This is a genomic window from Alphaproteobacteria bacterium, from assembly GCA_033344895.1.
GTDB lineage: Bacteria > Pseudomonadota > Alphaproteobacteria > UBA8366 > Aestuariispiraceae > Pacificispira.
This window is the reverse complement of sequence record JAWPMN010000001.1, coordinates 230687-286708: the sequence shown is the minus strand read 5'-3', so window position 1 is coordinate 286708 and position 56022 is coordinate 230687. Positions and strand designations below refer to the sequence as shown.

General features: G+C 62.2%; 56 protein-coding genes, 1 tRNA gene and 1 pseudogene (1 of these 58 running past the window's edge). 33 read left to right on the top strand and 25 right to left on the bottom strand.

The genetic code is table 11. The annotated features are described in order from the left end of the window. Positions 1 to 989: the 3' portion of a site-specific DNA-methyltransferase gene (locus tag R8L07_01350; GenBank protein MDW3204158.1), read on the top strand. Its footprint begins 94 nt before the window's first position; 989 of the gene's 1083 nt are visible here — the last part of the coding sequence; its start codon lies off the left edge, out of view; it ends in the stop codon at positions 987 to 989. A 79-nt stretch (positions 990 to 1068) separates the two neighbouring features. Here the strand turns inward: R8L07_01350 and R8L07_01345 are convergent, their stop codons facing one another. After that, a complete protein-coding gene (locus tag R8L07_01345) occupies positions 1069 to 1281 on the bottom strand; it encodes a DUF1127 domain-containing protein (GenBank protein MDW3204157.1) in 213 nt (70 codons plus the stop codon). A 126-nt stretch (positions 1282 to 1407) separates the two neighbouring features. Between R8L07_01345 and gcvA the strand changes: the two genes are divergently transcribed. Then, a complete protein-coding gene (gene gcvA / locus R8L07_01340; GenBank protein MDW3204156.1) occupies positions 1408 to 2328 on the top strand; it encodes a transcriptional regulator GcvA in 921 nt (306 codons plus the stop codon). A gap of 25 nt (positions 2329 to 2353) precedes the next feature. On the opposite strand, the gene R8L07_01335 is transcribed toward gcvA, so the two are convergent. Both R8L07_01335 and R8L07_01330 read right to left on the bottom strand, forming a co-directional pair. Continuing rightward, positions 2354 to 2427: transfer RNA gene (locus R8L07_01335), tRNA-Gly, on the bottom strand. A gap of 38 nt (positions 2428 to 2465) precedes the next feature. Continuing rightward, positions 2466 to 2963, bottom strand: a complete 498-nt coding sequence (locus R8L07_01330) for an N-acetyltransferase (GenBank protein ID MDW3204155.1) — start codon at positions 2961 to 2963, stop codon at positions 2466 to 2468. 388 nt (positions 2964 to 3351) lie between these two features. On the opposite strand from R8L07_01330, the gene R8L07_01325 reads away from it, so the two are divergent. From R8L07_01325 to folE (R8L07_01300), 6 genes are all read left to right on the top strand, one after another. Further along, positions 3352 to 4554, top strand: a complete 1203-nt coding sequence (locus R8L07_01325) for an ABC transporter substrate-binding protein (GenBank protein MDW3204154.1) — start codon at positions 3352 to 3354, stop codon at positions 4552 to 4554. Continuing rightward, positions 4544 to 6268, top strand: coding sequence for an ABC transporter permease subunit (locus R8L07_01320; GenBank protein MDW3204153.1), 1725 nt, complete (start codon positions 4544 to 4546; stop codon positions 6266 to 6268). The genes R8L07_01325 and R8L07_01320 overlap by 11 nt, the downstream gene beginning before the upstream one ends. Beyond that, a complete protein-coding gene (locus R8L07_01315; protein MDW3204152.1) occupies positions 6265 to 6942 on the top strand; it encodes an ATP-binding cassette domain-containing protein in 678 nt (225 codons plus the stop codon). The genes R8L07_01320 and R8L07_01315 overlap by 4 nt, the downstream gene beginning before the upstream one ends. Positions 6943 to 7213: 271 nt before the next feature. Beyond that, a complete protein-coding gene (locus tag R8L07_01310; protein MDW3204151.1) occupies positions 7214 to 8077 on the top strand; it encodes an OmpA family protein in 864 nt (287 codons plus the stop codon). Positions 8078 to 8262: 185 nt separating this feature from the next. After that, positions 8263 to 8658, top strand: a complete 396-nt coding sequence (gene apaG / locus R8L07_01305; protein MDW3204150.1) for a Co2+/Mg2+ efflux protein ApaG — start codon at positions 8263 to 8265, stop codon at positions 8656 to 8658. A 103-nt stretch (positions 8659 to 8761) separates the two neighbouring features. Next, positions 8762 to 9406: a GTP cyclohydrolase I FolE gene (gene folE / locus R8L07_01300; GenBank protein MDW3204149.1), complete on the top strand. Its 645-nt coding sequence runs from the start codon at positions 8762 to 8764 to the stop codon at positions 9404 to 9406. A 46-nt stretch (positions 9407 to 9452) separates the two neighbouring features. Here the strand turns inward: folE (R8L07_01300) and R8L07_01295 are convergent, their stop codons facing one another. After that, on the bottom strand, positions 9453 to 11264 hold the full coding sequence (locus R8L07_01295; GenBank protein ID MDW3204148.1) for an EAL domain-containing protein: 1812 nt from the start codon (positions 11262 to 11264) through the stop codon (positions 9453 to 9455). Positions 11265 to 11458: 194 nt separating this feature from the next. On the opposite strand from R8L07_01295, the gene R8L07_01290 reads away from it, so the two are divergent. The 4 genes and pseudogenes from R8L07_01290 (at position 11459) to R8L07_01275 (ending at position 15563) form a co-directional block, all read left to right on the top strand. Continuing rightward, positions 11459 to 12907 carry a TrkH family potassium uptake protein gene (locus tag R8L07_01290; GenBank protein MDW3204147.1) on the top strand — a complete coding sequence of 483 codons (1449 nt, stop codon included), beginning with the start codon at positions 11459 to 11461 and terminating at the stop codon, positions 12905 to 12907. Positions 12908 to 12941: 34 nt separating this feature from the next. Continuing rightward, positions 12942 to 14093: an acetylornithine deacetylase gene (gene argE, locus R8L07_01285; GenBank protein MDW3204146.1), complete on the top strand. Its 1152-nt coding sequence runs from the start codon at positions 12942 to 12944 to the stop codon at positions 14091 to 14093. A gap of 223 nt (positions 14094 to 14316) precedes the next feature. Next, positions 14317 to 14820, top strand: a pseudogene (locus tag R8L07_01280) (peroxiredoxin). A gap of 179 nt (positions 14821 to 14999) precedes the next feature. Continuing rightward, a complete protein-coding gene (locus tag R8L07_01275; protein ID MDW3204145.1) occupies positions 15000 to 15563 on the top strand; it encodes a PAS domain-containing protein in 564 nt (187 codons plus the stop codon). Positions 15564 to 15799: 236 nt separating this feature from the next. Here R8L07_01275 and R8L07_01270 read toward each other — a convergent pair whose 3' ends face one another. Genes R8L07_01270 through R8L07_01255 form a run of 4 tightly spaced genes read right to left on the bottom strand, consistent with a single transcriptional unit; the run spans position 15800 to position 19322 of the window. After that, entirely contained in the window at positions 15800 to 16189 is a 390-nt protein-coding gene (locus R8L07_01270; protein ID MDW3204144.1) for a hypothetical protein, read from the bottom strand. A 52-nt stretch (positions 16190 to 16241) separates the two neighbouring features. Continuing rightward, positions 16242 to 17243: an Ldh family oxidoreductase gene (locus R8L07_01265; GenBank protein MDW3204143.1), complete on the bottom strand. Its 1002-nt coding sequence runs from the start codon at positions 17241 to 17243 to the stop codon at positions 16242 to 16244. A 10-nt stretch (positions 17244 to 17253) separates the two neighbouring features. Beyond that, positions 17254 to 17961, bottom strand: a complete 708-nt coding sequence (locus R8L07_01260; protein MDW3204142.1) for a UTRA domain-containing protein — start codon at positions 17959 to 17961, stop codon at positions 17254 to 17256. Continuing rightward, positions 17958 to 19322: a formimidoylglutamate deiminase gene (locus R8L07_01255; protein ID MDW3204141.1), complete on the bottom strand. Its 1365-nt coding sequence runs from the start codon at positions 19320 to 19322 to the stop codon at positions 17958 to 17960. The genes R8L07_01260 and R8L07_01255 overlap by 4 nt, the downstream gene beginning before the upstream one ends. 138 nt (positions 19323 to 19460) lie before the next feature. On the opposite strand from R8L07_01255, the gene hutI reads away from it, so the two are divergent. From hutI to R8L07_01225, 6 genes are all read left to right on the top strand, one after another. Next, complete coding sequence (gene hutI / locus R8L07_01250; protein ID MDW3204140.1) at positions 19461 to 20678, top strand: imidazolonepropionase; 1218 nt, start codon at positions 19461 to 19463, stop codon at positions 20676 to 20678. Further along, positions 20675 to 22237: a histidine ammonia-lyase gene (gene hutH, locus R8L07_01245; GenBank protein ID MDW3204139.1), complete on the top strand. Its 1563-nt coding sequence runs from the start codon at positions 20675 to 20677 to the stop codon at positions 22235 to 22237. Before hutI ends, hutH begins: the two co-directional genes overlap by 4 nt. Before the next feature lie 65 nt (positions 22238 to 22302). Further along, on the top strand, positions 22303 to 23976 hold the full coding sequence (hutU, locus tag R8L07_01240) for a urocanate hydratase (protein ID MDW3204138.1): 1674 nt from the start codon (positions 22303 to 22305) through the stop codon (positions 23974 to 23976). Between the two features lie 88 nt (positions 23977 to 24064). Next, positions 24065 to 25159, top strand: a complete 1095-nt coding sequence (locus tag R8L07_01235; GenBank protein MDW3204137.1) for a TRAP transporter substrate-binding protein — start codon at positions 24065 to 24067, stop codon at positions 25157 to 25159. A gap of 84 nt (positions 25160 to 25243) precedes the next feature. Further along, positions 25244 to 25750, top strand: a complete 507-nt coding sequence (locus R8L07_01230) for a TRAP transporter small permease subunit (GenBank protein ID MDW3204136.1) — start codon at positions 25244 to 25246, stop codon at positions 25748 to 25750. Positions 25751 to 25760: 10 nt separating this feature from the next. After that, a complete protein-coding gene (locus R8L07_01225; GenBank protein ID MDW3204135.1) occupies positions 25761 to 27320 on the top strand; it encodes a TRAP transporter large permease subunit in 1560 nt (519 codons plus the stop codon). Positions 27321 to 27707: 387 nt separating this feature from the next. Here the strand turns inward: R8L07_01225 and R8L07_01220 are convergent, their stop codons facing one another. From R8L07_01220 to folE (R8L07_01190), 7 genes are all read right to left on the bottom strand, one after another. Further along, complete coding sequence (locus tag R8L07_01220) at positions 27708 to 28196, bottom strand: F0F1 ATP synthase subunit B (protein MDW3204134.1); 489 nt, start codon at positions 28194 to 28196, stop codon at positions 27708 to 27710. 3 nt (positions 28197 to 28199) lie between these two features. Continuing rightward, the gene (locus tag R8L07_01215) at positions 28200 to 28787 is read right to left on the bottom strand and encodes a F0F1 ATP synthase subunit B' (GenBank protein MDW3204133.1); all 588 of its coding nucleotides are present in this window, start codon (positions 28785 to 28787) and stop codon (positions 28200 to 28202) included. Between the two features lie 76 nt (positions 28788 to 28863). Then, positions 28864 to 29088 carry an ATP synthase subunit C family protein gene (locus tag R8L07_01210; protein ID MDW3204132.1) on the bottom strand — a complete coding sequence of 75 codons (225 nt, stop codon included), beginning with the start codon at positions 29086 to 29088 and terminating at the stop codon, positions 28864 to 28866. A 114-nt stretch (positions 29089 to 29202) separates the two neighbouring features. Then, positions 29203 to 29934 (bottom strand): F0F1 ATP synthase subunit A, encoded by a 732-nt coding sequence (locus R8L07_01205; GenBank protein ID MDW3204131.1) that lies wholly within the window; start codon positions 29932 to 29934, stop codon positions 29203 to 29205. Between the two features lie 72 nt (positions 29935 to 30006). Further along, positions 30007 to 30393, bottom strand: coding sequence for an AtpZ/AtpI family protein (locus tag R8L07_01200; GenBank protein MDW3204130.1), 387 nt, complete (start codon positions 30391 to 30393; stop codon positions 30007 to 30009). 172 nt (positions 30394 to 30565) lie between these two features. Beyond that, positions 30566 to 31723, bottom strand: a complete 1158-nt coding sequence (locus R8L07_01195) for a hypothetical protein (GenBank protein ID MDW3204129.1) — start codon at positions 31721 to 31723, stop codon at positions 30566 to 30568. A gap of 52 nt (positions 31724 to 31775) precedes the next feature. Then, the gene (folE, locus tag R8L07_01190) at positions 31776 to 32372 is read right to left on the bottom strand and encodes a GTP cyclohydrolase I FolE (protein MDW3204128.1); all 597 of its coding nucleotides are present in this window, start codon (positions 32370 to 32372) and stop codon (positions 31776 to 31778) included. Positions 32373 to 32519: 147 nt separating this feature from the next. On the opposite strand from folE (R8L07_01190), the gene R8L07_01185 reads away from it, so the two are divergent. Genes R8L07_01185 through R8L07_01165 form a run of 5 tightly spaced genes read left to right on the top strand, consistent with a single transcriptional unit; the run spans position 32520 to position 35553 of the window. Next, positions 32520 to 32978, top strand: coding sequence for an iron-sulfur cluster assembly scaffold protein (locus R8L07_01185; GenBank protein MDW3204127.1), 459 nt, complete (start codon positions 32520 to 32522; stop codon positions 32976 to 32978). Continuing rightward, positions 32971 to 33204 (top strand): membrane protein insertion efficiency factor YidD, encoded by a 234-nt coding sequence (yidD, locus tag R8L07_01180; GenBank protein MDW3204126.1) that lies wholly within the window; start codon positions 32971 to 32973, stop codon positions 33202 to 33204. Before R8L07_01185 ends, yidD begins: the two co-directional genes overlap by 8 nt. Positions 33205 to 33224: 20 nt before the next feature. After that, complete coding sequence (locus tag R8L07_01175) at positions 33225 to 33902, top strand: TIGR04283 family arsenosugar biosynthesis glycosyltransferase (GenBank protein MDW3204125.1); 678 nt, start codon at positions 33225 to 33227, stop codon at positions 33900 to 33902. Continuing rightward, positions 33899 to 34501: a glycosyltransferase gene (locus tag R8L07_01170; protein ID MDW3204124.1), complete on the top strand. Its 603-nt coding sequence runs from the start codon at positions 33899 to 33901 to the stop codon at positions 34499 to 34501. The genes R8L07_01175 and R8L07_01170 overlap by 4 nt, the downstream gene beginning before the upstream one ends. Next, the gene (locus R8L07_01165; protein ID MDW3204123.1) at positions 34498 to 35553 is read left to right on the top strand and encodes an aminoglycoside phosphotransferase family protein; all 1056 of its coding nucleotides are present in this window, start codon (positions 34498 to 34500) and stop codon (positions 35551 to 35553) included. The genes R8L07_01170 and R8L07_01165 overlap by 4 nt, the downstream gene beginning before the upstream one ends. Here R8L07_01165 and R8L07_01160 read toward each other — a convergent pair. After that, on the bottom strand, positions 35550 to 35999 hold the full coding sequence (locus tag R8L07_01160) for a MarR family transcriptional regulator (GenBank protein ID MDW3204122.1): 450 nt from the start codon (positions 35997 to 35999) through the stop codon (positions 35550 to 35552). The two genes, R8L07_01165 and R8L07_01160, sit on opposite strands and share 4 nt — an antisense overlap. A gap of 144 nt (positions 36000 to 36143) precedes the next feature. Between R8L07_01160 and R8L07_01155 the strand changes: the two genes are divergently transcribed. Continuing rightward, positions 36144 to 36569 (top strand): organic hydroperoxide resistance protein, encoded by a 426-nt coding sequence (locus R8L07_01155; protein ID MDW3204121.1) that lies wholly within the window; start codon positions 36144 to 36146, stop codon positions 36567 to 36569. Between the two features lie 49 nt (positions 36570 to 36618). Here the strand turns inward: R8L07_01155 and R8L07_01150 are convergent, their stop codons facing one another. From R8L07_01150 to R8L07_01115, 8 genes are all read right to left on the bottom strand, one after another. Then, a complete protein-coding gene (locus tag R8L07_01150) occupies positions 36619 to 37125 on the bottom strand; it encodes a hypothetical protein (protein ID MDW3204120.1) in 507 nt (168 codons plus the stop codon). After that, positions 37122 to 38114, bottom strand: coding sequence for a 2-oxoglutarate and iron-dependent oxygenase domain-containing protein (locus tag R8L07_01145; GenBank protein MDW3204119.1), 993 nt, complete (start codon positions 38112 to 38114; stop codon positions 37122 to 37124). Before R8L07_01145 ends, R8L07_01150 begins: the two co-directional genes overlap by 4 nt. A gap of 79 nt (positions 38115 to 38193) precedes the next feature. Beyond that, positions 38194 to 38946, bottom strand: coding sequence for a methyltransferase domain-containing protein (locus R8L07_01140; protein ID MDW3204118.1), 753 nt, complete (start codon positions 38944 to 38946; stop codon positions 38194 to 38196). Between the two features lie 94 nt (positions 38947 to 39040). Beyond that, entirely contained in the window at positions 39041 to 40618 is a 1578-nt protein-coding gene (locus R8L07_01135; protein MDW3204117.1) for a bifunctional class I SAM-dependent methyltransferase/glycosyltransferase family 2 protein, read from the bottom strand. A 2-nt stretch (positions 40619 to 40620) separates the two neighbouring features. Further along, positions 40621 to 41616, bottom strand: a complete 996-nt coding sequence (locus R8L07_01130) for a lysylphosphatidylglycerol synthase transmembrane domain-containing protein (GenBank protein ID MDW3204116.1) — start codon at positions 41614 to 41616, stop codon at positions 40621 to 40623. Positions 41617 to 41724: 108 nt separating this feature from the next. After that, on the bottom strand, positions 41725 to 42747 hold the full coding sequence (locus tag R8L07_01125; GenBank protein ID MDW3204115.1) for a polyprenyl synthetase family protein: 1023 nt from the start codon (positions 42745 to 42747) through the stop codon (positions 41725 to 41727). Between the two features lie 116 nt (positions 42748 to 42863). Continuing rightward, positions 42864 to 43262, bottom strand: a complete 399-nt coding sequence (locus R8L07_01120) for a VOC family protein (GenBank protein MDW3204114.1) — start codon at positions 43260 to 43262, stop codon at positions 42864 to 42866. A 20-nt stretch (positions 43263 to 43282) separates the two neighbouring features. Next, entirely contained in the window at positions 43283 to 44167 is an 885-nt protein-coding gene (locus R8L07_01115) for a LysR family transcriptional regulator (protein MDW3204113.1), read from the bottom strand. 139 nt (positions 44168 to 44306) lie between these two features. Here R8L07_01115 and R8L07_01110 point away from each other — a divergent pair, with 139 nt between their 5' ends. The 7 genes from R8L07_01110 to R8L07_01080 all read left to right on the top strand — a co-directional run bounded on the left by R8L07_01110 (position 44307) and on the right by R8L07_01080 (position 53625). After that, positions 44307 to 45065, top strand: coding sequence for a class II aldolase and adducin N-terminal domain-containing protein (locus R8L07_01110; GenBank protein MDW3204112.1), 759 nt, complete (start codon positions 44307 to 44309; stop codon positions 45063 to 45065). Positions 45066 to 45103: 38 nt separating this feature from the next. Then, a complete protein-coding gene (locus tag R8L07_01105) occupies positions 45104 to 46345 on the top strand; it encodes an FAD-dependent oxidoreductase (protein MDW3204111.1) in 1242 nt (413 codons plus the stop codon). Positions 46346 to 46452: 107 nt separating this feature from the next. Continuing rightward, positions 46453 to 48066 carry an ABC transporter substrate-binding protein gene (locus tag R8L07_01100; GenBank protein MDW3204110.1) on the top strand — a complete coding sequence of 538 codons (1614 nt, stop codon included), beginning with the start codon at positions 46453 to 46455 and terminating at the stop codon, positions 48064 to 48066. Positions 48067 to 48185: 119 nt separating this feature from the next. After that, a complete protein-coding gene (locus R8L07_01095) occupies positions 48186 to 49346 on the top strand; it encodes an ATP phosphoribosyltransferase regulatory subunit (GenBank protein MDW3204109.1) in 1161 nt (386 codons plus the stop codon). A gap of 12 nt (positions 49347 to 49358) precedes the next feature. Continuing rightward, on the top strand, positions 49359 to 50651 hold the full coding sequence (locus tag R8L07_01090) for an adenylosuccinate synthase (GenBank protein MDW3204108.1): 1293 nt from the start codon (positions 49359 to 49361) through the stop codon (positions 50649 to 50651). 115 nt (positions 50652 to 50766) lie between these two features. Then, positions 50767 to 52794: a hypothetical protein gene (locus R8L07_01085; protein MDW3204107.1), complete on the top strand. Its 2028-nt coding sequence runs from the start codon at positions 50767 to 50769 to the stop codon at positions 52792 to 52794. Positions 52795 to 52932: 138 nt separating this feature from the next. After that, positions 52933 to 53625: a hypothetical protein gene (locus R8L07_01080; protein ID MDW3204106.1), complete on the top strand. Its 693-nt coding sequence runs from the start codon at positions 52933 to 52935 to the stop codon at positions 53623 to 53625. Positions 53626 to 53670: 45 nt separating this feature from the next. On the opposite strand, the gene rpoH is transcribed toward R8L07_01080, so the two are convergent. Then, positions 53671 to 54558: an RNA polymerase sigma factor RpoH gene (gene rpoH / locus R8L07_01075; GenBank protein MDW3204105.1), complete on the bottom strand. Its 888-nt coding sequence runs from the start codon at positions 54556 to 54558 to the stop codon at positions 53671 to 53673. A 278-nt stretch (positions 54559 to 54836) separates the two neighbouring features. On the opposite strand from rpoH, the gene R8L07_01070 reads away from it, so the two are divergent. Then, on the top strand, positions 54837 to 55337 hold the full coding sequence (locus tag R8L07_01070; protein ID MDW3204104.1) for a hypothetical protein: 501 nt from the start codon (positions 54837 to 54839) through the stop codon (positions 55335 to 55337). A gap of 115 nt (positions 55338 to 55452) precedes the next feature. Beyond that, entirely contained in the window at positions 55453 to 55941 is a 489-nt protein-coding gene (gene bfr / locus R8L07_01065) for a bacterioferritin (protein MDW3204103.1), read from the top strand. Positions 55942 to 56022 lie beyond the last annotated feature (81 nt).

Sequence of the window (56022 nt, the reverse complement as noted above, 5' to 3'; positions counted from 1 at the left end):
ATCCACCGTACAACTTGCAATTGGCCGGTTCTCTTTACAGACCGAACAATTCCAAAGTCGATGCGGTCGACGATGACTGGGACAAGTTCGACGATTTCGATGCTTACGACCGGTTCACCCGCGACTGGCTGTCGGCGGCGCGGCGCGTCCTGAAGCCGTCCGGAACGATCTGGGTGATCGGCAGCTACCACAATATCTTCCGGGTCGGAACGGCGCTGCAGAACATGGGGTTCTGGATGCTGAACGACGTGGTCTGGGTGAAGACCAATCCGATGCCCAACTTCAAGGGGCGGCGGTTCACCAATGCGCATGAAACGATGCTTTGGTGCTCCAAGGATCAGGAAGCGCGCTACACCTTCAATTACGAGGCCATGAAGGCGCTGAACGACGATTTGCAGATGCGCAGTGACTGGACCCTGCCGATCTGCACCGGTCATGAGCGTCTGAAGGATGATGACGGGGCCAAGGCCCACCCGACACAGAAGCCGGAGGCACTGTTGCACCGGGTCATCCTGTCGTCGACGGAGCCGGGGCAGGTGGTGCTGGATCCGTTCCTGGGCAGCGGCACGACGGCCGCCGTGGCGAAGCGCCTCGGCCGTCGCTGGATCGGGATCGAGCGTGAAGAGAAATACCTCAAGATCGCCAGACGCCGGATCGCGGCGGAGCCGGAGGCAGCCGATGCCGACGCCATTTCCTACACCACGCCGAAGCGCAAGGAACCGCGCGTTCCCTTCGGCATGCTGGTGGAGCGCGGAATGCTGAGCCCCGGGACGGTACTGATCAGTCCCTGCCGGCGGCATACGGCCAAGGTGCGATCCGACGGCACGATCATCTCCGCCGCCCATCGCGGGTCCATCCATCAGGTTGGCGCGGCCGTGCAGGGGGCGCCGTCCTGCAACGGTTGGACATACTGGCAGGTCAAGTCGGATGGGTCCAAATCCGTCCCGATCGATGCCTTCCGCCAGCGCATTCGCGCCGAACTGCACTGACCTGAATGACAGTCAAACAGGAAAGGGCCGGCATCTGCCGGCCCTTTCACTTTTGCGCCTGCCTTCCGGCGGAAGGGGGCTATGCCCGCCAGAACGGCTTGGCGACTTCCAGGTCGACCGTGCGGCGATCAAGGCCGATATCGTCCAGTTCGCGATCCGTCATGCCGGCCAGGCGCTGGCGGCTTTGCCAGCGGAAATGCCAGCTCTTGAGGATGGCGCCGATGGTCAGCCCGTCACGTTCGACGGCGTGGGCAAAATGGGTGTAACTTTGGTTGCAGGTCGTATCAGTCATGGCGTTGTTCCTTCTCGGTTCAGGTTTCATCGCCCCGTCTGTGACTAAGATGAGCCTTGCCTGTTCCAGAAACAAACGCGAATATCCGGGCCATTGGCTTAGAAAAAGTTATTCAAGGAGATTTCGATGCGCCGCCGTCTTCCGCCGCTGAAGGCCGTCCGGGCGTTTGAGGCCGCCGCGCGCCATAGAAGCTTTGTTGAGGCGGCCGAGGAACTTGCCGTTACCCCATCGGCAATCAGCCAGCAGGTGAAGCAGTTGGAGGAATGGTTGGGCCGGGCGCTGTTCCGGCGGCTGCCGCGCGGATTGGCCGTGACGGAGGTCGGGAAGTCCTACCTGCCGCCGCTGACCGAAGCGCTCGATCAGATCGAGGGGGCGACGCGCCGGGCGATGGAAGGGCAGGATTCACGGACCCTGAAGGTCACCTGTCTGTCTTCCTTCGGGGCGCAATGGCTGACGCCACGGCTGCACCGTTTCGACACCCTTCATCCCGAGATCGACGTGATGCTGGCGACCTTCGACCGGGTGGTCGATCTCGAAGCCGAGGATATCGACGTCGCCATCCGCTACGGCACCCGCGACTTCCCGGGGCTGCATGTCGAGACGCTGATGGACGAATATCTGGGCGTCGTCTGCAGTCCCGATCTGGTCAATCATCCGGACCACCCGATCCGGCACTATGCCGATCTGGCGCATCACACCCTGTTGCACGATGCCGATGCGAAGGTCATGGGGCCGATCGAATGGGGCCGGTTCCTGGAAATCGTCGGCGGGGCGGACGGCGTCGACTGGAGCCGGGGGCCGAAATTCAGCGACAGTCACATGATGATCCAGGCCTGCCTCGCCGGCCGGGGCGTGATGGTCGGCCGATCCGCCCTAGTGACCGACGCCCTGAAGAACGGAAACCTCGTCGCGCCCTTCGGCATGCCGGTAAAGGCCGAGTCCAGCTACCGTATGGTCATGCTGCCCGGCGCCCTGGCAGACCCCAAGATCGCCGCCTTCCGCAACTGGATCTACGAAGAACTGGACATGCCGGTTCCGGCGGTGTGAGGGCGAACGCTGGTTTGGGAGAGGCTGGAGCGGGTGAAGGGAATCGAACCCTCGTATGCAGCTTGGGAAGCTGCCGTTCTACCATTGAACTACACCCGCATCCTGAAGCCGGTTTATAGTGAGCGGCGGCCTGCCGATCAAGCGGGAACCGGTGTCACCGTCCCGCTCGCCTTCGACAATGTGCCGGCTTCGTACTCAATGCCCATCAGGGTCAGTGGAACGACCGGCCCGCCGAGGTCCAGGGACTGGACCGGTTCGACGCTGAATCCGAACGGCGCGTAATAGCCCGGATCGCCGACGATCAGAATGGCGGGGCGGCCTTCCTGTCGCACCGTATCCATGCCCTTGCGGACAAGGGCCCGGCCGATGCCGAGACCGCGGATTTCCGGACGCACGGCCAGCGGGCCCAGCATCGGCACCGCCATGCCGCCCGGCAGGACGACCGGCCAGAACCGGATCGAAGCCACCATCTCACCATTCAGGCGCGCCACATAGCCGTATTCCTTCATCGGCGGGATGCCGGCGCGGAACCGGTGGACGGTCCGGGTCAGGCGCCCGGGACCGAAGGCGCTGTCGATCAATGCGTCGATATCGTCGGAATCCGACTGGGCTTCTTGCGTCAGGGAATACTGCATCGGGTTTCTTCCTATCTCTTGTGCCCGTCAAAACCGGCGCGTGACGGCGAGTGGAAGAAGGACGGTCCCAAATTTAAGGACGGGCCGCCCCCTGCACGCCGTCAATGCGCGCGAAAACACCGCCGGTCCTGCCCGGTCGTCGGGCGGACGCGGCGCGGCTTCGTCGCGTGTCGCGCATGGCGGTGTGGCGGGTCATGTCGGTCCAAGGAGGCTCCCGTAAGCATGGCCGATCCCGCATGGATCAGCTCATGGGCAACCGCTGTAGCATGAGTTCGCGCCGGGCACAATTGCGTGAACGGCCCGGGATGTCAGTCCCCGCGGCTGGTCCCGCCGCGTCTGTTGAACTACGGTTAGGCTCAACGAGAGCAATCGAACGGGGGGATATTCCATGGCGATATCAAAGTTCTGGCGGCTGGCCATCGCGGCCGGTCTGGTTCTCGGCGGCATGCAGCCTGCCGCGGCCGAAACCTGGGACGAAACCGTCGCCGAGGCCCGTGGACAGATCCTCTACTGGAATGCCTGGGGCGGCGATGAAGGGATCAACGACTATGTCGCCTGGGTCGGGGAACGGCTGGCCGAGGAATACGAAATCGATCTGGTTCATGTGAAGTTGAGCGATACTGCGGAGGCCGTCCGAAAGGTCGTCGCGGAAAAGGCCGCCGGACGTGACGAGGACGGGTCGGTGGACCTTATCTGGATCAACGGCGAGAATTTCAAGGCGATGAAGGATCAGGCATTGCTGCACGGTCCGATCACGCCGAAACTGCCGAATTACGGGCTCATCGACGTGGCGGCAAATCCGGCGATCGAACTGGACTTCACCATTCCGACCGAAGGGTACGAGTCGCCCTATGGTCAGGCGAAGCTGGTCTTCATCCATGATTCCGAAACGGTTGCCGAACCGCCGGGCAGTACGGTCGATCTGCTGACCCATGCCAGCGAGAATCCGGGGCGCGTGACCTATCCCGCGCCGCCGCAGTTTCTCGGCACGACCTTCCTGAAGCAGGCGCTCTATGAACTGGTCACCGAACCGGAGGTCCTGCTCATAGAGGCCGGCGCCAACTTCGACGAGGTGACGGCGCCGCTTTGGGCCTATCTGGACCAGTTGCACCCTGTGATGTGGCGCAGCGGCAAGGATTTCCCGGCCAATGAGGATGCCCTGATCCGACTGCTGGACGAGGGTGCGGTGGACTTTGCCATGTCCTTCCATCCCGGAAAGGCGTCGGCGGCCATCGCACAAGGGCTGCTGCCGCAATCCGCGCGAACCTTCGTTCTGGATGGCGGTACGATCGGCAACACGCATTACGTCGCGATCCCCTACAACGCCGCCCACAAGGCAGCGGCAATGGTTGCGGCAAATTTCCTGCTGTCACCCGAGGCGCAGGCGCGGAAGCAAAATCCGGAAATCTGGGGCGACATGACCGTGTTGACCCTGTCACGCCTCTCACCGGAGGGCAGGGCCCTGTTCGAAGCGCTGCCGCGGGGCGTCGCGTCCCTGAGCCCGGAGGAGCTGGGACCGACATTGCCGGAACCGCACCCGAGCTGGATGACCCGGATCGAAGCCGCCTGGCTGGAGCGGTATGGCAGTTGACCCGGCCGGGTCGGCGGCGCTGCGCCGGGCCGGGTTTCTGCGCTTTGTCCCGGGCCTGACGCTGGCGGTCTTTCTGGGGCCCGTCGCGGCAGGACTGTTCGGAACATTGCTACCGGCTTTCGGATATCTGCCGGCGCTGGGGGGCGATACTGTCTCGCTGGCGGCCTGGCGGGACCTTGCGGCGTATCCCGGCGTTCTGGATGCCACCTTGCGCAGCTTTGGTACCGGTCTGGCATCGGCGGCGATCTCGTTCGTGCTCGTCACCCTGTTCTGCGCCGCGTCCTTCGGAACGCGCTGGTTCGGTCGCGTTCGGGCGGTTCTGGCCCCGCTGCTGGCGGTGCCGCATGCCGCGCTGGCCATGGGGCTGGCCTTCCTGCTGGCCCCCAGCGGCTGGATCTTGCGGGCGTTGTCGCCCTGGCTGACCGGTTATGACAGACCGCCGGACCTGATGCTGGCGCCGGATCCCTACGGGTGGAGCCTCGTTCTCGCCCTTGTCGTCAAGGAAGTGCCGTTTCTCTTTCTGATGACCGTCGGCGCGCTGAATCAGGTTCCCGCGGACCGTTCCATCCGCGTCGCGCAGTCACTCGGCTACGACCGGATGTCCGCCTGGCTGAAGACCGTCCTGCCCCGGATATACGGGCAGATCCGGCTGCCGGTCTTTGCGATCGTCGCGTTTTCCGTCTCGGTCGTCGACGTCGCCATGATCCTGACAGTAACGCCTTCCCCCACACTGGGGGTTTTGATCCTGCGCTGGGCGAACGACCCGGATCTGACCCTGCAGTTCCAGGCGGCGGCCGGTGCCTGCCTGCAGGGTGGGGTGGTTCTGGCGGCGCTGGCAGCCTGGATCCTGGCAGAGCGCGCAGTGGCCCGGATCGGTCTCGCCTGGATACGCATTGCAGGCCGCCGCATGCCGATGGGCATGAATGCCGGCGCGCTGGCCGGGCTGTGCGGCGCCGCGTTGCTGGGAATGCTCGGCCTGATGGGGCTCGCCGTCTGGTCCTTTGCCCGGCGTTGGCGGTTCCCGGACATGCTGCCCGCGGAATGGACCCTGTCCAACTGGACGCGACGCATTGACCAGATTGTCGATCCGCTTCTGACCACGGTCTGGCTGGGCGCGGCGTCGGCGGCGATCGCGCTTTTCCTGGTCCTGTTGTGCCTGGAAGCGGAACAGCGGACCGGCCGGCGCCCCACCAATCGCGCGTTATGGCTGCTCTACACACCGCTGATCGTGCCCCAGGTCGCGTTTCTGTTCGGGGCGCAGGTTCTGTTGGTGAGCGGCGGCATGGACGGACATTGGGTCGGGTTGGTCTGGGCCCATCTGCTGTTTGTGCTGCCCTATATCTTCCTGTCGCTGTCAGATCCCTATCGGGCCCTGGACCCGCGTTATGAGCGCGCGGCGGCTTGTCTGGGGGCGGGGCCATGGCGCATTTTCGGGCGGGTGAAGCTGCCGATGCTGTTGCGCCCGATCCTGATCGCCTTCGCGGTCGGGTTTGCCGTCAGCGTCGGTGAATACCTGCCGACGGTCTTTGCCGGGGCGGGCCGCCTGACGACCTTGACGACCGAGGCGGTCTCCCTGGCGGGGGGCGGCGATCGACGCACGATCGGTACCCTTGTGGTTCTGCAGGGCGTGCTGCCATTGACCCTGTTCGCGTTGGCGGCCATCACACCAATGCTGGTGCGCCGGGCCGCATTTCGACGGGGAAGGGGCGAATGACGATGGATGCCGATCACGATACGGCGGGACAGGCCGCGAACGGCCTGTGCCTGCAGGACCTTGGCATCAGCCATGATGGAACGGCCCTGTTTGCGCCCGTGTCCCTGTCTGTCGCGCCGGGCTGTACGGCGACGATCATGGGTCCCAGCGGGTCCGGCAAGTCTACTCTTCTATCCGCGATCTGCGGTACGCTGGATCCGGTTTTTGCGATGTCGGGCAGCGTGACCTTGAACGGGCGGCGGTTGGACGGGCTTCCGGCGCAGCAGCGCCGTACGGGTATCCTGTTTCAGGACGATCTGTTGTTTCCGCATCTCAGCGTCGCCGACAATCTGGCTTTCGGGTTGCCAGCCGGCCTGCCCCGTGCCGAACAGCGCCGACGGATCGCCGAGGCGCTGTCCGAGGCCGGCCTGACCGGGTTTGAGCACCGCGACCCGGCGACCCTGTCCGGCGGCCAGCGTGCGCGGGTAGCCTGTCTCAGGGCCCTGATGGCGGAACCGGAGGCGCTGCTTCTTGATGAGCCGTTCTCCAAACTGGACGCCGATCTGCGCGTGCGGTTCCGCAGCTTCGTGTTTGAACACAGCATATCGCGCGGAATTCCAGTCCTGCTGGTAACGCACGACCCGGACGATGCAGGCGCTGCGGATGGTGAGGTAATTATGTTGCGCGGTATTTAGTTGGAATTTTAGACAAAATTGCAACACCTGTGGAAATGCAGCGCAAACTCCATAAAAACCACAAAAAAAGCTTCTTTCTGGCTCTATGAATCGAACCCGAAGCCCCCTATAATCGTTATTACCTCGGGAGTTTCCCATGCCGCCTGGATTTGCCGGTGCGGTATTTAACATGTCCCACTTCGGGGAATTGCTCTCTCATCTGCGCCACCTTGGCGGTGAGCGGCGGGAAGCAAGACCCTACGGAAGAAGCCGCAAAGGGGGAATTGATAATATGTTGAAGCGTCTGATCGGCCTGGTTGGTGGCGCCGTTCTGCTCGCAGGTTGCTCGGTCTATGGAAATCTCGAAGAGCTCCAGAGAACCGAACCGCAGGGCACGGAATTCACCAAGGCACTGGCCAAGGAATACCAGAAGTTCTCTGAGTTCGAAATGTACGAGATGCACGACCACATCGACGGCGATTATTTCGCCCGCAAGGGCTTGCGCGCTGCCGCCGGTGAGGTTGTCCTTCCGGAGGAACTCGGAAACTGGAATCTGCCCGCTGATCGCGTTGACCTGCTTGCAGCCGCTCGTGCGCGTCTGATCAAAGCGCTGGACGCCGGTGGCCGCGAAGACCACCCGGTCGAAGCGGCGATCGCCCAGGCGAAGTTCGATTGCTGGGTCGAGCAGCAGGAAGAAAACCATCAGCCCGAGCACATCGCCGAGTGCATGAAGGAATTCGCGGCCGCGATCGAGGTGCTGGAACAGAAGATGGAGCCGCCTGCACCGCCGCCCCCGCCGCCGCCCGCGCCGGAGCCGGTGATGGAGCCTGCGAACTTCATTGTCTTCTTCGACTGGGATGATGCGAGCGTGAACGAAGGCGCCGGCCAGGTCCTGAACCTCGTGAACTCGAAGTTCGGCGACTACAAGGACGGACAGATCAGCCTGGTCGGTCACACCGATACGTCGGGTCCGAACGACTACAACGATCGTCTGTCGCTGCAGCGTGCCAACAACGTGCGCTTCGCGTTGATCGAAATGGGTGTGCCGGCTTCGGCCTTCACCGTCGATGCCAAGGGTGAGAGCGAGCCGCTCGAAGCCACCGGCGACGGCGTGAAGAACCCGCAGAACCGCCGCGTGGAAATCACCATCAAGTGATGATCGCGGTTCCGGAACGGCCATCCGTTCCGGCGTAAATCAGGGACCGGGCCGGAAGGGCAACCTTCCGGCCCGTTTCCTTTGAAGGGCGGATAATTTGAAGGGCGGATAACTGGACAATGCGCGTCAATGATCCATTATTGGTGTCACATTTCTGGTAATGGATGGAAAAACCAGGCCCTGCCATGAAATACGAAGCGATTACGAACGAAATCCGGGTCGCCGTGGAGCCAAGGTTCCTCGAGGATCAGTCCTCGCCCCAACATTCGCATTACGTCTGGGCCTACAGCGTCCGGATCGAGAATATGGGCGACCGACCGGTCCAACTCATCAATCGATATTGGTGCATCACCGACGCCAACGGCCGGAGGGAGGAAGTGCGCGGACCCGGGGTGGTCGGCGAGCAGCCGCTGATCGAGCCTGGCGCATGTTTCGAGTATACCAGCGGGGCGCCGCTGAAGACCCCGTCCGGCATCATGTCCGGGCGCTACGAGATGGACGATCACAGCGGCGGCCGGTTTGAAGTCGAAATTCCGGCTTTCTCTCTTGATAGTCCGCATCAGACAATCCAATTGAACTGACGCAACGTAATTGGTAGCACAACTGGCGCGTCCCTGGCGCGCCGTAGTTCGAAAGCATGCGGGTGCGGGTCTTCCGCGGACGCGTCAGAGCAAGGAAGAACCGATGAACGCCATTCAGCAGCCCGCATCTGTCGACCAGAAGCAGGACTCCCTCGACGTCGTGCCGCGCCCCAGCCGGGAAGAAGCGGAAGCGGCGGTCCGGACTCTGCTGCGCTGGACGGGCGATGACCCGGACCGTGAAGGTCTGTTGGACACGCCGAAACGCGTTGTGCGTGCCTATGAGGAGTTCTTCGCGGGCTACGAAATCGACCCGACGGAAATGCTTGCGCGTACCTTCGAGGAAACGGGCGGCTACGATGAGATGGTGCTGTTGCGCGGTATCACCTTCGAAAGCCATTGCGAGCATCACATGGTGCCGATTATCGGTACGGCGCATGTCGCCTACCTTCCGAATGAGCGCGTTGTCGGCATTTCCAAACTGGCGCGGGTGGTTGAGGCCTACGCCAAGCGGCTGCAGATCCAGGAAAAGATGACGGCCCAGATCGCCGGGGCCATTCAGGACGCGCTTCAGCCGCGCGGTGTCGCCGTCGTCGTCAGCGGTCAGCACCAGTGCATGACGACACGGGGCGTCAAGAAGCACGGCGTCGACATGATTACGAGCCGCATGCTGGGCGCATTCAAGGACGACCGTGCCCTTCGTTCGGAGTTCATGGCGATGACGGGCTTGAACGCGGCGTCGATCGGCTGATCGACGAAACTGAAAAAACGGCGATCGTTGGATCGACCGGTCCGGCCTAATTCATAACGGATTGGCGGCGCATGATGGCGCCGGGCGATGCAGCCGCGTTTGTATCGCGAACGAAGTCCTCGAAATCGACCTTGTCCATCGGCTTCGCGAAATAGAAGCCCTGGCCTTCCGAGCAACGCAGGGTTCGGACGTATTCCGCGACCTCCCGCGTTTCAATGCCTTCGACAGTGACGGCCAGATTCATGTCGCGCATCAGGTTGACGATGTTGCGCAGCATCCGGTTCGATTTCTCGTCCTCCGGCACACCCGCAAGGAAGGCACGATCGACCTTCGCGCGCGATGCACAGACTTCACGCAGCATGCCCAATGAGGACTGCCCGGTGCCAAAATCGTCGATTGCGATACAGATCCCCATGCGGCTCAACTCCTCAACCGCCGCAAAGGTGATCTTGGGGTTGTTGGCCAGGGTGGTTTCGGTGATCTCGAACTCCAGCGACGAGGCGGGAATATCGAAAGTCTCCAGGGACCGCCGGACGAATTCCACGAAATTGTCTCGTTCCAGCTGCTTCGGAGAGATATTGACCGCCAGCTTGACCTGACTGAGGACCGGGTCCGCCTTCCATTCCTGAACGGCCGCGCAGGATTCGAGGAATATGAAACGACCGATCCCCTCGATCAGGTCCGCACTTTCCGCCACAGGAATGAACAGGGCGGGGGAGATCATGTTGCCTTCCTGCGTGCGCCAGCGGATCAGGCATTCGGCCGCCGAACATCGCCCGGTTTCCAGATCGATCTTCGGCTGGAAGACCGGGAAGAACTCCTGCATCTGCAGGGCTTCGCGGATCTGGTGCACAAGGGCGGATGTCTGCATGACGCGGGCGACGTCGTCCGGGGTCAGCAGGTAGACTTCCCCCCGGTGCAGGTTCTTGGCCTCGTAGTAGGCCATGTCCGCGTAACGGACGGCGAGACTGGGATCGGTGGCAAGCAGCGGGATTTCCAGACCGCCGGCGGTCACGCTGATCGAGACCCGCGCACCGCCGAATTCAAACGGCGCCGATAAGGCACGCTGCATCTTGCGGAACGTATCCAGTGCGACCGTGTCCGCCGTCTTGCTGGCAGGAATTTCGAACAGGGCGGTAAATCTGTCGCCATTACCCCGTCCAAAGAACTCGCAGGGCACAAGGGCCTGCTCGAGACGCTGGCCGACCAGTCGGATGACCGTATTGCCGTCCCCCATGCCGAACGTCGTGTTGATTGCCCGCATCTGATCGATGCCGATTTCCATCATCAGGAATCGCGAGGATTCCCGGACCGAAGGATCCAGTATCGATGCGAGACTGCGGTCCAGGGTTTCCCGGTTCGGCAATCCGGTCAGTTGATCGTAGAACAGCGATTTGTGGACGCGGTCTTCATGTTCCTGGACCTGGGACATGTCCCGTATGCAGCCGACAAAGAAGCGCTGCCCCTCGAACTCGTAATCCGCGATATGGATGTCGACCGGAAAGATCGTGCCGTCGCGTTTCCGTGCGCGAATGCGCCGAAGCTTGCCCAAAGTACCCCGCCGGGCGCCGGAAACCTCGTCTGCGATATAGCGATGGTGCCGGCTGGCATGCACGTCATTCATCAGGACTTCGATCGGTTGCCCGATCAGTTCGGCCTCCTGCTCGTAACCGAAAATGTCCAGCGTCACGCTGTTGATGGCGACAATGGTCGAATTGCTGTCGATGGTGATGATAGAATCGTGGGTATTCAAAAAAATCGCCTCAAGGCGCTGCAAATCCTCACTGGAATGAACCGCTTTGTTATCCTTGGCGCGGTTGGAGTCGGACATGCTGACCTGCGACTTTCTCTCGACCATGGTATATTCCGATACCATACACCGGGCCGATTAAAGAATGGTAAAGAAACCAAAGCGGGAATCTGGACAACTCTTGCGAATGTCAGGATGAGCTTCATCGCGCCGCTGGCACGGTGCGATCATTGTCGCTATTGTCCGCCTTCGGCATTGGGGCCCAAGTTCGTTAACCAGTTGGTTGGATCCCGGAGGGGGATTTGCTGGATTTCCGCCCAGTCTTTTTGGTGAACGGCATTCTGCTGGTCACGCTGGCGGCAGCCATGGTGCTGCCTGCGGCGGTGGATCTGGCTGTCGGTAATCCCGATTGGAAGGTTTTTGCCGCCGCGGCTGCGCTGACGCTCTTTATCGGCGCAATGCTGGCGCTGACCAACTGGGCGAAGTCGAATGCGCTCACCGTACGGCAGGCCTTCGTGATGACCTCGACCTCGTGGTTCCTGCTGCCCGGGTTCGCGGCGCTCCCCTTGGCATTTTCGGATCTGAATCTGTCCTACACGGATGCCTTCTTCGAGGCGATGAGCGGGATCACGACGACGGGGTCGACGGTGATTGTTGGTCTGGACTACGCGCCGCCCGGCATTTTGCTCTGGCGGTCGCTGCTGCAATGGTTGGGCGGGGTCGGGATCATTGTCATGGCCGTGTCCGTCCTTCCCATGCTGCAGGTCGGCGGGATGCAGTTGTTCCGGATGGAATTTGCCGAACGGATGGAGAAGGCGTTGCCGCGCGCGGCACAGATCGGTGCCTGGATCGCGATCATCTACCTGATCCTGACACTGGTTTGCGCGGCGCTTTACTGGTGGGCCGGGATGAGCGGCTTCGACGCCATAAATCATGCGATGACGACGGTGGCGACCGGTGGGTTTTCTACCTATGACAGTTCCGTCGGCCTGTTCGGCAGTGCCCGGATCGAATGGATCGCGACCGTGTTCATGATCCTGGGGTCCTTGCCCTTTCTGCTGTATCTGCAGGCGCTGCGGGGCGCGCCGGGGGCGTTGTTCGTGGACAGCCAGGTACGATGGTTCTTCGGCTTTCTGCTAACCGCCATCGGCATCATGATCCTCTATCTGGTGCTGGAGAAGAACTGGACCCTGGCGGACGCGATCCGCTTCACCAGCTTCAATGTGACGTCGGTCATGACAGGGACCGGTTATGCAACGCAGGATTTCGGTTCCTGGGGCGCGTTTGCGCTGCCGCTGTTCTTCCTGCTGATGTTCATCGGGGGCTGTGCCGGATCGACCACATGCGGGATCAAGATTTTCCGCTTCCAGGTTCTGTATGAGACGGCACGGGTCCAGATGCGTCGGCTGTTGCGTCCGCACGGCGTGTTCATTGCCTATTACAATGGCAAGCCGATCCCGGAATCGGTCGAAGAATCGGTGATGAGTTTCTTCTTCCTCTTCATGATGATCTTTGCCCTGATGGCTTGCGGCCTGGGCCTCATGGGGTTGGATTTCGTAACGGCGACCAGTGGTGCCGCGACGGCGATCTCGAATGTCGGGCCCGGCCTTGGCGACGTGATCGGCCCTGCGGGGACCTTTGCCTCCCTTCCAGATCAGGCGAAGTGGCTGCTGTCCTTCGGCATGTTGCTGGGGCGGCTTGAGATATTTACGGTGCTGATCCTGCTGGCGCCGAGTTTCTGGCGCGGCTGAGGTCACTGCGCGGTTTATTTCTTGAGAGGGCGTCATGCCGACATCGGTGGAAATTCTCGACACGCTCGTCGGGTTCGATACGACGAGTGCGAAATCCAACATGGCCCTAATCGATTGGGTTCGCACCTATCTGGAGGCGCACGGTGTGACCTCGACCCTGGTACCGAACGAGGACGGTACCAAGGCCAATCTCTGGGCCACGGTCGGGCCGGAGCGGGAAGGCGGGGTCTGTCTGTCCGGTCATACCGATGTCGTCCCCGTCGATGGGCAGCCCTGGGACACGGATCCCTTCGTTCTGACCCGCAAGGGCAGTCGACTTTACGGTCGTGGCACCTGCGACATGAAGGCGTTTCCCGCGACCGCTTTGGCGCTACTGCCGGAAATGCTGGCGAAGCCTCTGGCGCGCCCAATTCATTTTGCCTTTTCCTATGACGAGGAGGTCGGCTGTCTTGGCGCGCCTGCCATGATTTCCGAGATCGGACGAACGCTTCCGCGGCCCTCGGTGGTGATCATCGGCGAGCCCACCGACATGAAGGTCGTGTCGGCCCATAAGGGTATGTGGTTCTTCCGCACGGTCGTGACCGGGAAGGAGGCGCATTCCAGTCAGACGCATCGCGGTGTGTCGGCGGTCATGACCGGTGCGCGCCTGATCGCCAAACTGGATGAAATGGCAAAGGCGCGGGCTGCGGCGGCGGATCCTGACTGCAAGTTTGTTCCGCCATACACGACGATCCATGTCGGAACGGTTCAGGGTGGTACCGCTGCGAATATCATTTCTCGCCGATGCGAGTTCGTCTGCGATGTGCGGAATCTCCCGGAAGACTTTCCCGAAGACATCCAGCGGGAATACGAGGCATGGATCGAGCAGGAAATTCTTCCCGAAATGCATGCGGTGGATCCGGCAACACGGATTGACGTGACCACGGAAAATGTCGTGCCGGGATTGCGGAAAGACCTCGATAGCGAGGCCGAGACCCTGGTGCGGCAACTGACCGGCGACAATGATGTCACCTACGTGCCCTATGGCACCGAGGCCGGTCAGTTCCAGTCCGCCGGCATGGCGGCAGTTGTGTGCGGACCGGGATCGATCGATCAGGCGCACCAGCCGAACGAGTTCATCGAAGCCGGTCAGATCGATCAGTGCGAAGAGATGCTGCGCAAGCTCATCGAGCGCTGTCGCAGCTAGATTTCTCTCAAATCACCGCGTGCAGCATCCGGACGGAAGAGTGCCTCCGGGAAAATTCCGATGGCCGGATATTTTTTATTGAAATGCGTCTAAAACGCACTATCTTCCGCGTGAAAGCACATTAGACGCGTTCTAATAATGGGGCGCGCCTATTGTGCCCATTGAATTTTGCAGGGCTGATCATCCGGTCCTGCCGACGCTCAGACCAATTGGAGGAGAGAGCATGACCAACTTCCCGAATGCCAAGAAAGCCGGCGATAAAGTGCCGTCCGTAACCTTCCGTACCCGTGCCGACGGTGACTGGAAAGACGTGTCCACCGACGACATTTTCGGCGGCAAGCGAGTCGTCGTATTCGCCCTTCCGGGCGCTTTCACGCCGACCTGCTCCTCGACTCACCTGCCGGGCTTCATGATCAAGTCCCAGGAAGTGAAGTCCCATGGTGTCGACGACATCTACTGCCTGTCGGTCAACGACAGTTTCGTCATGAACGCCTGGGCCAAGGACCAGGGCGTGACTGACGAGCTGAAGGTCATCCCGGACGGCAATGGTGAGTTCACCGAAAAGATGGGACTGCTGGCCGACAAGAAGGATCTGGGTTTCGGTCCGCGTTCCTGGCGTTACGCGATGGTCGTGAACGACGGTACGATCGAAAAAATGTTCGTCGAACCGGAAAAGCCCGGCGACCCCTTTGAGGTCAGCGATGTCGACACGGTTCTGGGCTACCTCAAGGAAGCCAAAGCGGCCGCTGCATAATCTGGCCGACGCAGTTTGACGATGGGCACCGCAATCGCGGTGCCCGTTTTCTTTTGGTCAGAAAACGGTCTGATTACCGATCTGAATTCGTTCAAGAAATCCAATCCCCCGATCACGACGTAGAGAAAGGTACGCGGAAACTGGAGGATAAAATGAACAGTGTGTTGTTTGCATCGGATCATGATGCCGGGGGCGGGAACCACAGCCAGATTTTCAGGGCCACGACGTCAGATGGCGAGCGGGTCCGACACTATGAAAGATCGATCGCCGACGTCAGGGATTATCCGGATCTTGAGTCCGTATACACCGCCTGGAGGCTGCGCCGTGAGGCAGGCGACTCGACGGAGCTTGATGTTTTCGAAATTCCCCCAGCCCTATTGCCGACTGTGATGTTGATCGAACTTTCCCCGAGCGGTGACGATGCGGTCATTCGCCTGGCCGGTACCTATTGCTGCGAACTGTATGGCGGAGAACTGCGAGGGAAGACGGTGAACGATTTCTTTCAGCAACGAGACGCTCGTGATGTCCTGAAGGCCCTCAACGCCTGTGCTCAAGGCGGTGAGCCGAGCCTGGCGGATCGCCGATATGTGTGCCTGGAAGGCGATGAGTGGGGCTACACACGCTTATTGCTGCCCCAGCCGCCGAAAGATGGTCGCTTGCGCGTCTTCAAGGCAATGGATCGGTCGTCCCTGTATCATCTGGGGGCCATACGATAACGGGCCATGCTCGTGGTCCTGTCGGGCGCTCCACCCGTCGGGGCTTCTTCGCCGGGTAGACCTCGACGCTGGCGGAACGGCGATGCAAATCTCCCCATGAGAATGATTGGGGACAGGTGAGACTGATTTTGCCGTAACCCGATAAGCAACGACTTTTCAATGCGATGGATGTCTTGACGGCTCACCACCCGAGCGCCTGGTCCCGATCGGTCAATTGGTCGTTCGGGATTTCGCCCCTAACCCGGCGCCGGTCGCGATCTGCGAATTGCCCCGCTATCTATATAGACGCGCTGCTGTCGCGCCATGGCGCCCTCTTCCACCGTATCGGGCGGGGGTTCAAATACGATGTCGCCGGAGTACCAATCGGCGCGGATCTCCGCGGCTCCGTCAAACAGATCGGGGACCCTGACCAGTCTGCCGTCAATCCAGCCGTGCAGGTCGATCAGCCACAGGGCACCCGTGGCGATCTTCCAACGCCCGATATAGCCGCGCGCGCAGGCTTCGCTCCGGTGCTCGAAAGCCAGGTCGTGTGCCCGCAGCCACGGCGCAAGCGGCGCGGTGAAGAGGCGGTAGACCTCTTCCTCTATCCAGAGGGTCTCGGGAATCTGTTCGGGAGCTTGAGCCATCCATCCAGCCTAGGCGGGCCAATTGTGACGTGCAATCGCGCTGTGTCCCAGCTCAGAGCGCCTGGAGTTCCGCCATGAGATCGGCTGGAACGCGGACGCCGTCCTGCTGAGCTGCCGCGCGATTGTCCAGCCGCCGCGTACCGGGCAGTCGGGTCCCCGGCTGGTCGAGAATGGCCCTTACAAGCACGGGCAGCCGCTCGGCAAAGGAGCCGCCGGACAGGGCGACCGGATCGAAGGCGATCAGGGTCTGGCCAACTCCGGGTGGATCGCCGTCGGCGGAGAAGAAGGAACTGGCTTCGAAGCCGAAATTCGCCCCGGACAGGGCCGCGGCGAGAATCTCTACCATAAGAACAAGCGCCGCGCCCTTGGCGTCGCCCATCGGGATCATGGTGCCTTCCAGGGCCGCTTCCGCATTCGTGGTCGGATTCCCGTCGGCATCCAGGGCCCAGCCCTCTGGGATCGGCTCCCCCTTCTTCGACGCGACCATGATCTTGCCGCGCGCCACCTTTGACAGGCTCAAGTCGATCAGCAGCGGCGGTTCCGTCGTTCCCATCGGTGCCGCAAACGCAATCGGATTTGTCCCGAAGACGCCGGCGGTGCCGCCCCAGGGCGCGATGGCCTTTGGGCTGTTGCCGAGGACGAGACCGATCAGCCCGTCCTGCGCCAACAGTTCCACATGTCGTCCGGCAGCGCCGAAATGGTGGCTTCGGTATATCGTTGCGGCGGCGATCCCGGTCTCCGGCACGATCCTGCGCAACTCCCGCCGGGCGAGGTCCAGAGCGGGGAAGGCGAAGCCATGTCCGGCATCAATCCGGACTGCGGCCGATCCGGCGCGGTCTGCGACCGGTTCCGCGAAACCGTTGACCTTTCCACTGTTCGCCTGGGCCGAATAGGAGGGCAGGCGGGACAATCCGTGTCCTGCATGGCCGTCGATCTGGGCCGACACCAAGGCATCCGCCACGGATTCGGCATTGGGGTTCGATGTTCTGTTACGGGTCAGGATATCTACGGCAAGCCGCTTGAGGGATTCCGGCGAATGCAGATCGTCGCTCATTGTGGGTTCTCTAGCGGGTGGCGAAGGGGGTGCGCAGCCGGTGGGTCCGGCCGGGATGATGGAAACGGACCACCGTGACCGGGCCCTTGTCGTTCCAGGTACGCCGCTCCACGATCAGAACAGGATCGCCGACCGGGATGTCGAGAATCTCTGCCACGGTCTCGTTGGCGATGTCGGCGGAAATCGTATGTTCCGCGTCGGTCCAGGGAATGTTCCGAACCAGCCAGGGATTCGGGCCGTTCTCCGCAAAGGATTCCTCGATGCATTCCGGCACGGTCTGCGGGTCGATCCAGCGATCCTCGAATTGATAGGGGCGCCGATCGGCGAAGTGCAGGCATTGCAGGTGCAGGGCCTGTTCCCCTGTTGCGCGATCCAGCGCCATCGCCGCCATGGCAGGCAGCGCCTCGACCGCCCGGTGCAGCAGGCGGTACTGGTATTCGGCCCCGGTGGCGCGGATTTCGTCCTGAACCAGCGGGATGTCCAGGGCGAGGCTGCGGCCCTTGGGATACGCGACCCGCGTGCCGGTTTTGCGGCGGCGTTCCAGTACGCCTTCTTCCGCCAGTTCGCGTAGGGCACGATGCACCGTCGCACGGGCGCAGCCGAATTCCTCCGCCAACTGCATCTCGCCGGGAATCGTGTCCCCGGGTCGCCAATGACCGGTATGAATGCGGTCGCGCAGATCGTGCTTGATCCGCTGATAGGGGGCGACCTCGGTCAAACACTGTCCTCCATCAGGTGCGCTACGGTATCGCGGAAACGTTTCGCGATGGCGCTTCTTCTTCTGTGTTTGCCCTCTTGTACCACATGACGGCCTGCCGACCACACATCCCGGACGGCGCGGTCACCGGCAACAAAGATCCAGTGATCCAGCCACTGCGCCGGCCCGGGCACGAAGGGCAGGATCTCATCGGCGTCCAGTACGGTGATGTCGGCCCATTGCCCGACTTCCAACGTGCCTGCGCCGCGGCCCAGTGCCTGGGCACCACCGGCCGTTACGGCCCGGTACATTGCCTCACCGACGGAACCGGGACCGTCGCGCAAGACGGTGCGGCGGCGGTCCTTGAAGCGCTGGGAATATTCCAGGACACGCAGTTCCTCGGTCAGCTCGATGCGCACATTCGAATCGCTGCCAACGCCGTAGGCACCGCCGTTTTCGACGAAGCGGCGCCCGTCGAAGATCCCGTCGCCCAGATTGCCTTCGGTAATCGGACACAGACCGGCCACGGCGCCGCTACGGGCCAGCGCCTCGGTTTCGCCGGGCAGCATGTGTGTCGCGTGGACGAGACACCAGCGACGATCGACTTCGGCATTATCCATCAGCCAGGCAACCGGTCGGGCGCCATAGGCGGCCTCGACCGCCTCGACCTCTGCCGTCTGCTCGGCAATATGGATGTGGACGGGGCCGTTGCCGAACTCTCTGGTCAGTGGATCAAGCATCTCCGGCGGGACGGCGCGCAGGGAATGAGCCGCGACCCCCAGTACCGAATCCGGTGTCGGCAGTTGGATTTCACCGTGAAGACGCGCGTAGCGGTCAATGTTGCAGCCGAAACGTCTCTGGCGGTCGTTCAGCTCCTCGTTATGGACTCCGCCGCGGGCATAGAGCACCGGCAACAGGGTCAACCCGATCCCGCTGGCGGCCGCGCCGGCGGCGACGCTCTGCGCCATTTCCGCGGCATTGTCGTAGTCGCTGCCGTCCGGCTGGTGGTGCAGGTAGTGAAACTCCCCGACCGCAGCATAACCGGCCTCCAGCATCTCCATGTAAACCTGACCGGCGATCGCTTCGACATCGTCGGGCGTCAGTTTGCCGAGGAAGCCGTACATGGTTTCCCGCCAGGTCCAGAAACTGTCCTCGCCGCTGCCCTTGATCTCTGCATGGCCGGCCATGGCGCGCTGAAAGGCGTGGGAATGCAGGTTGCCCGGGGCGGGCACTGCCAGGCCGTTCGTCATGCGCAGATCGTCCTCCTGCGCTGCTGAATTCCGGGCAATTTCGGCTATCCGACCATCCGAGCCGATCCCGATCCGGACATTGGCGTGCCACCCGTCGGGCAGAAGGGCCCAGTCGCAGAAAAGTCCGGTCACTGCATGCTCCATTTTTTGTCTGGACATAAAAACTGTTATGACTATACAAAATGCGGCAACGGCGGCAAGGGGTTTGACCTGTGCCATGATCGTGCAACGCTCTTGTCTGCACAATATAGCGAACCGGGGGTATCGATCATGACATCGGATGGTGGTTTCGTACTCAGCGAAATCCGACTAGCCACCATGGCCGCGGGGGACAAACCGTACGGCCTCATCGAAGACGGGGCGCTGGCGATCCAGGATGGGCGCATTGTTTACAGCGGCCCGCGCGAACGGCTGCCGACACGCTTCGCCGACTGGCCGGTCGAGAAGGGCGGTCGTGCCCTGGCGACCCCGGCCCTGATCGATTGCCACACGCATATGGTCTATGGCGGCAACCGCGCGCGGGAATTCGAACTGCGCCTTCAGGGGGCCAGCTACGAGGAGATCGCCCGGGCAGGCGGCGGTATCCTGTCCACCGTGACCGCCACGCGGGACGCTTCTGAGGAGGAGCTGGTCGAATCGGCCCTGCCGCGGCTTGAATCCTTCATTGATGAAGGCGCGGGCGTCGTCGAGATCAAATCGGGTTACGGCCTGACCACCGCGGACGAATTGAAGATGTTGCGGGCGGCGCGCCGACTTGGCGCCGAACGCGACGTTACAATCGTCACGACCTTCCTGGCCGCCCATGCCATCCCGCCGGAATACAAGGATGATGCCGACAGCTATATCGACCTGATCTGCAAGGAGATGCTGCCACAGGCGCATGACGAGGGCCTTGTCGATGCGGTCGATGCCTTTTGCGAGACCATTGCTTTCAGTCCGGTTCAGGTCGCCCGCGTTTTTGAGACCGCCAGCGATCTGGGTATTCCCGTGAAGCTGCATGCGGAACAATTGTCCAATCTGGGCGGCACGGCTCTGGCCGCCGGGTTCAGGGCCCTGTCTGCGGATCATCTGGAATATCTCGACGCGGCGGGCATCGCGGCGATGGCGGAATCCGGGACGGTTGCCGTCCTGCTGCCCGGCGCCTTCTACACCTTGCGCGAAACCAAGCAGCCGCCGCTTCAGGGCCTTCGGGATGCGGGCGTGCCGATTGCGGTGGCGACCGATTGCAATCCCGGCTCTTCGCCGATGTTCTCGCCGCTGCTGGCGCTCAACATGGCATGCACCCTGTTCCGCATGACGCCGGAAGAGGTTCTGGCCGGGATGACACGCGAAGGGGCGCGGGCGTTGGGCCTGCTGAAGGATCGCGGCACGCTGGAAGCCGGCAAGCGCGCCGACATCGCGCTGTGGGACATCGAACATCCAGCCGAACTGGCCTATCGCTTTGGCTACAATCCCCTTATACGTCGCATTTATGGAGGCGAAGCATGACCCAGGCCGATACGGTCCTGACCCTTGTTCCTGGCAAAGTCGATATCGACACGCTGCGCCTGATCTACCGGGACGGTGCGGGCGCCCGACTGGACGAATCCTGTCAGGCGGCGGTACGCGCCGCGGCCGACAAGGTGACGGCGGCGGCCAACGGGGCGGATCCGGTCTATGGCGTCAACACCGGCTTCGGCAAACTGGCCCAGAAGCGGATTGCACCCGCGGATACGGCGCGGTTGCAGCGCAATCTGATCCTGTCCCATTCCAGCGGCGTGGGTGACCCGCTGCCGCCGGAAGTCGTTCGGCTGGTCATGGCGCTGAAGCTGATCTCGCTGGGGCGCGGCGCATCGGGCGTGCGCTGGGGACTGATCGAATTGCTGCAGGACATGCTGATCCGCGGCGTCCTGCCGGTCATTCCGGGCCAGGGATCGGTCGGGGCCAGTGGCGACCTCGCACCCCTGGCGCATATGAGCGCGGTGATGATCGGTGAGGGTGAAGCGGTCTATCGAAATGAACGCATGGCCGGGGCTCAGGCGCTGCGCGAGGCCGGCCTGTCCCCCATCGAACTGGGGCCAAAGGAAGGCCTTGCCCTGATCAACGGGACGCAGGTGTCGACGGCATTGGCCCTTGCAGGCCTGTACGATGCGCACCGCGCCTTCCGGGCAGCCCTGGCATCCGGTGCCCTGGCGACCGATGCCGCCATGGGGTCCAGCGCCCCCTTCCATCCGGAAATTCACACCCTGCGCGGCCATCAGGGCCAGATCGATGCGGCCCATGCGCTGCGCGCCTTGATGGAGGGCAGCGAGATCCGGGAGAGCCACGCCATCGACGATGAGCGGGTCCAGGATCCGTATTGTATCCGTTGCCAGCCGCAGGTCATGGGCGCCTGCCTCGACCTGATCCGCCACTGCGCCAAGACACTGGAAACCGAGGCCAACGCGGTGACCGACAATCCGCTGGTGATGAGCGGCAACGATGGGATCATCTCAGGCGGTAACTTCCACGCCGAGCCGGTTGCCTTTGCCGCCGACCAACTGGCGCTGGTTATCGCGGAAGTCGGCTCCATCACGGAGCGGCGCATCGCCATGCTGGTGGATCCGGCGCTGAATTTCGGTTTGCCGCCTTTCCTGACGCCGGATCCGGGCGTCAATTCGGGCTTCATGATCGCGGAAGTAACCGCCGCGGCGCTGTACTCCGAAAACAAGCAGCGCGCCAACCCGGCCTCTGTCGATTCGACACCGACAAGCGCGAACCAGGAAGACCATGTCTCCATGGCCTGCCACGGCGCGCGCCGTCTGATGGATATGAACCGGAACCTGGAACAGATCGTTGGCATCGAATTGCTGATGGCGGCGCAGGGCGTCGAATTCCGCGCACCGCTGACCACCAGCCCGCGTCTGAAGGCGGTGCTGCAGAGCGTCCGCGATGAAGTCCCGGCGCTGAAGGAAGACCGTTACATGTCCGGCGACCTGATCCTGGCCGCCGGCCTGGTCCGGTCGGGCAACCCGGTGCGCGCAGCAGGGCGGGATATCTTCCCGCGTCTTGCCGGCGGCATGGGCTGAAGGATGAAATCACCTGCCTGGGCAGGACTAGAGACGAAGCGACTTTGAACGAAGGAATGACCGTCATGTCGAACCCGCGCCACAACACCCGAACCGTTCGTGCCCCGCATGGCGCCGAATTGAACTGCAAGAGCTGGGTCACCGAAGCGCCCTACCGGATGATAATGAACAACCTGGATCCGGAGGTCGCGGAGAACCCGAATGAACTGGTCGTCTATGGCGGCATCGGTCGGGCCGCGCGGACCTGGAACGATTTCGACATGATCACGGATTCGCTGAAGACGCTGGACGAGACCGAGACCCTGGTCGTGCAGTCGGGCAAGCCGGTCGGCGTCTTCAAGACCCACAAGGACGCACCGCGGGTCCTGATTGCCAACTCCAATCTGGTGCCGCATTGGGCAACCTGGGAGCATTTCCATAAGCTCGATAAGGTCGGCCTGATGATGTACGGCCAGATGACCGCCGGGTCGTGGATCTATATCGGCTCCCAGGGCATCGTCCAGGGCACTTACGAGACCTTCGTCGAGGCCGGGCGCCAGCACTATAACGGCGACCTGACCGGCAAGTGGATCCTGACCGGCGGCCTGGGCGGCATGGGCGGCGCGCAGCCCCTGGCCGCTGTCATGGCCGGGGCCTGCTGCCTGGCCGTGGAGTGCGATTCCGACCGCATCGATTTCCGCATTCGTACCCGCTATGTCGATGAACGCGCCGAAACCCTGGACGAGGCGCTGGAGATGATCGACCGCTGGACCAAGGCGGGCGAGGCGAAGTCGGTCGGTCTGCTGGGCAATGCCGCCGACGTCTTCACCGAACTGGCCGAGCGCGGCGTGCGTCCGGACATCGTCACCGACCAGACCTCCGCCCATGATCCGATCAACGGCTACCTGCCGCAGGGCTGGACCATGGCCGAGTGGAAGGAAAAGCGCGAAAGCGATCCGGCGGCGGTGGAGAAGGCGGCCCGCGCCTCCATGCGCGTCCATGTCGAAGCGATGCTGAAATTCCACGCGGCGGGCGTGCCGACCCTGGATTACGGCAACAACATCCGCCAGGTCGCGAAGGAAGAGGGGCTAGAGAACGCCTTCGACTTCCCCGGTTTCGTACCGGCCTATATTCGCCCGCTCTTCTGCAAGGGGATCGGGCCGTTCCGCTGGTGCGCGCTGTCCGGCGATCCGGAGGACATCTACAAGACCGATCAGAAGGTGAAGGAACTGATCCCGGACGACGAGCATCTGCATAACTGGCTCGACATGGCGCGGGAGCGGATTTCCTTCCAGGGCCTGCCGGCTCGCATCTGCTGGGTCGGCCTGGGTCAGCGCCACCGCCTCGGCCTCGCCTTCAACGAGATGGTGAAGAACGGGGAGTTGAAGGCGCCGGTGGTGATCGGCCGCGATCATCTGGACAGCGGCTCCGTCGCCAGCCCCAACCGCGAAACGGAAGGCATGAAGGACGGGTCCGATGCCGTGTCAGACTGGCCACTGCTGAACGCGCTGTTGAACTGCGCGTCCGGGGCGACCTGGGTTTCGCTGCACCATGGCGGTGGGGTCGGCATGGGCTTCAGTCAGCATTCCGGCATGGTGATCTGCTGCGACGGCTCGGACGATGCGGCCCAGCGGGTCGAACGCGTTTTGTGGAACGATCCGGCGACCGGCGTCATGCGCCATGCCGATGCCGGCTATGACATTGCGATCGATTGCGCCAAGGAGAACGGGCTTCGCCTTCCCGGTATTCTCGGCAATTGATCCCGAGGGGAAGCAATATTTCCGATGCGCGACAGTTCGGTTCGCGTATCTTTTGTGCAGTGCAACGCAGAACAGGGAGTGTGTGATCATGAAAAGACGTGATTTCTTCAAGGCGTCCGGTGCCGTCGCGGCGGGCGTCGCAGCAGCCGGATTCGCGACCCCGGCGATCGCCCAGGGTGTGCAGCAATGGAAAATGGTGACAGCATGGCCGAAGAACCTGCCCGGACCCGGTGTGGCGGCCCAGATGCTGGCCGACCGCATCACGGCACTGAGCGGCGGCAAGCTGGAAGTGAAGTTGTTCGCGGCCGGTGAACTGGTCCCCGGTCGGGGCGTCTTCGACGCCGTCTCCGAAGGGACGGCCGAACTGTACCATGCTGTTCCGGCCTATTGGGGGTCCAAGTCCAAGGGCATCCTGCTGTTCGGTTCGCAGCCCTTCGGCCTTCGGGCAGACGAACAGGTCGGCTGGCTGACGCATGGCGGCGGACAGGCGCTGTATGACGAAATGTACGGCCGGTTCAATCTGAAGCCCTTCCTGTGCGGCAACTCCGGTCCGCAATGGGCCGGTTGGTTCCGGGAGGAGATCAAGTCGGTGGACGACCTGAAAGGGCTGCGTTTCCGCACCACCGGTCTGGCGTCCGAAATGTGCGCCAAGCTGGGTATGGCGGTTCAGGCCATGGGCGGTCGCGACATGTTCCAGGCGATGCAGTCCGGCGCCCTCGACGCGGGCGAATTTATCGGTCCGTGGACGGATTCGGCGCTGGGCTTCTACCAGATCGCGCAGAACTACTATTGGCCGGGCGTGGGTGAGCCGTCGTCGGCGGAGGAATGCGCGGTCAACAAGGAAGCGTTCGACGCGCTGGAGCCGTCCCTGCAACAGGCCGTGGAGGCGGCGTGCAAGTCGCTCTACAACGATGTCTGGACGGAATACACGACCAAGCATGCGCTGGCGCTGCAGCAACTGGTCGCCGAAAAGGGCGTTCAGGTGAAGATGCTGCCGGAAGAAGTCATCGTCGCCATGGGCAACGCCGCCGGCGAAGTCATGACGGAACTGCGCGATGATTCCGACGACCTGGTGAAGCGGATCGTCGAGAGCTTCATGGCGTATCGCGGCTCGATCTCCGACTACATGGTCTATGCCGATAACGGGCAGATGAACGCCCGCGCGCTGGACTACAAGTACTGAGTCTGAAGGTTTGATCCTGTTGGGCACCGGTTCGGGTATACTCCCGGACCGGTGCTTCCTTGCTTGCTACAATCGGAATGGCCCATGGCGTCTCTTGCGGATCGATTGGATGGCGTGAACCGCGCTGTCGGCAGTACGGTGCGATGGCTGGCGGTTGCCATGGTGGCGCTGCAATTCGGTATCGTCCTGTTGCGCTATGTCTTCGGCGTCAGTTTCATCTTCCTGGATGAAAGCGTCCTCTACATGCATTGTGCGCTCTTCATGCTCGGCGCCGGTTTCACGCTGCTGCTGGACGGGCATGTGCGTGTCGATATCTTCTATGGCCGCTGGTCGGCGCGTGGCAAGGCGCGGATGGATGTGCTGGGCGCGCTGCTGGCCCTGATCCCCGGCGCGCTGGTAATCGCGTGGTTCACTTGGCCTTTTGTCTTCAACAGTTGGAAAAACCTGGACGGTGCGATCTCCGTCGGCGGCATTCCGGCTTCCTTCCTGTTGAAATCGCTGATCCCTGCATTCTGCCTGCTCCTGGCACTCCAGGGGCTGGCTTGTCTGCTGCGCGATCTCGCGCGCCTGAAATCATCCCCGAAAGCCTGATCGCATGGTCCTGCTCGACTATCTCGACGTCCTGATGTTCGCGGGGCTCTGCCTCGCCATCCTGCTAGGTTATCCGGTTACCTTCACGCTGATCGGCATCGCGCTGCTGTTCGCGCTGATCGGCTGGTCGACCGGGCATTTCGACACCGGTCTGCTGGGTGCTCTGTCGCAACGCATATACGGGATCATGACCAATCCGGTACTGATCGCCATTCCGGTCTTCGTCTTCATGGGGGCGGTGCTGGAAAAAAGCCGGATCGCGGAGGACCTGCTGGAACAGATGGGGCGCCTGTTCGGCTCGGTTCGCGGCGGACTGGCCGTGTCCGTCGTGGTGGTCGGTGCCTTGCTGGCGGCCTCCACCGGAATTGTCGGCGCAACCGTCGTGGCGATGGGGCTGATCGCGCTGCCGACCATGCTGGCCAACGGCTATGACAAGAGGCTGGCGGCCGGCACCGTCTGCACCGCGGGCACCCTGGGGCAGATCATTCCGCCATCGACGCTGCTGATCATCCTGTCGGATGTCATGTCGAATGCCTATCAGCAGGCCCAGTTTGCCGAAGGCAAGTTCACTGTGGAGACGATCAGCGTCGGTCAGACCTTTGCAGCCGCACTGGTGCCGGGCCTTGTACTGGTCGCGTTGTACATCGCCTACATCATGGTCACGGCCTATCTGCGGCCCGCCATGGCGCCGGCGTTGCGCCGGGTGGATGATGCATCGGACGGCAAGGGCGGCGTGATGAGCGTCCTGATTCCGCCGGTCGTGCTGATCATCGCCGTCCTGGGTTCGATTCTGGGCGGCATCGCGACCCCCACGGAGGCCGCGTCGGTAGGCGCGATCGGGGCAGTTCTGCTGGCAGCCCTGCGCCTCGGGGATGCGCGCACACGCAAACTGGTGCTGATCGGCGGTGGTGCGCTGGCCATCCTGGCGGTGCTGGCCGGAGTTGCGCCGGTGCGGCTGCAGCGTGGGGATCTGGACGGCGGCGATTATCTGATCGGCGCGATCGGGATCGTGCTGACGCTGGTCGTGCTCCTGGCCCTGATCAAGGCCTTCCGGACGACCGGCAAGGCGGGCATCCTGAAAGACGCCGCGACCGGGACGATGACGGTCAGCGCGATGATCTTCGGCACCATCATCGGGGCCAACGTCTTTTCCCTCGTTTTCCGTGGATTGGGCGGTGACGCGCGGATCGAAGAAATCCTGACCCTGATGCCGGGGGGCGCTGATGGGGCGTTGATCTTCGTCATGATCCTGGTCTTCGTCCTGGGGTTCTTCCTCGATTTCGTCGAAATCTCGGTGATCCTGCTGCCCATCGTGGCGCCGGCGCTTATCCTGATGGGGCACGACCCGGTCTGGCTGTCTGTGCTGATCGCCATCAACCTGCAGACCAGCTTCCTGACGCCGCCCTTCGGCTTTTCGCTGTTCTATCTGCGCGGTGCGGCCCCGCCGGAGGTGACGACGGGCATAATCTATGCCGGGGTACTGCCCTTCATCGGCCTTCAGGCCTTGGGCGTGGCGGCGGTCTGGATGCTGCCGGGCCTAGCCACAGCGCTGCCGGCCTGGCTGTTCTGATCTCATCCTGCGAGGTCGGGAGCCTTCGCTGTTTCAGCACGATGGTCTTGTCAGGGAGGTTCCTGCTTTCGCAGGAGCACGGACGGATTAGGCAACCTGTGCTCCTGCGCAAGCAGGAGCCTTCTTTGTTTCGGCGCCAAGAAAGGTTCCGTTTCTCCCTCTCCCTTGAGGGAGAGGGAGAGGGCCGGGGTGAGGGGGAGTTCGTGCCGTTCGGCAACCATCGCAGGCCCTTACCCGACCCTTCGGGCCACCCACTCCCAAGGGGAGAGGGATGATTGGACATATCCTCTCAGCGGTGAGACCTGGGGGCAAAGAGAAAGGGCCGCTTCCCTGGGAAGCGGCCCTTTGCTGTCGGTGCCTTGCGGCGCCGTTCTTATCGAACCGAGATCAGTGGAATTTGGTCGGCAGGGTCGCGATCGCGTCGTCGATGGCCTTGTCGCCTTCCTTGCCACCCATGCGGTCCTTGAGGACCTGGGTGGTGGCGGCGATGGCCATGTCGACGGCGAGGCTGCGCACTTCGGCAATCGCGTTGGCTTCCGCCTGAGCGATCTTGTCCATGGCCTGCTTTTCACGGCGTTCCATGGCTTCCTTGAAGCGGGCGTCCTGCTCCTTCTTCATGGTCTTGGTTTCGTTCTTGGCATTCTCCACGATGGCGGCCGCCTGGTCGGTGGCATCACGCTGTGCGCGCTTCAGCTCCGCCAGTTTGGACGTCGCCTCTTCCTTGAGCTGTTCGGCCTGCGCAATTTCCGATCGGATCCGTTCGATCCGTCCGTCAATCGCATTCGCGATGGCCGAGCGACCCTTCCAGGCCACCAGCAGGAAGAAGAGAACAAAGGAGACGATGACCCAGGTATTGGTATCCTGAAGAATTTCCATACCTTATGCCCCCTTCGAGACGGCGTTGATCGCCTTGGAGACGGTGCCCTTGTCCGCCGCATCGCCGGTCAGCTTTTCGATCGATGCCGCAGCGACTTCTTCAGCCACGTCGCGCACCGATGCCAGCGCTTCCTTGCGGGCGTCTTCGATACGGGATTCCGCATCGGCGACCTTGCTCGCGAGTTCAGCGTCCAGCTTTTCCTGCTTCTTGGCGTGGTCGGCTACGATCTTGTCCTGCGCCTTGCGCAGGATTTCGAGCGCTTCCGACCGGGCGTCGGCCAGAGCCTTCTCCACCGCCTGTTCGGTTTCTTCAATCTCCGTGCGGAGCTGTTCGGCCCGTTCCAGATCGGCCCGGATCTTCTGCTCGCGCGCTTCGATCACTTCTCCGACGCGGGGGATCGCCACCTTCCACATCAGGATGAACAGCACCGCAAAGGTCACGACCAGCCAGAAGACCTGGCTGGAATAGGTGCTGAAGTCCAGCTGGGGCATGGACGACCCGCCTTCGGCCGCAAAGGCCGAGGGAGCAAAAGCCGTTACCATGGCGGCGGCTGCCGCAATGCGAATGCCCGTATGTGTAATCGGGTTCATTCCTGGTCCCCTTTCATCCGGATCCGTGGTGAGGCGTGCCGCATTCGGCGCGCCTCGCGACAATCGTCCCAGCGGATCAGGTGAACAGGATCAGGAAGGAGATGACCAGCGCGTAGAGCGCGACGGCCTCGACGAGCGCGAAGCCCAGCATCGACAGACCGAAGACCTGGCCACGGGAGGCCGGGTTGCGGGCGACCGACGAGATCAGGGACGAGAAGATGTTACCGATACCGATACCGACACCCGACAGGCCGATAACGGCCAGACCGGCACCGATCATTTTCGCTGCATCGAGTTCCATGGTTACTACTCCTTCCAAGTCGCACGGGGATGATGTGTGGCCCGTGCTTTCGTGATGGGTCGGACGGGGATTGTTTGTGGCCCGTCCGATCCCGGTGAAACGTGTTTCGGCGCCTTAGTGCAGGTGGAGGGCGTCGTTCAGGTACAGACAGGTCAGTACCGCGAAGACATAGGCCTGCAGGAAGGCGACCAGAATTTCGAAGCCCGTCAGGGCGACCATCATGGTGATCGGCAGGATGCCGCCGATACCGGCGGTCGCGGCACCCAGGCCGAAGACGAAGCCCGCGAAGACCTTCAGCATCGTATGGCCGGCCATCATGTTGGCGAACAGACGGACGGACAGGCTGACCGGACGCGACAGGTAAGAGATGATCTCGATCGGGATCATCAGCGGATACAGCGCAATCGGCGCGCCCGACGGCACGAAGAAGCTGAAGAAATGCAGCCCGTGCTTCAGCAGGCCAACCAGCGTGACCATCAGGAAGACGAACAACGCCATCACCAGGGTGACGATGATGTGGCTGGTGAAGGTGAAACTGCCCGGCACGAGGCCCAGCAGGTTGCCGAACAGGATGAACATGAACAGAGTGAAGATGAAGGGGAAGAACTTCCGGCCTTCATCGCCGACATTGTCGCGTATCATGTTGCCGACGAATTCGTACATCGACTCCGCGATCGACTGCCAGCGACCCGGCACCATTTCGCGCTTCGACATGCCCAGCAGCATGAAGACGGTCACGACAATGACCGTGATCGACATCCACAGCGACGAGTTGGTGTAGGCGACAGCGTCGACCGGACCGTCGACGAGCGTTTTGATCTGAAACTGTTCGAGCGGACCAGCCACGGCGACCCCTTTCCTCGATCTTCTTCTTGCGGTGCCGTTGCGGCGCCCGCGGGTTAACCCAAGTTACGCGTTCTAACTCTTTCCGCCCCGGCCGTCGTCCTTGTCCTGGGGGCTGTCCCCTGGACGGCGCCAGCCGACGCCCTGATCCATGCCGCTGGCCAGGCGGTAAACATTCGTGACCCCCGCGGCACCGCCGACGAAAAGGAACACGATCAACAGCCAGGGACCCGTGCCCAGCCAGCTGTCCAGCCCGTAGCCGATCGCCACCCCGATGCCGGTGGCGGCGACCAGTTCGGTACCGACGCGAAGGGCGAAGCCGATGCCTTGCATGCCGGTTTTCGGCTGGGTGCCGTCCCCGGCGTCCTTTGACCGTCCGGAACGGGCCTCATAGGCGTTTCGGGCGGCCCGCAGACGGGCGTCGAAATCGTCCGATGAGGGCTTGTTGTCGCCCTCGGTCATTGCGTCGGATACCCCCTGAAACTCTGTACCGTTCTAAACGCCGTGGCGGTGTGGCGATTGCCCCCCTTTTCCACGCGCGCGGACACTAGTCTCGCCGCCTATAGGAGTCAAGGAATCCGGCCCTGCAAAACCGCCCGTGCGGCAGCGCGACGCGGCCCGGCGTTCCGGTCGGTCAGAGGATGCCGAAACCGTAGGTCACCAGCGCCGCGCCGACAAAGAAGACGACCGGAAACGCGACCCTTGCCAGGGCGTCCACACGCTCGGCGCGATCCTCCCGGCCATGGGCCGTCAGGCGGTCGGCTACGGTGTTCTCGATGACCACCAGCAGCAGGAACAGGAAGGCGAACCCGAACAGCGTTTCCAGATAGGTCACCTCCGGCACATTGGGTAGCTTGTCCGTGACCACGAAGTTGAACGCGACCACGGTCAGAATGGTCGTGAAGGTGACTCCGAAGCGTCCGGTATCCGACGTGCGGAGCCAGAAAACCGACCAGGAAATCATCACGATCAGCAGGAGCGGCAGGATCAGGCGATAGACGAACGGGGCCGACACCCGCTCTGCTTCGATTGCCAGCAGCAGTTCGGAAAACGTGTCGCGGTCGCGAATCTCACGGACATTTCGAACTTCGGACGTGAAGCCGGTCAGGTCCCAGGACGGAATGTTGAATCCTTCGGAGAAACCGATCTTCGATTCATCCCGGTGCAGAATCAGGTCGCTTGACGGCCAGGAGAAGGATTCGATTTCGATCACCAGCCGCTGGCTGTCGAAAGGAAATTTGGTGAAGTCGTAGCGGGTTCTCAGGCTGACCGCGACCCGCTCCTCGTACAGTACCGTTCCGTCGGGAAAGACGATCAGTTCCTCCTGCTGCACGTCCGGCGGCGCGGCCGTGTTCATGAAGATGATGTCCGGGGCCCAGATCCTGCCGTATTCCTCACGGGCGCGGTCTTCCAGGAAGACTTTCCTGTCCGGAGCGTTCACCTCGTCCAGATAGGCAAGGCGGGGATCGCACCAGATCAGTTCCATGAAGGTTTCGATCTGGAAGGAATGGTCGACCTCGCTGATCGAATCCAGACGCTCGACATATAGGCCGATATCGACATGGACCGGATGGCCGCCGCGTTTCGGCGGCGACAGAATGTTCGCACGCGTTCCCGCATCCAGGCTTGCCGGACCATCCCGCCCGGCCTCGCAGGCCGCCGCGGACGCAATGTCCGACCGGATCTTGGCGTGGGCCTGAACCGAATGATGGATGCTGAGGGCGAGCAGTAGCAACGTAGCCACGCAAAGCCGCAGGCCCCGGACCGGAGCCATGGTCAAACGCACTGTCATTGGTGGTCGTCGCCCTGCGGAAGCACCATGCCGGCGACTATACCGTGAAAGATCAGATCATCGCCAGGAATTCGCGGCGGGCTTCCGGGTTCTCGCGGAAGGCGCCCAGCATGTGGCTGGTGATCGTGCTGACCCCGGGCTTGTGAATGCCGCGGGTGGTCATGCACTGATGTTCGGCATCGATTACGACCGCGACGCCGCGCGGCTGCAGGGCGCGTTCAATCGCCTGCGCAATCTGTACCGTCATCGTTTCCTGGGTTTGCAGGCGCTTGGCGAAAATGTCGACGACGCGGGCCAGCTTGGAAATCCCGACGACCCGGGTGCGGGGCAGGTAGGCGACATGCGCGGTGCCGATGATCGGTACCATGTGATGTTCGCAATGGCTTTCGAAGGTAATGCCGCGCAGCATGACCATTTCGTCATAGCCTTCGGTTTCCTCGAAGGTGCGACGCAATTCTTCCTCGGCATCGATGGCATAGCCGGAATAGAATTCGGCATAGGAGCGAACGACGCGGTTGGGCGTATCGATCAGGCCTTCGCGTTCCGGGTTGTCACCGGCCCAGCGCAGCAGCGTCCGTACGGCCTCCTCGGCTTCTTCCTGCGAGGGACGGCCGGAGACGATTTTCGGGCGCAGCGCCTTATCGGACATGGCGACGGATACCTTTCCTGAAGTCTTCGGGAAACCATGTTTCCCGCGTAGAATGCGGCTATATCGTTGCAAAGGCCGGTGAAGTCAACAATATCACCTGCGACAAACCTTTTCCAATTTCGGCCTAATCCGCGCGGTAGACGGCATATGGAAAGCCACGAAGCACTTTACAACGACCGGATCCTGACCCTGGCGGGTGGCCTCGCCAAGGATGACCGGCTGGCCGATCCCGACGCGACCGTTCAGATGGACAGCCCGCTTTGCGGCAGCCGCATCCGGGTGGACGTGAAACTGTCGCCGGATGGCCGTATTGCCGCCTATGGCCAGCAGGTCCGTGCCTGCGCGCTGGGCCAGTCCGCGGCGGCAATCATGAAGGCCCATGCGGAAGGGCGAGACCTCGACGAACTGACAAGTATTCGGGATGCCCTGGAAGCCATGCTGAAACGCGGCGGGCCGGCACCTTCAGGCGACTGGGCCGATCTGGCCGTGCTGGAACCGGCCCGGAATCACAAGTCGCGGCATGCATCGATCCTGCTTCCCTTCAAGGCGGTGGTCCGCGCTGTGGAAGAAGCCGTTGCCGGCGGCAACACCGGTACCGATGGCTGAACGGCACAGCCCCGCCGCCTGGCTGCTGATCGGCATGATCCAGCTTTATCGCGTCACACTGTCCTACTTTCTGGGGCGACGCTGCCGCTTTCTTCCAACCTGTTCCGAATATGGACTGGAAGCCATACGGCGGCATGGGGCCCTGCGCGGCGGAAAGCTTACGGTCCAGCGAATTTTGAGATGTCATCCCTGGGGCGGGTCCGGCCATGACCCGGTACCCGATTGACCGGGAACGCCAAAGACCGGTTGCCTGGGCTTACCGTCGTCATTCCGACCCTGAATGCGGCCGCCGGGTTGAAGGCGCTGCTGCCGCAGCTTTCCTCCGAAAGGCTCGATCTGGACCTCGTCATTGCCGATGGCGGGTCGACCGATGCGACGCCGGATCTGGCATCCCGACATCAGGCCAGGCTGACCGCCGCCGAGGGTGGGCGCGGCCCGCAGATCCAGGCAGGCGTCGACGCGGCATTGGCGGAATGGCTGATGATCCTTCATGCGGATTCCCGGCTGCCCGAAGACTGGGACCGACGGGTCGCGGCCTTTATGGCCGATCCGGGTTCTGAGGCGCTTGCCGGCTATTTTGCCTTCGCCCTGGACGATGGCAGCGCATCGGCCCGACGGTTGGAACGGCTGGTTGCGTGGCGTTGCCGGGTGCTCGGGCTGCCCTATGGGGATCAGGGATTGCTGGTGTCCCGCGCGTTTCTGGAAAGTCTGGGCGGGTATCCCGACCTGCCGCTGATGGAGGATGTCGCGCTGGCGCGCCGGATCGGCAAGAAAAGGCTGGTTTGCCTGGATGCGCGCCTGGTCACCTCGTCCGAGAAGTTCCGGCGTGACGGTTATCTGCGACGCAGTGCCCGGAACCTCTTATGCCTGGCCCTCTACTTTCTGGGCGTGCCGCCCTGGGCGATCCGCAGGATCTACGGATGAGCGGACCGGCGCGACAGGTGGTGGTTTTCGCGCGCGCACCGCGACTGGGTGTTGGAAAACGGCGTCTGGCGGCGGACATCGGAAGGCTGGGTGCCCACCGCTTCTATCGGGCCAATCTGGCCCGGACTCTGCGGAGGCTGGTCGTTGGCCCCTGGCAGCTATCGGTGGCGGTCGCGCATCCAAAGGACGCCGGTGCTGCATTCTTTGCCGGTCACGATGTTCTCCTCCAGCCGCCGGGTGATTTGGGTAAGCGGATGACCGCGGTTCTGCGTAGCCTCGCGCCGGGACCAGCCATCATTGTCGGCAGCGATATTCCCGATATTCGGGTCGAGGATATTCAGGCGGCTTTCCAGGTTTTGGGGCGGCGGGATGCCGTGTTCGGTCCGGCCTCGGACGGCGGTTACTGGCTGGCCGGCATGGCGCGCCGGCGACCGGTGCCGCGGGGATTCATGGCCGACGTGCGGTGGTCGGGCCCGCATGCGCTTGTCGATACAATCGCTAGTCTTCCTGCCGGATACAGCCATGGTCTGATCGGTGAGAAGGATGATATCGACACGGGCGAGGATTATTGGCGGTACCGGAAGCGAGGTAGATCATGACCACCATTGCGGAGCGTCTTCCGGCCCTGCACCGGGCCCTGAAGGATCACCCCGGATTCGATGGCCTCTCCCTGGAAGACCTAGCACCCTTCCCAACCACGGGGCTGGCGCATGATCATGTGGCGATCGAGGGGAGGAACCTTCTGCTGCGGGTTCCACGCCAAAGTCAGATGCGACTGGATGCGGCGCGCAACCTGACCTACCAGGCGGCGTGCTTTGAGCGGATGAGTCGCGGTGGGCATGCGCCGGCCTGTCACGGGATCCTGATGCCGAGCGTGGAACTGCCCATGGGGGCGCTGATTGTCGATCGAATTCGTGGCCGTGTACTGTCCGCGCCTGAGGAATTGCCGTTGGCAGCGGAAGCGCTGGCATCGATCCATGCCTTGCCCGTGCCGGCGCAGGTCGACCGCGCGCCCCTGATCGATCAGCCAAATCCGATGGCGGCAACGCTGGCCGAAGTGCAGGGTCAGGCAATCTTCCTGGATCACGCGGATCTGCATCCGGACAGCGCCGACATGATTGCGGAAGAACTGACCGCCGCGGCCCGAGACGCCGCGGACCTGCCACCGGCGCCGGCACGATTGATTTCCTTCGATGCGCATCCCGGAAACTTCATGGTCGACGGAAAGGGGCGAGCCTTTCTGGTCGATTTGGAGAAGGGGCGGTATGGCGGGGCCGGCTTCGATCTTGCCCATGCCACGCTCTATACCTCCACGACCTGGGACGTCGCGACTTACTCCGAGCCGAGCCGGACGCAGGTCGACGAATTCTACGACGCCTGGCGTGGCGCAATGCCTGGCGACCTGGCAGCATCACTGGAACCCTATCTGATGCCGATGCGCCGCCTCATGTGGCTATGGTCCGTCACCTGGTGCGCCAAGTGGCGCGTGGAAAGCCGCAAGACCCTGCGCGCCGACAAACAAGATGCGAAAGACACGGAGGATTGGTCGGCGGAGAATACGGACACTGCGCTGATCGACCATGTCAGAGGGCGGGTCGACTGTTATCTGTCACCGGATATTGTCGCGCGGGTACGGTCGGACTGGGCCTAGGCGTCGGTTTGGTTCAGGCGATCGCGCAGAGCCGTTATTCGGTGCTGCAGATCCTGCAACTCCTCAAGGTCCACCCCGATACTGTCGAGAATACAGACGGGGATCTCAGTTGCCCTGCTCTTCATGGTGCGCCCCGACTCCGTCAGGCTGACACGGACCTGGCGCTCATCGTTCAGATCCCGTCTGCGCACAACGTGACCGGCGGTTTCCAGGCGCTTCAGCAATGGCGTGAGCGTATTCGATTCAAGTTGCAGGGTTCTTCCCAGGTCTCCCACGGTCCGATCATCCTGTTCCCACAATGCGACAAGCACGAGGTACTGTGGATAGGTCAGCCCCAGTTCGTCCAGCATCGGCTTATAGATGCGGTTGAACGCGTGCGACGTGGAATAGACCGAAAAGCAGAGCAGATCCGCGACGGGGATCAGGGCGTTGTCTGTATCGACCATGGTTTGCATCTCCAGCTTCGCCATATCATATATATCGTGCGCGATACAATCGCAAGCGCTTGACAGAGAGGACCTTTGGCTTATTTATATCGTGCACGATTTAATCGGGTTGGACTTAACCTCTCATTGAAGGAGATATGAACCATGTCCGTGGATCTTAAATACCGCACGGTCGCCCGTGCCACCGGAGGACGCGACGGCCATTCCAAGACCCTGGATGGCAGTCTGGATGTCAAACTGTCGACGCCGAAGGAACTCGGCGGAAGTGGCGGCGCGGGGAACAACCCCGAGCAGCTTTTCGCGGCGGGTTATGCCGCCTGCTTCATCGGCGCGATGAAGTTCGTCGCATCGCAGACGGGTGTGAAGGTCCCGGCCGATACCAGTGTCACCGCCAATGTCGGGATCGGTCCGCGCTCCGAAGGCGGTTTCGGTCTGGAGATCGCGCTGGAAGTCGAACTGCCGGGTCTGGACGGTGATACGGCGAAGAAGCTGGTCGACGAAGCGCATCAGGTTTGCCCGTATTCCAACGCGACCCGGAATAACATCGACGTTCAACTGTCGATCAAGTAACTGCACGTGGAACAGGAGGAACCTGCCCGGTGCCACCGGGCAGATTTCTTCACGCCGGCGGCGGATATCCCAGTTGCCTCAATCTGGCCCGGATGGAAGGCGGCTCTGACTGCAGGGCTGCGCGGCACAACGAATCCGCCCAGTCGACGAGGTGCGGCACCTGACGCGACAGAGACAGCGCGCCGCCATAGGCCCAGGCACGGACAAAGGGGCGCTTGTGACCGGTAAGCTGCTTCAAGGTGGAGGCCAGCTCCTCGGTTTTGGATTCCGGGATGGATTGAAGCGCGAGGGCCTGAAGGCAGTGCAGCACGGTTTCCCAATGTGCGGTTTCATCCCCCGCGAGTTCGATCAGGCGCGCGACGGTAGGCGCATTCAGTCGATGACCCTTTTCGACATGCATCTTGATCAACCAGGTCGCCGCACGACGTGATCCCGCCGGCGCGGACAGCAGCCTGTCGACAAAGTCCGGCGTGTCGCCGTGCCTTGCGTATTGGGCCCGTAGCGCCACTGTGGATTTTCCGTCCCAGGAACGCAGGGCGTCCGAAAGCCCGGTCATTCCGCGGCGAGATGCGGGAAAGTCGCTGCGTAGCGGGACATCTTGTGCAGGCCGCATTGCACCGGCGCATAGGCCAGCGGCGCGGCATCCGTTACGCAGGACGGCAGCGGCTCAATGACCGCATCAATGTCGCAGTCGACGAAACAGGGCATGGAATAGCGCTGCCGGCCGGAAACGTTCACCACGCGATGCAGGTTCGCCAGATAGGCGTCGTTGGTCAGGCGCTGAACGAGGTCGCTGATATTGACCACAAACGTCCCCGGAATGGGGGGCGCCTCGACCCATTCTCCCGATCGGTTCATGACCTGAAGTCCGCCGACATCGTCCTGCGCCAGAATGGTCATCAGGCCGTAATCGGTATGGGCCCCGATGCCGATCATCCTCTCATCCACCTGGCCGGCCTGACTGGGATAGTGGATCAGGCGCTGGATCATCACGGGCTGGGTCATCTTCTCGGCGAAATAGTCATATGGCAGGTCCAGGCTGACCGCGATTCCCTCCAGGACGGTCCGTGCCGTCGAGAGCATCGCATCCAGATAGGCGGAGACGGTCTGCTTGAAATCCGGAAGATCGGGCCACTGGTTCCTGCCGTGGAAGGGGCCGGTCAGACCGTCATACTCGATCCCGATATCGAAGCATTCCTTGTAATCCCGCGTGACGCCCGGGTTTGTGTTCTCGCCGAACAGCTCTGTGTAGCCGCGCAGAGCCGTGCCGGAATTGGTAATGTGCAAGGGCATCTTCACGTCATCGGGCTGCGCGAAGAAGGCACGGGCGGCGGCGAAGGTAGCGTCAACCAGATCGTCCGGCACGCCGTGCCCTTTGACATACATGAACCCGGTATTCGCCAGGGCCCAGTTCATGCCGCGCGCTGCGGTGTCCCGGTCGCTGCCGTCGCGGATGCCGGAAATGTCGATCACAGGGATGCGGTCAAAGTCCTGCCGCTGCGCCCGCAGCCGGTCATCCAGCATCGCCAGCAGAGTTTCCGACATGAACCGGCCCTCCGTAATTCCATCGACTGGAACCACTCTCAGGCGAAACAGATTTTCTGTAAATGGTGAATGCCACCGCTCAGCGGCGTTTCTCCATCACCACGAACAGCCGGAATGCCATAAAGATGCCCAATGCCGGCAGCAGCTTGTCCTCCAGGCGTACCAGTCTTTCGGCCAATCCGGCCGGGATCAGGCTCCAGGACTTGAAGCCGCCGGTCAGCGGATAGGCAAACAGGCTGAGCCATTCGCGGGAAACGCTGCGAAGGGCCGGAACGGTTTCCGACAGGGCGATGCGATGTTCCTGCCGCCGGAACAGCAGGGTCGGAATGCCCTGATTGCTTTCGAAAGGATCCTTGGTCTCGCCATAGGGCTGCCGCTCCAGCGGGGATGCCGACATGTCCACCGGCTCCTCGTGCAGGTAGTTGTAGAACAACCAGCTCAGCGGCGTGATCCCGGGCTCGATCATCGCGATGCGGCCCCCGGGTTTCAGGACTCGCGCCGCCTCTTCGAAGAACTTTCGCGGTTCCGCGAGATGATGCAGCACGTCCAGAAGAAAAATGCCGTCGAAACTGTCATCCGGGAAGGGCAGGGCCTGGGCATCGCACACCGTATCGACCCAGGGCGCGGGCAGGATGTCGAGGCGCGTTACATCCATGCCTTCGGTGAAATCGCGGCTGTGCCCCGATCCCGCGCCGACTTCCAGATAGGCGCCATCCTTCTGCAGCGCGTCCAGCATGCGCCGGTAATAATCGCCGTAGACCGCCCTCAGGCTGGCCTTCTTTTCCCAGGCGGTGGCATGCGATTGCAGGCGCGGGTCCAAATCTTGGGTCATCGCCCCCCCATGTTCCCGGAAACGCAGGAATCTTCGTTGTTCATGCCCTGAGCAGAAGCCCCCTGCAACTGTGGGGGCACCGATGCGGCTGTCATCAGAATGCTTTCAGCTTACGCCAGGCGAAGACGACCATCTTCAGCAGCAGCCAGCCGTCCCGGAAGCGGCTGATCTGCGGCTCCCCATAGGTGCGGTCGGCGTATCGCATCGGAATTTCCACGATCTTCAGGTTCTGTTTGGCAGCCCCGAAGATCAGGTCGAAATCGCCGAACGGGTCGAAATCTCCGAAATAGGAGCGGCCGGCCTGAATCTTCTCGTAATCTGCCTTGGTCAGGACCTTTGTGCCGCACAGCGTATCGGTGAAGCGCTGGTTCAGCAGGAAGGAAAAGATCATCGCGAAGGTGCGGTTCGCCCAGTAGTTCAGAAACCGCATCGCGCCCTTTTCCATCGGGTAGACAAGCCGCGATCCGTTGATGAACTCGCCCTTTCCGGTCGCAATTGCCTCATAGAATTTCGGCAGTTCCTCCGGCGGCATGGTCAGGTCGGCGTCCAGGATCATCAGAATGTCGCCGCGTGCCTCATCGAACCCTTTTCGGACCGCATCGCCCTTGCCCTTGCCCGGTTGCTTGAAGACCTTGATATCCCAGCCGCCGTTTTCGGGCTTGGCATAATGGTCGCGCACCCGCTCGCATTCCTCATAGGTTCCGTCGGAAGAGTTGCCCTCGACATACAGCACCTCGATATCCTCGCAGAAGCGGGGCAGGCGGGTGACGGCACTTTCGATGTTGCCGCGTTCATTCCGGCAGGGAACCAGCACCGTCGTCGACAGGTTCTTGCGCTTGGCCTTCCGTTTCGACCGGGCCACAATGAAATGGCGCAGCGACAGCTTACGGATCAGCGGCAATGTGCCGATGTATCGGTTGATCAGTGTTCCCAGGCCCAGAAGGCGGGCGGGAATCAACTGCCGCCATTCGGTCTTGATGACGTCGAAATCCGACAGGTCCAGGATGTTTGCGATATCCGCCGGGCTCAGGAAGTTGACCTCCGGCTGAGGCATCTTCATCCCGACCGCTTCGCCGACCCTCAGGACCGGTTCCCAAAGATGGCTGTAATAGGAAATGACGATCCGGGTTTCCTCGTCGCACAGGTCGTGAAGCTGATCCAGCGTCGCCTGGCAATCGTCCAGAAAACCCAGTGTGTCCGACAGAACGATGAAATCGAACGGTCCTTCCAGTTCACGACGGACCGAGGAAAGTTGCTCAACGTCACCGACCCGGAACTGCAGTTCGGGATATTCATGTTCCGGATAATTGGTTCGGGCCACATCGACCATGTTGGCCGAAAAGTCGACGCCGATGCCATAGGATGGCTTCAGATCGGCCAGCAGCGTCCCGGTGCCGCACCCGAGGTCCAAAATGCGGGATCCCTCGGGGATCAGGAACTTCATGAAGGCAAGGTCGTCGGCATAGAAGCCAGCGTTCCGATCGCGCCAGGAATCGCGCTTGACGGCAATGTTTTCGATATGGTCCAGGATCGACGATTTGCGCTTCGACAAGCGATCGCGCCAATGTTTCCCCGTCGCGGCCTTGGGCTGCGCTGCGCCGGCCTGCTTCGGGGCGGACTTCTTTGCCGCCGTCTTGCGCGACGCCTTTTTCGCAGTGGATTTCTTCGCCATGTCTATTCCCCTCCTTCGGCCGTAACCGGTTCCTTGGGACGGACGGCCCCACCGAAGAACCATACTGCACCGCCGATCAGGCCGACGGCCAACATTTCCAAGCCCATCACGATTCCCAGGGCGACGGGTCCGGCGTCGCCTGAGGTCGCCGCGCCGATGAGTACGAAGCCCGCGGCAAAGGCGCCTTCCCGGACGCCCCAGCCGCCGAGCGAAATCGGCAGTGTCGCGACCAGGATCGAGGTCGGCACCACGATCAGGCAATCCTCGATGCTGTACGTCAATCCGATCGCGCGTGCCGACAGATAGGCCGTTGCGATCAGCATGATATGCGTTATCAGCGCCAATCCCAGGATCGGCAAGGCGTCGGACGGGCGGCGCACCAGCTGGATGAACAATCGTGCAAAGCGCACGGCTGCACCGCGCAGGCGGCCACCGCGGCCGGATTCCGGCATGCGCGCCACAAATGCCAGAAAGATCACGCCCGCTACGCCGGCGACAAGGACCCCCGCGAAGCCGCCGAGTATGCCGGTATCTCCGACCCGCTCCAGCAGCAGCGGCATTCCGATCAGAATCATAAAGCAGAGGCCGACAAGCCCGGTCACGCGATCCAGGACGACCCCGTTCACGGCCTGACCGAAGCCGGAACAGAACGGGCGTACACGATAGACCCGCATGACGTCGCCGCCGATGGCCCCGGGCAGCGCCTGATTGAAGAACATGCCTTCCAGATAGAACCGGAAGGAATGCGCGAAGGACAGCGCGACGCGGTCCATCGCCATCAGGCGGCGCCATCGCAGAGAGTTGCATATCAGCTGCACGAAAATCAGGCTGGTCGCGGCACAGAGCAGAAGCGGGTCTGCCGCCTGCAGCAGCCCCCCGATCTCCACAAGGTCGATATCCTGGGCGATAAGCCAGAACAGAAGCCCCGTCACGGCAACCTTCAAAGCTATGGCGGCATGCTTGCGCCAGGGGCTCTTTGGTACGGATGACTGCGTCATGGACGGCGGGGCCTCTGTCGAAGCGGCCATGACAAAGGCCGCAAAATTCCGCGGCTCAATACCCGCTTCGTTCTTGGAAGGCAACCGGACGGCGGCGAATGCCCTGAATCAGTAGGCCCGGTCCGTGACGAAATCGACAAGGTCGGTCATCGCGTCCTTGATTTCGCCCTTCGGGAAGATGCCCAGCGCGTCGCGCGCGACACTGCAATAGTGACGGGCCCGATCAACCGTATCGCTCAGCGTTCCATGCGAGGTCATCAGGCGCATCGCCTCTTCCAGATCGCCGTCCTGCTGTTCCAGACGTTCGATCGTGCGGTGCCAGAACTCCCGCTCCTGATCGTCGCCACGACGATAGGCCAGAATGACCGGCAGGGTGACCTTGCCCTCACGGAAATCGTCGCCGACGGTCTTGCCCAGGGCGCGCTGGTCTGCGGAATAGTCCAGCACGTCGTCGATCAGTTGGAACGCGACGCCCAGATTCATGCCGTAGCTTTCCAGCGCCTCTTCTTCGGCGGCCGGACGATCGGCCACGACCGCGCCGATCCGGGTCGCGGCCGCGAACAGGGTCGCGGTCTTGGACCGGATGACCTCCAGATAGGCTTCCTCGGTTGTCGTCGGCTCGTTTGCGGTCATCAGCTGCAGGACTTCGCCTTCCGCAATCACGGCGGAAGCATCGGACAGGATGCGCAGGACATCCAGGGACCCGTCCGCCGTCATCAGCTGGAATGCACGGGAGAACAGGAAGTCGCCTACCAGAACGGACGCTTCATTGCCCCAGATTGCATTGGCGCTGGCCTGTCCGCGGCGCAGGTCGCTCTCATCGACCACATCGTCATGCAGCAGGGTGGCGGTATGAATGAACTCGACACAGGCCGCCAACGCGATATGGCGGTCGCCTTCGTAATGGCACAATTGCGCCGATGCCAGCGTCAGAACCGGGCGCAGGCGCTTGCCGCCGGCCGCGATGATATGGCCGGCCAGTTGCGGGATCAGCGCGACCGGGCTCTTCATGTGATCGAGAATGTGCTGGTTGACCTTGCGCAGGTCGTCATCAATCAGCGCCAACAGGGCGTCCAGGCTGGGACGACGGGACTCCGCGTCCGCATCTCGCTTCTCGTTCAGGGGAAGAATGGTCGCCACGCGCGCGATCTCCGAACCAAAAATGCCGTAGAAACGGGCCTTTCACTCACGGCGCAAAATAGCGGAGGGCCCTTGGCGGTCAAGTGGCGGTTTGCCGCAATCGCCTGCTATTCCGCTTCATTCTCCGGATTATGGCAGACGACCTGAAGCTTGTTGCCATCCGGATCGCGAAAGTAGGCGCCGTAATAATGCGGGTGGTAATGCGGTCGCAGACCGGGGGCGCCTTCGTCGACAGCACCCAGGGACAGGGCAGCTGCATGCACCGCGCGCACGGTTGCACGGTCCGGCGCGATGAAGGCGACATGCGTTCCGTTGCCGTGTGTGGCGTCCTTTCCATCATAGGGCGGCAGCACCCAGACCTGGTCGCCGTCGGCTTGCCCCCAGGCCCCGAACCCCTTGTCTTCATCGCCATGAAACCGACTGTGGCCCAGTAATTCCATGATCGCGTCATAGAAGGGAATGGCTTTCGCACCGTCATTGGTGCCGAGCGTGATGTGGCTGTACATGGCGAACCGTCCCGGTTTCCTCAGGTCAATGGCGACTGCTCCAGCAACCAGTCCCGGAAGATCCGGGCGGCCGCATTCAACCGCGCCGTCGGCGGTGTGATCAGATAATAGGCGTCCTGCATCGGGATGGCGATATCGAATGGGCGGATCAGGCGTCCGCTGTCCAGGTGGCCGTCGACAATGGGCGAGTGCGCGAGCGCCACGGCCGTTCCCTGCTGCGCCAGTTCGAAGGTCATGACATAGGTGCTGGCCCAGTGGCGCTCGAAATCGCTGCCGCCCGATACGCCGGCGGCCTGCAGCCATTGATCCCATCCCTGACGCAGCCCGGCCACATCGATCAGGCGCTGGGTGTGAAGATTCTGTGGTGAACGGAGGGTCTCGGCGACCTCCGGCGCGCAGACCGGGTAGACCTCACCCTGGGCAAACTTCTCCCCGGTCTGACCTTCCCATCGACCGGCGCCGAAGCGGATTTCGACACTGGCATAGGGGGCGACATTCTCGCTGGTCCAGACCGACGTCGCGACATTGAGGCGGATCCAGGGGTGCAGCTTCAGAAACGCATCGAGACGGGGCGCCAGCCAGAAGATGGTGAAGGCCATATTGGCATGGATATCCAGCCGTGCGTCCTCATCCTGGCCCACAATGGCTGCGGTTTCGGCGATCAGGGTTTCGAATGCCGATTGTACCGCCGGCAGATAGACCCGGGCCGTGTCCGTCAGTTGCAGGCTGCGCGCGCGCCGGATGAAAAGTCCGCGCCCCAGCGTGTCCTCCAGCGCCTTGATCTGCTGACTGACGGCGGACTGCGTGATGCCCAGCTCCGTGGCGGCGGCGGTGAAACTCAATGTACGCGCGGCCGCTTCGAAACTGCGAAGCCAGTTGAGGGGCGGCATTTGTCCGGGGCGCATGGCGACTCCATAGACGTCGAAGTTTGGATAAGTCTATCATTAGTATGACTAATGAATAGGGCCGAGTTTATTCGTTTGTCCTGCGAAAGGCCCCGCCGCATGCTCCCCCGCGAAAATCTTCATTTGAAAGGGGACCAGTATGTCCGTCAGCCAGCTGTCCGAAGCCAGACCGACCGATCTGCCGCATCGCCAGGAACGAGAGGACCTTGCCTGCGCCTTCCGCTGGACGGCGCGCCTGAACATGCATGAGGCCGTGGCCAATCATTTCAGTGTCGCGGTCTCGAACGACGGCAACGAGTTTCTGGTCAACCGTTACGGCCGCCATTTCTCAAAGATGCGCGCCAGCGACATCATGCTGGTCGATGCACGCGAGGAGCCGGAAGGCATGGGCGACGTGATCGATCCCACGGCTTATTGCATTCATGGTGCGATGCATCGGAACAACCCGCAGGCGCGCTGCATTCTGCATGTCCATTCGAAGTATGCGACCGCGCTGTCGGCATTGAAGGATACGTCGATCCCGCCGATCGATCAGACGACGATGCGCTACTATAACCGTGTTGCGGTCGACACCGGTTTCGACGGCATGGGGCTTGGCGATGAAGCGGAACGGCTGTCCGGGGTGCTGGGCAATCGGTCGGTTCTGCTGATGGGCCAGCATGGTGTGATGACCGTCGGCGAGACGGTCGCCAAGGCGTTCGATGAACTGTACTATTTCGAACGCGCCTGCGAGACGCTATTCCTTGCATTGTCCAGCGGCCGGGACCTCAATGTCGCCAGTGACGCGGTGGCGGAGAAAACGGCCCAGCAATGGGAGGACTATCCCGGCGCGGCGGAGAAGCACTTTCAGGCGCTTCGTGACATTCTGGACGAGGAGGAGCCGGACTACAGGAATTGAGCCCGGGCCTGCTCGCCGAAGGAAAGGGTTGAGGGTACATGACTGTCGAGTCCGTGGTTATCGTTGGGGCCGGGCAAAGCGGCGGCCGCACTGCTGCCTTGCTGCGCCAGGAAGGGTTCGAAGGGGACATCTGTCTGATCGGTGCGGAACCGCACGCCCCCTATGAGCGTCCGCCGCTGTCCAAGGCGGTCCTGAAGGGGGAAAAGGACGCGTCGCACTGCTTCCTTTATGACGCGGCCTTCTATGACGACAACCGGATTACCCTGAAAACCGGAACCCGGGTCGAAGCCATCGACACAACGGCCGGAACCGTCAGTCTGAGCGATGGCAGTGTGCTGCCCTATGGCGCGCTGGTCCTGGCGACAGGCGGTGTGGTCAAGCGCCTGCCGCTGCCCGGCGCGGATCTGAAGGGCATTCATGTCGTCCGTACTCTTGAGGACAGCGCGGAACTCGGCGCGGATCTGACGCCAGGTGCCCGGGTTGCGGTCATCGGCGGAGGCTTCATCGGTCTGGAGACGGCGGCAAGTGCCCGGCAGATGGGGTGTGACGTGACGGTCCTGGAAGGTGCTCCGCGGATTCTCGGTCGGTCCGTCCCTCAGGAAGTCGCCGATGTCGTCGCACGGCTGCACACCGATAATGGTGTGAAGATCGATCTGAACGTCCGGATCGCGGGTTTCGAAGGGAAGGATGGCAAGGTAACCGCCATCCGCTTCCAGGATGGATCCGAGATGCCCTGCGATGTGGTTGTCATCGGCATCGGGATCGCGCCTGGCGTCGATCTCGCGGAGGCAGCGGGGATCCCCTGCGAGGATGGCATTCTGGTCGACGAATTTGGTGCCACCCGGGTCGCGGGCGTTTATGCGACGGGCGATTGTGCCCGCGCGGTCAACCCGCATTATGGGGAAGCGATCCGTCTCGAAAGCTGGCAGAACGCGGATATGCAGGCCCGCGCTGTCGCGCGCAGCATCTGCGGCAAGCCGGAGGCCTATGCGCCTGTGCCCTGGCTCTGGTCGGATCAGTACGATTGGACGCTGCAGACCGCAGGGCTGCCCGGAAAATGCGACACTGTGGTCACCCGCGGCAGTTACGAGGACGGCGCCGTCATATTCTTCACCTTTGAAAAGGGGACCCTGACGGGCGTTGCGGGGTTTGGGCAGGTCTCCGCCATCGCCAAGGATGTGAAGGTCGCCCAGATGATGATGGAGCGCGGCGTGAATCCGGATCCGGGTCTCCTGGCCGATACGGCGATGCCGCTGCGCAAGATCATGAAGGCCGCGTGACGGGCTATCGCAAACGGATGGGGTTGCGCCCGAACTTCAATTTCGAATGGCAATATATATCGCACCGATTAAACTGACCCGAGGATGACCGGGGTAGGGATCGGGGTTTGTCGGTTCGGTGTTTTCTGACGACGCTTGCGTTGTGTCTGGCCATCGCGGCCGCAATGGGAACAGAGGGTAAGGCGGAACCGCTTCGGCCCGTTGTTCTGCAGCTTCAATGGCACCATCAGTTTCAGTTCGCCGGCTACTATGCGGCAGTGGAGCAGGGCTACTATCGGGATGCCGGGCTGGACGTTGCGATTCGTCCGGCGAAGGGGGATGACGACCCGGTCGCGGCTGTCCTGTCCGGTTCTGCGCATTTCGGGGTCAGTTCGGCGGACCTGATCGTTGCCCGCTCGAAGGGGCAGCCGGTCGTCGTGCTGGCGCCGATTTTCCAGCACTCTCCCTTCGCGTTGATCACGCTGCAATCCCGCGGTTTCGACAATGTTCAGTCGTTGGCCGGGCAACCGCTGATGATCGAGTCGCATGGCGCCGAGCTGCTGGTATTCATGCAGGATGAGGGGTTGAGTGCGGATGCGCTGATCCGGCGCCCGCATACACGATCCATCACGCCGCTGCTGGACGGGCGCGTGGCCGGCATGTCGGCCTATGTAACGGACGAGCCGTTCGCCCTGCGCGAGTTGGAAATCCGATACAATGTCGTGACCCCGCGTTCGGGCGGGATCGACTTCTACGGCGATACGCTCTTCACCAGTGAGGACCTGCTGAATGGCGATCGCGAAATGGTCGAGGCCTTCCGGGACGCCAGCCTGAAGGGCTGGACCTATGCGATGGACCACCCGGAAGAAATTGTCGACCTGATCCTGAAACGATATAGCCGCGATCAGTCTCGTGCGCATTTGATGTTTGAGGCTCGGGAGACCGAAAAGCTGATCCTGCCGTCGATCGTGGAGATCGGGCACAGCAATCCCGGACGGTGGCGCCACATCGCGGACATCTTCAAGCGGGCCGGCATGATGGACGATGCGGTGGACTTCGACGCATTCCTGTATCGACCGCTGGATGTTTTGCCGGGCTGGGTTCGGCCGGCTGTGCTGGGTGGAATTGCCGGCACCGTGCTGTTTGCAGGCATGGCCGGGGCGATCGGTTTCATGGCCTTGCGTCTGCGCCGTGAGGTGGCGCAGCGGCGCGCGGTGCAGGCGGAGCTGGAACGCATGGCACTGACCGATCCGTTGACGGCATTGGATAACAGACGCAGTTTCTTCGCCGTCATGGAACGCGAACTGGAGCGCGCCAAACGCAGCGGGGGAAAGCCGGGCCTGATTCTCCTCGATCTGGACCGGTTCAAGAGTCTGAACGACACGCTGGGGCATCCTGCCGGTGACGCGGCGTTGAAGGCGGTCGGGGAACTGCTGCACGAAATCGTCCGGCCGTCGGATGTTGCCGCCCGAATGGGTGGGGAGGAGTTCGGCCTCCTGATTGCCGACGGCGCGGAAGGGGCCCTCATGCGAATCGCGGAAAGGGCCCGCTCCGGCATCGAGGCCCTGACATTCGACTGGCACGGCCAGCCCGTATCGCTGACCGCCAGTTTCGGCGTGGCATTGGTCGCCCAGGGGGACACGCCGAACAGCCTGTATGAACGGTCGGATCGTGCCCTGTTGGCTGCCAAGGAGGCCGGTCGGAACCGGGTGGTGGCGTCGGCCGATCCGATCCCGGCGTGATCCGGACGATCGCGACGGGCGCGGCTACCTGTCGCGAGCGCCATTGCTTGCCCTGAACCGGCAAACCCGCTACCAAACCGGCGTTTCATTGGCATTTCCCGGCAGACGAGCCCCCGATCATGACCGACGGCCTTTCCAAGACGCTGCTACCTGATGGTTTGCGCGACGTTCTCCCCCCGGAGGCGACCCGCGAAGCGACGGTCATGCGCGGCCTGATCGACCGATTCCGGGCTTCCGCCTATCGCCGTGTCGATCCGCCTCTCGTGGAATTCGAGGACAGCCTGCTCGACGGGGCCGGCGCGGCGACGGCGACGCATACCTTCCGACTCATGGATCCGGTTTCCCAGCGCATGATGGGGGTGCGGGCGGACATGACGGTTCAGGTCGCGCGTATTGCGACCTCCCGGCTGGGGCGTGCGCCCCGTCCGCTCCGCCTATGCTATGCCGGCCCGGTCCTTCGGGTTCGGGGCAGTCAGCTGCGGCCGGAACGGCAGATCACCCAGGCGGGATGCGAATTGATCGGCGCCGATACGCCGGAAGCGGATGCCGAGCTCATCGAAGTGGCGGCCGATGCCCTGGCGTCGGTCGGTGCCGGGGATCTTTCCGTGGATATCAGCCTGCCGACGGTCGTGCCGGCGGTCTGCGAGGCCCTGGGCATGACGGCCGAAGAACGGCGCGCGGCGCGAATCGCGCTTGATCGCAAGGATGCGCACGATGTCGCGGCGCTTGGCGGCAAGGCAGCGGAGAGACTGGGCGCCCTTCTGGACGCGTGCGGTCCTGCCCGGCGCGCCCTCGAGACGCTCAACGGCATCAAATTGCCGCCGGTCGCAGAGGCGGAGCGCGATCGACTGGCCCGAGTACTCGACCTTCTGGAGGAAGCGGTGCCTTCGCTCGCCGTGACGGTGGACCCTGTCGAACATCGCGGCTTCGAATACCAGACCGGCCTCAGCTTCACGCTCTTTTCGAAGGGCGTGCGCGGCGAACTGGGGCGCGGCGGCCGCTATCACGCGGGCCAGGGCGGCGGCGAGCCGTCCAGCGGCTTTTCGCTTTATCTCGACTCCGTCTTGCGGGCGGTGCCCGAGGCAGGGGAGGGCGACACGGTATTCCTGCCCCATGGCGTCGCGCCGGCTGCGGCGGCGGCACTGCGGGCCGAGGGATGGTGCACTCTGGCGGCCCTGGCGCCGGTGGACGATGTTACGGCCGAGGCGCGGCGCCTTGGCTGCAGTCACGTATTCGATCCGACGCGCGGGGATGGCCCCGCCGCTCTGGACGATCTCTGAGGGTTTGAACAGATGACGAATGTGGTGGTGATCGGCTCCCAGTGGGGCGATGAAGGCAAGGGCAAGATCGTGGACTGGCTGTCCGAACGCGCGGATGTCGTCGTGCGTTTCCAGGGTGGCCATAACGCGGGACATACGCTGGTCATCGACGGCAAGGTCTACAAACTGAGCCTGCTGCCGTCCGGCGTGGTTCGACGCGGCAAGCTGTCGGTCATCGGAAACGGCGTCGTCATCGACCCATGGGCGCTGATGGAAGAGATCGAACGCGTTCGCGCGCAGGGGGTCGAAATCAGCCCGTCCAGCCTGATGGTGGCCGAAAACGCTTCTCTGATCCTTCCGGTCCACCGCGAGCTGGACCACGCCCGCGAGGCGGCCCGGGGCGAATCGAAGATCGGTACGACGGGTCGCGGCATCGGTCCGGCCTATGAAGACAAGGTCGCGCGCCGCGCGATCCGCGTCTGCGATCTGGCCGATCCGGCAAGTCTGCCTGAACGAGTGGAAGCGCTGCTGCTGCACCACAATGCGCTGCTGAAGGGGATGGGCGCGCCGACCGTCGATCCCGCCAGCCTGATCGCGGAACTGGAAGAAATCGCGCCGAAGCTTCTGCCCTATGCCGGGGTGGTCTGGAAGAAGCTTGAAGATCTGCGCCGCCGTGGCCGTCGCATCCTGTTCGAGGGCGCGCAGGGCGTCATGCTGGATGTCGACCATGGAACCTATCCCTATGTGACGTCGTCCAACACCGGCTCGGGACAGGCGGCCACCGGATCCGGCATGGGACCGGGCGGTGTCGGCTACGTTTTGGGGATTACAAAGGCCTATACCACGCGGGTCGGGTCCGGGCCTTTCCCGACCGAACTGCATGACGAGATCGGCGAACGTCTGGGTGAACGGGGCCGGGAGTTCGGCGTCGTGACCGGTCGCAAGCGTCGCTGTGGTTGGTTCGATGCAGTGTTGGTCCGTCAGGCCATGAAAGTCGGTGGCGTCAACGGCATCGCCCTGACCAAGCTGGATGTGCTGGACGGGCTGGAAACGATCAATGTCTGCACGGGCTATCGCATCGACGGCCGGGACTACGATCACCTGCCGTCCTCCACCGCGTTGCAGGCGCGGGCCGAGCCGATCTACGAGACTCTGGAAGGGTGGCAGGAAAGCACGTTCGGGGCGCGCAGCTGGGCCGATCTGCCGGCGACGGCGATCAAGTATATCCGCCGGATCGAGGAGCTGATTGAAACGCCGGTTGCGCTGCTGTCGACCAGTCCCGAACGTGACGACACGATCCGGGTGCACGATCCTTTCGAGGATTGAGACGCCCGCAGGGGGTCTCGTCTCCGTCATTCCCGGTCCGTTTGATTGGCGTCGAATCGTGATACGTGCGACGCTGGCGGCTTAGGCTGCGGTGAAACTGGGAGACGACCGGAACATGGCCCTGAAGGTCAGTGGTGGCGGCGGCGCGGAAAAGACGATTTCGACCGCGCGCGTCGTCGACGTCAAGGATCGATACGAAATCGATTCCGGAAAGCCGCTCCCTGATTTCGATTCTCAGCCGGCGATCGCTTATGCCTGCTCTCACAAGCGGGATTCAAAGCGCAACCTCTATGCGCTGATTTGCGATCCGAAGCTGCCCCCGCGATTTGATGTCGTCAGCATTCTGCGCCGTATCGATCACCGGAATCTGATCCGCGCCCTGGATTGGGACGTTGTGGACTGGCCGCCGGAGGGCCGCCGATGCCCGGTCGTTATTCTGGAGCGGCCCGTCGGCAAACGCGTCATGGAATCCCTGCAAACGGCAACTGCGCCGATGCAGGAAGAACGGGTGACCCGGCATTTCATCGAGCCGATCTGCCAGATCCTGCGCGAGATGCATGCGTTGGGGACCTACCACCGCATGATCCGGCCGGACAACCTGTTTTGGATGTCGGACGACCAGCGCGAAATGCTGGTCGGGGAGTGTTTTTCGGCCCCGGCGGGAATCACCAGTCCAATCGTATACGAGACGCTGGAGTGCTCGCTGGCCTCCGCCGCCGGGCGTGGCGAGGGGGGGCCGGAAAACGATCTTTACGCGGTGGGCGTGACCATTCTGGCGCTGCTTACTGGACATAGCCCGCTTGTCGGCAAGTCCGACGACGAGATCATCCGGTTGAAGCTGAATGTCGGATCCTATGCGGCGATGGTGCAGAACCACCGTGTGTCGCTGACGATGATGGAACCGCTGCGCGGGCTGCTGAACGATCACCCCAGCGAACGATGGACGGTGGAGGACCTGTCCCTGTGGCTGAACGGAAGGCGCCTTTCACCCAAGCAGCAGGCGATGCCGACCAAGGGGTCCCGGGCGTTGACCATTGCAGGCGTGGATCTGACGACCGCGCGAGAAGTCGCCCATGTCATGCACCGCAATTGGGACCAGGCCATCATTCTGGTGAATTCCGGTGCGCTGGATACCTGGCTTCGGCGCTCTCTGGGGGAGGATGATCGGGTCGAAGCGGTCAATCTGGCGAAATCCATCGGCAACGACAATCCGGACCGGTTGGTGTCCCGTGTGCTGATCGCGCTTGATCCGGAAGGTCCTATCCGCCTGCGCGAGTTCTCCGCGACGCTGGAAGGCATTTCCAACCTGATCGCCGCTTTCCCGGACGATCAGCAGGCGCGTCAGCTGTTCGCCCAGGTAATTTCTTATGGCCTGGTGAATTTCTGGCTGGATCAGCAGCGCGGGTTGGAGGCGGGCCATGTTCGCCACATGAACCGTCTCGACAAGGTAAAACCCATCCTAAATCAGACCGGCCTGGGGTTCGGGATGGAGCGTGTCATTTATGAACTCAACAATGGCCTTCCCTGCATGTCGCCGCTGTTCGAGAGGGATTTCGTCCCGACGATCGAACACATCATGCCGGCGATTGAACGGCTTTGCGCCTCTGAGGACCGTCCCAAACGCCTGATCGATCGTCATATCGCCGCGTTCTTGGGCACAGGTTTCAAGCGTGCCATCGGCGGAGAGTTGCGTGACATCGATCGTGCCGCGGATGAGGAAGAAGGTCGTATCGCACAGGTTCGAATTCTGTCGAATCTGCAGGACGCCCTGCATCGCAATGTCAATTTTCCGCATATCTGCGCATTTTGCGCGGCGTTGCTGGAGCCGGCGGTTGAACGATTCCACAGCCGGGATCGGCGCAAGCATGTACGGGCGCGTTTGCGGAAGGTCGCGAAGTCGGGACGCCTCAAGGATCTGCTGGATATCATCGACGATACGCAGGAAGTGTCCAAGGACCAGAATGCGTTCGACAAGGCCTGCATGGATTACGCGAGGTCGACCCAGGAACTGATCAACCTGACGCGGGACATCAACAACAAGCACCGGCTGGCAGAAGAATTGGGCGGACAACTGGCGGGGGCAGCGGCGCTTTTGGGGTGTGTCGCAACGGTGGCCCTGGCCGGCTTTGCGACATTCTTCTAGGGATGAATTGGATAAGCGGATAGGTTTGCGGCGACATATCGCCCTTGAGACCCTAATGGGCGCGTAGCCGTAGTTGGGTTACTCTCGCCACAGGATAGTCTAGGAACTGGTGAACGCGTATGGAGACGGCAGCATAAGATGGCACGGTCACCGGATAACGACCTGGTCGACGAAATTGGCTCGGCGCGGGCGCCCCAGGCGGCACCGGCTCCCGTCAATAGGGGCGCCAACCAGGCCAGAGGGGCCGCCCCCAAAAAGCGGTCCGCCGGCTACTACACGATCATCATGGCCTTTTCCTGCCTGATCTGCCTGTTCTTCTACGAGACGGTCATTCTTCTGGCGGTGGGTATGCTGCCAACCGGTGTCGCCTACCTGATCGACACCCATCCGCGCCGCTATGCGACAAAGACGGTCGCCTGGACCAATCTGGCCGGCGCGCTGATCGTGGCGTTCGATCTCTGGGGCGGCGATGTTTCGCTGGCATCCACCATCGACCTGCTGCGCGATCCGATGAACTGGATCATCATGCTGGGGGCGGCCGGCGTGGGCTGGGGCGTGCACTTCATGGTCCCTGGCATGGTCCTGCGCTATCTCGACCTGTCGCTGGAGATGCGCCGCAAGTCGATCAAGGAAAGCCAGAAGGATCTGGAAAAGGAATGGGGCAGCGAGGTGCGCAAATCGGCACCGCTGGACGAACTGGCCGCGGTCGAATCGGGAACGTCCGACGGTGAAGAGGAAGAGCCAGACCCCGACTCAATGGACGGAAACGGCAATGGCCTGTCGGATGAAGCCTTTGACGAAGACCATGGTAAAACGGGAACGGGCGGCTGAAGCATCCAGCCGCCCGTTCGAATGTCTGCCCGTCGAGCTTGATGGTCAGGCGGTTTGCAGTTTCTGCTCGATTGCCTTGTTGCGCATGGAGCGCTGCAGCTTTTCGAACGCCCGAACCTCGATCTGACGAACGCGCTCGCGGCTGATGCCGTACTCCTGACTGAGATCCTCCAGCGTCTTCGGATCGTCCTTCAGTCGGCGTTCGGTCAGAATGTGCCGTTCCCGGTCATTTAGATTGGTCATGGCCTGGGCCAGCATTTCCCGGCGCAGGGACAGTTCCTCGCTCTCGGCGAGCACGGTTTCCTGGCTGTCGCTGTCGTCTTCCAGCCAATCCTGCCATTCCCCGTCGCCGTCGGCCCGCAGCGGCGCGTTGAGCGAGTTGTCGCCCCCGGCCAGCCGCCGGTTCATGCTCACGACGTCCTGTTCCGGTACGTCCAGTTCCTGCGCAATCTTGGCAACGGTTTCCGGCGCCAGATCGCCTTCCTCCAGCGCCTGCAGGCGCCCTTTGATTTTGCGCAGGTTGAAGAACAGCTTTTTCTGGGCGGCGGTGGTGCCCATCTTCACCAGCGACCAGGAGTGCAGAATGTATTCCTGGATCGCGGCGCGAATCCACCACATGGCATAGGTCGCCAAGCGGAACCCACGCTCCGGATCGAAGCGCTTGACCGCCTGCATCATGCCGACATTGCCTTCGGAAATCAGTTCTGCAACGGGCAATCCATAGCCGCGGTAGCCCATGGCGATCTTGGCAACCAGACGCAGATGGCTGGTGACCAGTTGATGCGCGGCATCGCGGTCCTCATGCTCGCGCCACCGTTTGGCCAGCATGTATTCCTGATCCGGTTCCAGCATCGGGAACTTGCGGATCTCGTCGAGGTAGCGCTGCAGATTGCCTTCCGGCGTGAGCGCAGGAATGTTTGCGGTGTTGGCCATATATGTATCTCCCCAACGTCACTGGCATGCGAAAAGCCAGCTTAGGTACCGACCTGAGAGATAGGGTTTGCGTCCCGATCATTCAAGATACGGTGTCACTGATAACTGACATTTCCCAATCACCTTGTCGTGATGGGAAACGATAGGGCTGTATTCACCCTAACTTTGTTCCTGTAGTGTCAAACGGGATTGCGGCGGAACTGTGGCTGCGGCAGGACAATGTGGTGACTTGGGGGCGCCGGGCCGGCTGTGCAAGGGAATGAAGGGGTTGTGACCGATTGATCTGGTGTGAAGAGCAGGACTGGGTCTACGAGATTTTCGATCTGAACACGGAGCCGGACCAATTCGGCGCGCACGCGGATTTTGTGCGCATTTGGTCTGCCCACCGTTCCGGTGGTCGCGTACCGCTGAAATCCGAGTTCGGGTTTGAGAATTTCCGCGGGTGGTGGGGATGGATCACGCTGGGTGAAATAGTCGATCCCGAGGGCAGCGCCATGCGGTATCGGCTGTGGGGGACGCATGTGGCCGAACTGACGCGCCTGGAAATGACCGGCAAGACGATGCAGCACTTCTATGGCAATCGGATCGATGCGACCAACTACAATGAGTTCGATCTCGCCTTCATTCGCAAACTCGTGCAGAAACCGGCGATCGGCCGGCAATCGGGACCCGTTGACTGGGACATGCCCGGATACAAACAGATGTCGACCCTGCGTCTGCCGCTGAGCCGGGACGGGAAACGGGTCGACTTTCTCATCAGTGCCGTCGTTGCAACTTAGTCTTAGGTGCAAAACGCAAATAGTATCAATGTCTTGAGAGTCGTTATCAGTGGACTTCTCTTGCTGTCTTGGGCAGGTTGGGAGCAACCAATCATGGAATCGAAGGGATGGCGAGATGCAGGGTAACCCGAGCGTCATTGAACATTTGAATGCGATCCTCAAGAACGAACTGACGGCGATCAATCAGTACTTTCTGCATGCGCGCATGTTGAAGGACTGGGGCTTTCAGCGTCTCGCGCACAAGGTCTATGAAGAATCCATCGGCGAGATGAAGCACGCCGACTACCTGATCGAGCGAATCCTGATGCTCAACGGGCTGCCCAACCTGCAGGATCTCGGCCGCCTCAAGATCGGTCAGAACGTGCCGGAAATGCTGGAATGCGACCTGTCTCTGGAAATGGCCAACCAGGCCGCGCTGAAGGAGGCCATTCCGGTCTGCGAGGAAAACCGTGACTTCGTCAGCCGGGAGATTTTCGAGAAGATCCTGGAAGACACCGAAGAGCATATCGATTGGCTGGAAACCCAGCAGAATCTGATCGAGAGCACGGGACTGCAGAACTACCTGCAGGAGCACATGTTCGGTGAAGATTCATCGTCCTCGTAAGGGCATCGACATTCTTCGGATGGGATTGAGTCCCGGTTTGCCGTTCCGCGCAGGCCGGGACTTTCCGTTAGAGCGGCGTCA

Excerpts from the sequence above, each read along its gene's own strand:
- R8L07_01275 (MDW3204145.1), top strand. The coding sequence starts at position 15,000 with ATGAACAGTGTGTTGTTTGCATCGGATCATGATGCCGGGGGCGGGAAC.
- R8L07_01155 (MDW3204121.1), top strand. The coding sequence starts at position 36,144 with ATGTCCGTGGATCTTAAATACCGCACGGTCGCCCGTGCCACCGGAGGA.
- R8L07_01105 (MDW3204111.1), top strand. The coding sequence starts at position 45,104 with ATGACTGTCGAGTCCGTGGTTATCGTTGGGGCCGGGCAAAGCGGCGGC.
- R8L07_01150 (MDW3204120.1), bottom strand. The coding sequence starts at position 37,125 with ATGACCGGGCTTTCGGACGCCCTGCGTTCCTGGGACGGAAAATCCACA.
- folE (MDW3204128.1), bottom strand. The coding sequence starts at position 32,372 with ATGTCCGATAAGGCGCTGCGCCCGAAAATCGTCTCCGGCCGTCCCTCG.
- R8L07_01200 (MDW3204130.1), bottom strand. The coding sequence starts at position 30,393 with ATGACCGAGGGCGACAACAAGCCCTCATCGGACGATTTCGACGCCCGT.
- R8L07_01135 (MDW3204117.1), bottom strand. The coding sequence starts at position 40,618 with ATGGCGAAGAAATCCACTGCGAAAAAGGCGTCGCGCAAGACGGCGGCA.
- R8L07_01080 (MDW3204106.1), top strand. The coding sequence starts at position 52,933 with ATGGCACGGTCACCGGATAACGACCTGGTCGACGAAATTGGCTCGGCG.
- R8L07_01085 (MDW3204107.1), top strand. The coding sequence starts at position 50,767 with ATGGCCCTGAAGGTCAGTGGTGGCGGCGGCGCGGAAAAGACGATTTCG.
- R8L07_01215 (MDW3204133.1), bottom strand. The coding sequence starts at position 28,787 with ATGAACCCGATTACACATACGGGCATTCGCATTGCGGCAGCCGCCGCC.
- R8L07_01295 (MDW3204148.1), bottom strand. The coding sequence starts at position 11,264 with ATGGTCGAGAGAAAGTCGCAGGTCAGCATGTCCGACTCCAACCGCGCC.
- R8L07_01145 (MDW3204119.1), bottom strand. The coding sequence starts at position 38,114 with ATGTCGGAAACTCTGCTGGCGATGCTGGATGACCGGCTGCGGGCGCAG.
- R8L07_01165 (MDW3204123.1), top strand. The coding sequence starts at position 34,498 with ATGACCACCATTGCGGAGCGTCTTCCGGCCCTGCACCGGGCCCTGAAG.
- R8L07_01110 (MDW3204112.1), top strand. The coding sequence starts at position 44,307 with ATGTCCGTCAGCCAGCTGTCCGAAGCCAGACCGACCGATCTGCCGCAT.
- R8L07_01310 (MDW3204151.1), top strand. The coding sequence starts at position 7,214 with ATGTTGAAGCGTCTGATCGGCCTGGTTGGTGGCGCCGTTCTGCTCGCA.
- R8L07_01325 (MDW3204154.1), top strand. The coding sequence starts at position 3,352 with ATGGCGATATCAAAGTTCTGGCGGCTGGCCATCGCGGCCGGTCTGGTT.
- bfr (MDW3204103.1), top strand. The coding sequence starts at position 55,453 with ATGCAGGGTAACCCGAGCGTCATTGAACATTTGAATGCGATCCTCAAG.
- R8L07_01090 (MDW3204108.1), top strand. The coding sequence starts at position 49,359 with ATGACGAATGTGGTGGTGATCGGCTCCCAGTGGGGCGATGAAGGCAAG.
- R8L07_01140 (MDW3204118.1), bottom strand. The coding sequence starts at position 38,946 with ATGACCCAAGATTTGGACCCGCGCCTGCAATCGCATGCCACCGCCTGG.
- apaG (MDW3204150.1), top strand. The coding sequence starts at position 8,263 with ATGAAATACGAAGCGATTACGAACGAAATCCGGGTCGCCGTGGAGCCA.
- R8L07_01170 (MDW3204124.1), top strand. The coding sequence starts at position 33,899 with ATGAGCGGACCGGCGCGACAGGTGGTGGTTTTCGCGCGCGCACCGCGA.
- R8L07_01130 (MDW3204116.1), bottom strand. The coding sequence starts at position 41,616 with ATGACGCAGTCATCCGTACCAAAGAGCCCCTGGCGCAAGCATGCCGCC.
- R8L07_01330 (MDW3204155.1), bottom strand. The coding sequence starts at position 2,963 with ATGCAGTATTCCCTGACGCAAGAAGCCCAGTCGGATTCCGACGATATC.
- R8L07_01120 (MDW3204114.1), bottom strand. The coding sequence starts at position 43,262 with ATGTACAGCCACATCACGCTCGGCACCAATGACGGTGCGAAAGCCATT.
- R8L07_01315 (MDW3204152.1), top strand. The coding sequence starts at position 6,265 with ATGACGATGGATGCCGATCACGATACGGCGGGACAGGCCGCGAACGGC.
- R8L07_01270 (MDW3204144.1), bottom strand. The coding sequence starts at position 16,189 with ATGGCTCAAGCTCCCGAACAGATTCCCGAGACCCTCTGGATAGAGGAA.
- R8L07_01220 (MDW3204134.1), bottom strand. The coding sequence starts at position 28,196 with ATGGAAATTCTTCAGGATACCAATACCTGGGTCATCGTCTCCTTTGTT.
- R8L07_01320 (MDW3204153.1), top strand. The coding sequence starts at position 4,544 with ATGGCAGTTGACCCGGCCGGGTCGGCGGCGCTGCGCCGGGCCGGGTTT.
- hutI (MDW3204140.1), top strand. The coding sequence starts at position 19,461 with ATGACATCGGATGGTGGTTTCGTACTCAGCGAAATCCGACTAGCCACC.
- R8L07_01095 (MDW3204109.1), top strand. The coding sequence starts at position 48,186 with ATGACCGACGGCCTTTCCAAGACGCTGCTACCTGATGGTTTGCGCGAC.
- hutU (MDW3204138.1), top strand. The coding sequence starts at position 22,303 with ATGTCGAACCCGCGCCACAACACCCGAACCGTTCGTGCCCCGCATGGC.
- R8L07_01115 (MDW3204113.1), bottom strand. The coding sequence starts at position 44,167 with ATGCGCCCCGGACAAATGCCGCCCCTCAACTGGCTTCGCAGTTTCGAA.
- gcvA (MDW3204156.1), top strand. The coding sequence starts at position 1,408 with ATGCGCCGCCGTCTTCCGCCGCTGAAGGCCGTCCGGGCGTTTGAGGCC.
- R8L07_01235 (MDW3204137.1), top strand. The coding sequence starts at position 24,065 with ATGAAAAGACGTGATTTCTTCAAGGCGTCCGGTGCCGTCGCGGCGGGC.
- rpoH (MDW3204105.1), bottom strand. The coding sequence starts at position 54,558 with ATGGCCAACACCGCAAACATTCCTGCGCTCACGCCGGAAGGCAATCTG.
- R8L07_01345 (MDW3204157.1), bottom strand. The coding sequence starts at position 1,281 with ATGACTGATACGACCTGCAACCAAAGTTACACCCATTTTGCCCACGCC.
- R8L07_01185 (MDW3204127.1), top strand. The coding sequence starts at position 32,520 with ATGGAAAGCCACGAAGCACTTTACAACGACCGGATCCTGACCCTGGCG.
- argE (MDW3204146.1), top strand. The coding sequence starts at position 12,942 with ATGCCGACATCGGTGGAAATTCTCGACACGCTCGTCGGGTTCGATACG.
- folE (MDW3204149.1), top strand. The coding sequence starts at position 8,762 with ATGAACGCCATTCAGCAGCCCGCATCTGTCGACCAGAAGCAGGACTCC.
- R8L07_01265 (MDW3204143.1), bottom strand. The coding sequence starts at position 17,243 with ATGAGCGACGATCTGCATTCGCCGGAATCCCTCAAGCGGCTTGCCGTA.
- R8L07_01160 (MDW3204122.1), bottom strand. The coding sequence starts at position 35,999 with ATGGTCGATACAGACAACGCCCTGATCCCCGTCGCGGATCTGCTCTGC.
- yidD (MDW3204126.1), top strand. The coding sequence starts at position 32,971 with ATGGCTGAACGGCACAGCCCCGCCGCCTGGCTGCTGATCGGCATGATC.
- hutH (MDW3204139.1), top strand. The coding sequence starts at position 20,675 with ATGACCCAGGCCGATACGGTCCTGACCCTTGTTCCTGGCAAAGTCGAT.
- R8L07_01230 (MDW3204136.1), top strand. The coding sequence starts at position 25,244 with ATGGCGTCTCTTGCGGATCGATTGGATGGCGTGAACCGCGCTGTCGGC.
- R8L07_01195 (MDW3204129.1), bottom strand. The coding sequence starts at position 31,723 with ATGACAGTGCGTTTGACCATGGCTCCGGTCCGGGGCCTGCGGCTTTGC.
- R8L07_01210 (MDW3204132.1), bottom strand. The coding sequence starts at position 29,088 with ATGGAACTCGATGCAGCGAAAATGATCGGTGCCGGTCTGGCCGTTATC.